We start from the raw sequence: 53,138 nt of genomic DNA on the forward strand, positions 1-53,138 counted from the left end.
GGCGAGCGTGAGGCTCGAGGTCCTGACACGCGACGAAGGGAAGACATGGACATCGCAATCGTCGGAGCGGGCGCCGCCGCGGTCGCTCTGCTGGATCGGCTGGCGGCCACCGCCGCGGAGGCTGGCGGCGTCACCGTGTTCGAGCCGTCGGCGAACCTGTGGCGGGGCCGTCCGTACGGGCCCGACCTGGACGCCGTGCTGGTCAACGCGCCACCCGCCATCATGTCGATCCGCCACCTGGATGCCGGGCACTACGCGGCCTGGCTGGGTGAGCGCGCCCCCGCCCACCTCGACGCCCTGCTGGGACAGCCGCTGGTTCCTTGGCGACCAGCGTGGCCTCGCCCATGGTGCCGGTCAACGCGTCCGTCCTGATGCGGTTGTTCGACAGCGGACAACTCACCGTCGCCGCGGGAGTTCGCGAGGTCGAAGTGGCGCGGGGGCGGTTCCGGGTGCGCTGCGACGTCGGTACATGGGACGCGGACGTCGTCGTCAACGCCGTGAACCCGCCGCCGCAGTCCGTGCCGCACGCGGCCGGTCAGCTGGTCGGCTCCCTGCTGGCCGGCGGGCTCGCGGCGCTGCACCCCGCCGGTGGGCTGGTCCCGGCCGACCCGCGCCTGAACGTGGTCGGGGACCTCGCCGGCGGCGGCTCGTTCATCACCTCCAGCATCCCGGGCGTCGCCGCCCACACCGCCCACGCCGCCCACGCCGCCCGGGCAGCCCAGGCCGCACTCGGGCATGAGAGAGCTGATCCCGCAGGGCCGTTGTCCGGGTTCGCGGGCGTTTGTGGTTGCCTAGGACTGGCCGGTGAGGATTCGCCGCAGGACCTGCCCGTCTGGGGCGCTTGCCCAGGTCCATGTGGCCGACCGCTGTCCCGTGGACTGGCCGGACGACCCCGGCGGCCGGCTGACGTCCGCCGAGCTGGCGTCGGCCTGGATCGCGGTGCGGGCGGACGGCGTGCTCGGGTACATGGGGCTGACCCGGGACGCGGAGAGATCACGACGATCGGTCGCTGCAGGCCTGCCGGCCGAACGTCCTGATGTCGCCGCCCGCATCGCTGGCCACGGTCTGACACGGGTGATCCAGGGTGTATGGGGCGAGTGGACGCCGCCTGCGCACATGACCGATCATGGGGCAATGTCGCTCCGCACGCACGAGGTCGATCTGTTCGAGAGCTCCAGGGGCCGCATGGAGGCGATCGCCTACCGGCTGCTGGGATCGGCCGGTGATGCGGAGGACGCGGTGCAGGATACGTACCTGCGCTGGCATGCGGCGGACCGGGAACGGATCGAGACGCCCGAAGCGTGGCTGACGAAGGTGCTCACCAATCTCTGTCTCAATCAGCTCACCTCGGCGCGGGCCAGGCGGGAGACCTACGTGGGGCAGTGGCTCCCTGAGCCGGTGCTGGACGGAGATCGGATACTTGGTCCCGCCGACACCCTCGAGCAGCGCGAGTCGGTCTCCATGGCGATGCTCACCCTCATGGAGCGGCTGTCCCCCAATGAGCGCGTGGTGTATGTGCTGCGCGAGGCGTTCGGGTACGCGCACCGCGAGATCGCGGAGATTCTGGACATCACCGAGTCGAACTGCCAGCAGATCTACCGGCGTGCCAAGCAGCATCTGGCCGTCGAACGATCCCGCACGGAGATCGATGCGGTCGCCGCGCGGAAGATCGTCGAGGAGTTTCTCGCCGCGGCCCTCAGCGGCGACACCGAGCCGCTGATCCGGCTGCTCGCCGACGACGCGGTCAGCATGGCCGACGGCGGCGGCAAGGTTCACGCCCGCAGGACCCCGGTCATCGGAGCGACGGGCATCGCGAAGTACCTGCGTGCTCTCTTCCAGCCGAGCGATGCCAAGCGAGCCTTCGTCGGTGGCAGTCCCGCCTTCTACGCCGTCGTCGTCAACGGCGGTCCTGCCGTGCTGGCCGAGGTCGACGAGCAGGTCATCGGCGTGTTCTGCCTCGATGCGACCCCCGGCGGTCTGGCGTCGATCCACATCCAGGTCAACCCGGACAAACTTCAGCGCATCGCGCGCCAGTGGGCGGCCGCTGGACCCCATCGCCCGCTGGTGGTGAATTGGTGACCCAGATCACACTCGTTCGCTGTCAGGGATCGCGCGCCTGTCCGGTTCAGGAGGTGAAAGCAACCAGATAGGAGCGAGCCATGAAGCATCGCATCGTCGTCCTGGGAGCCGGGTACGCCGGAGCCAACACCGCCGGTCGCCTCGCCAGGCGGCTGCACCGCGACGACATCGAGATCACCCTGGTCAACGGCGACCCGGAGTTCGTCGAACGGGTGCGCATGCACCAGCTCGCGAGCGGGCAAGATCTGCAGCCTCGCCCACTGCGCGACCTCTACGCGGGCACCGGCGTCCAGGTCCGGACCGCGCGGGTCACCGCTGTCGATGTGGAAGGCAAGACCGTCGATCTCGGCGGTGAGACCCTCGCCTATGACACCCTCGTGTACGCCCTGGGCAGCGCCATCGCCGATCACGGCGTCCCCGGTGTCGCAGAGCACGCCTACAACGTGGCCGGCAAGCAGGCCGCTCTCCGGCTGCGGGCGCGCCTGAGCGAGGTGAAGCCCGGTGGGACCGTGCTGATCGTGGGCGGCGGCCTGACCAGCGTCGAGGCAGCCACCGAGATCGCCGAAGCCCACCCGGACCTTGAAGTCGCGATCGCCGCCCGCGCCCGCGTCGGCGGCTGGCTCAGCGACAAGGCCCAGCGCCACTTGCGCGGCGCCTTGGACCGGCTCGGCATCACGGTCCACGACCATGCCGACATCACGCGCGTCGAAGCGAACGGCGTGGTCACCGGTGCAGGCAGAAGGATCCGGGCCCAGGTGACCGTGTGGACCGCGGGTTTCACAGTGCACCCGATCGCGGCCGCCACCACCCTTGAGGTGTCCGACAGTGGCGGGATCGTCGTCGACGCCAGTATGCGATCGGTCTCGCACCCCGATGTGTACGCCGTCGGCGACGCCGCGCTCGCCGAAGGAGCGGGTGGCAAGCCGCTGCGGATGTCCTGCGCCTCGGCGAACCCGATGGCGTGGCTGGCAGCCGACGTCATCGCCGCGCGCTTGACCGGTCGCAAGGTTCCCGAGACCACGATCGGCTACTCCTTGCAGTGCATCAGCCTGGGACGCCGCGATGGAATCATCCAGCGCGTGACCTCCGACGATCAGGTCACGTCCACCGTCATCACGGGCCGGACCGCCGCCCGCATCAAGGAGATGATCTGCGCCAGCGCGGCCTGGAGCATCTCCCATCCGACCATGATGATGCCGAGCCGCCGCCGCCACCTCGCGGTCACCGACGCAGTGGAGACCCAACTCCTCACCCGGTCATGACGAAGAGCGTTGCCGGCGTAGAGTTGCCGGGCGAGCGTGGTTGCCCGCTCGCCCGCCCGCTGAGTACGAGTCCGGATGGCGCTGCCATACGTGGCCGTTGTCGAGCGGATTCGGGTTCTTGCCGGACCTGGTGGCGAAGAGACGGTCGTCGAGGGCCTGGCCCGCGTGGTCGACGCCTTCCTGGCCATGCTCGGTGGCGGGAACGCCGGAAAGATGATCGTCAAGGTGTGACGCGGCCGTGGTGACGGACGCGAGACCGAAGATCGTCAGCCGGCACTGGAACCGGCCCGTTCCAGCACCACTACCGGAATCGCCCTGCTGGTCTTCGTTCGATATCGCTCGTAGTCCCCCCAGAGTCCCGCCATCATCTCCCACAGGCGTTGTCGTTCCTCTCCCTCCGCCTCCACGGCCGTCACAGCGAACTGTTCCGCCCCCACCTGCACGTGCGCAGACGGTTCGGCGAGCAGGTTGAGATACCAGGCGGGGTGCGTGTCCGCACCTCCGTTCGATCCCACGACGACCAGCCGCTCACCGTCCGTTCCGTAGATCAGTGCCGTCCTCCGTGGCAGGCCCGACCTTCGCCCCCGCGTGATGAGCAGCAGCGTCGTCACCCCCCACCGTCGGTGTCCCTTGCGCCCGTCCGTCTCGACGTACTCCTTGATGTGCTTGGAGACCCAATCGATCGGGCTGTCCGTGGGGTTCATCGAAGAGTCCTCCATAGGCGGTGCTTGCGGCCTTCGAAGTCGAAGATCCGTGAAGCGTGCTGCGACTCCAGGTCCGCCGCGTTGGCTTTCCCGTATATGCCGTACACGTCGTAGGCAGCATATAGGCAAGGGTGATCAAGATGGTGGCTCCGGGCGTGGTCGCCGGACCTGGAGGCCGCACTCGGGCCTGAATCGCGCGTTTGGGCCCGGCGTGCGAGACCGGAGACCGGCCTTGGGGATCGGCGCGAGAGAACGGCCACTGTGGCTGCCGCACCATAATGGACCCGAATTTCGTCACGGGTTTCATCACGCCGGAATCCCTCGGCGTCGGCGATGTGCCGGCCGGTGCGAGCGGCGCAGAGGACGGCGTTCATCGGGAGAGATCGGCCTCACGTTCGCCAGATGCTCAGGCACCGCGCCATGAACCGGAAGGGGATGGCCTGCCCCTTGGTCTGGTCGACGGTGCCCGCCAAGTGCAGGTCGAGCTCCGGACAGTGGAAGAGCCAGGTCCCGGTGACCCCCGAGTGGCCGACGAGCGTGACAGGGCGGCGCCCCGGTGACATGAGCCGGCCGACCTTGAAGAACATGGTGCCCAGTCCGTACCGGAGGATGGGGATGTTGCGCAGCCGGTTGCGCCGCTCGGTGAGCAACTCCAGTGAACGGGCGTCACCGAAGAGTTCACCGTCAAGCAGCGCTCGCTGAAAGGTGAGGAGGTCGCCGGTGGTGCTGAACAGGTCGTTGGAGGACTCGATCGTCGAGGTCAGCTCCACGCGGCGCTGTTTCGCGTAGAGCGGCGAGGGCGCCGGGGTCGCCGGATCTGGCGGGCGATGTCCTGGGAGCCAGGTGTGCGTCAGACCGAGCGGACCGAGGATCCGTTCGGTCAGCAGATCGGCGAACGACCGATCGGTCACCGTCTCCACGATGCGGATGAGCAACTGGAAGCCGGTGTCGGAGTAGCGGGCCTTCTGCCGGGTGGCGGTGAGGTCCTGCGGCTCGAAGTGCGGGCGCTGCTGCTCGCGCGTGATCCGCATCGCGTCCTCGAAGGTCCAGGCCAGATCCTGACCGGCGGCGAGGTGCTCACGCAGGCTGCGGCCTTCGCGACGCTTCTCGAAGTAGTCGGGCAGCCCGGACGTGTGACTCGCGAGGTGGCGTACCGTGATCGCGGACGTCCGGTCGATCCCCCCGAGGACATGGAGTCCAGTGATCGTCTCCGCCGGAAGATAGCTGTCGATCGGCGCGGCCAGCTCGAGCTCGCCACGCTCGTGCGCCTGCAGCACCAGCGTGATGATGAAACGCTTGGTGACGCTCGCGATGAAGAACGGCGTATCGGGACGCGGCGGATGATCGTCGGCTCCGGCAGGGCCGGAGGCGGCGGACCAGCGCTGTTTCCCGTCGCCGCTTGTGACGGCGAGGTTGGCGTGGTGTACGCCGCGTTGCGCGACGAGGCTCTCCAGCAGGCCCGTCAGCCGCGCGTCGACGGCCGCCGGAACGTGAATGTCATGAGCACGGGTCGTGGCGAGCGGCGATGTCACGTGAATGCTCCTTGTCTCCGTGCCCTCGATTCGGTGCCGTTGGCGCCGATTTCTATATATCTACTAGACATGTCTATGAGAGGCAACAGTCTAGACTCGCGCCATGGCCCATGTGATCCTCGGTCTGCTCCTGATCGCCCCGCAGACCTTCTACGACCTCATCAAAGGATTCGAGGCAGGCGTCGCGCTCTTCTACAGCGCCAGCTCCGGCAGCATCAAACGCGCGCTGGACACCCTGCTCGCGCGGGGGTTCATCGAGGTCGCCAGCGTCGAAGCCGGAGGTCGGGGGCGGAAGGTGTACCGCCTGACCGACGCCGGTCGTGAGGAGTTCCGCGCGTGGATGACAGGGGAGCTGGCTGGGCCCGATCTGGAGACCGCGGCGCTGTCCAGGCTCTACTTCCTCGGTCTGCTGGAGCCGGTCGAACGCGTGCCGGTGCTCCGCCGCATCACGGCGCGCATCGAGACCGACCTCGCCACGCTCTCGGCCCTCGACAAGCACCTCGACACCCTGGACATTCCTGAGGAGCACCGCGACCTCGCCACCCATCAGCGCGCGACGCTCGACTACGGCATCGCCTCACACCGCTTCACGCTGGACTGGTTCCGCGACCACATCGACCGGCACGAGCCGCCGAACCACTGACACCGCACAGACGCGGTCCCCGCCCGTCGACATGCCCGCCACCTCGGTCACCTGGCGTGCCACGGGCGCCGGCCGGATCCTGCGCTTCGGCCAAGAGGCATCTGACGGATCTGATGGACGTTGAGTGATCGCTCAGCTGGGAGGACTCGACTCATCGGTAGGAGTCGATGAGCACTGCGAGATGCCGGCCGGCGATCTCCAGCGGCGCCTCGCTCTGGGACACCTGCGCCGACAGCTCCGCGCCCTCCAGCATGTTGATCACGCTGTGGGCGAGGTCGTGCGCCACGTCGTCGGCGAAGCCGGCGCGGCTGAGCTTGTCGCGGACCAGCGTGCGCCAGTTCTCGTAGGCGTCCTCCGCGGCCTGCTGGATCTCGGGCACCCGGCCCGCGCTCTCCAGTGCGGTGGTGGTGACGGGACAGCCGTCCAGCCAGCCGGACTCGCGCAGCCCTCTCGCGAGGTCTCGGGTGCAGGCGACCATCGCCGCGGCCGGATCGTCCTCCTGGTCGAACGCCGCGCGCAGGAAGTCGGCGAATTCCCTGTCCCCGTGGCGGACCGCCTCGACCGCCAGCTCCCGCTTTCCGCCCGGGAAGAAGTGGTAGACCGAGCCCAGCGTGGCCTGGGCCTGCTGGGAGATCTGCTTGAGACCCGTCGCCTCGTACCCCTGCCGCTGCATCAGGCGGGAGGTCGTCCGGACGATCCGCTCCCGGGTGCCGACTTCGTGCTGGGTGCGCATGACTCCCACCTTACTGGATAGAGCGTTCGTTCTAATCGCGTGCTAGGGTCACCTTTCTAGATAGAGCGTTCGTTCTACTCGTGAGGAGATCGAGGAATGAAGTCTGTGACCGTGATCGGGCTGGGTCCCATGGGGCAGGCCATGGCCGGTGCCTACCTTGACAGCGGCTACGAGGTGACCGTGTGGAACCGCACGCCGGCCAGGGCGGACCAGCTGGTGGCGCGGGGCGCCAGGAGGGCGGAATCCGTCGAGGCGGCGCTCACCGCCAACGAGCTGGTGGTGCTCAGCCTGATCGACTACGACGCGATGGATGCCATCCTGGCGCAGGCGCCGGAGGCCGCCCTGGCCGGACGTACCCTGGCCAACCTCACCTCCGACACCCCGGAAAGGGCACGTCAGGCGGCCGCGCGGCTGGCCGAGCGCGGGGCCGTGCAGATCACCGGTGGCGTGCAGGTGCCGCCTCCGGGCATCGGCACGCCGGACGCCATGACGTACTACAGCGGCCCCGGGGACGCGATCGAGGCGCACCGGCCTGCCCTCGAGGTGCTGACCGGGATCGAATACCTCGGCGAGGACCACGGGCTGGCGGCGCTGTACTACCAGGTCGGGATCGACATGTTCTGGACGTCGCTGGTCGGCTACCTGCACGGGCAGGCGGTGGCGGAGGCCAACGGGATCTCGGCCGAGGACTTCCTGCCGCACGCCGTGAAAACCATGGACCTGCGCTATTTCCTGGAGTTCTACGCGCCACGCATCGCCGCGGGCAACCACGAGGGGGACGTCGACCGGATTTCCATGGGCGTGGCCAGCATGGAACACGTGCTGCGCACCACGCAGGCGTCCGGCGTCGATGACTCGCTCCCGGCCGCCGTCCTGAAGATCTTTCGTCAGGGTGTCACCGCCGGCCATGGCCAGAACAGCCTCACGAGCTTGATCGACGTGATGAAGCAGCGCCGATCCCGGGGGTGAGGAACCGGGGCCGGGCATGCCTGTCCGTTGAGCAGCGCGGGCGGTGATCGGCGCCGACGGTTACGCTTCCGACGATGCACGCGATCTTCCCGCCCAAGCTCAACAGAGGCGAAGTCGTACGAGTGGTGGCGCCGGCCTGCTCCCGCGCGATGGTGACGGAGCACGACCACACCGGCATCATCGAATCCCGCTTCGCCGAACTCGGCCTGACGCTGTCCTACGGTCGCCACGTCGACGAGCGGGATGCCTTCGACTCCTCCGGCATCGCCTCTCGGGTCGCCGATCTGCACGAGGCGTTCGCAGACCCCTCAGTGGCGGCGATCATGACGGTCATCGGCGGCTACAACTGCAACGAGCTCCTGCCGTTCCTGGACTGGGACCTGATCCGCGCCAACCCGAAGATCCTGTGCGGATACTCCGACATCACAGCCCTGCAGAACGCCATCCTCGCCCGGACCGGACTGGTCACCTACTCAGGGCCGCACTGGTCGACGTTCGGGATGCGCGATCACTTCGAGCAGACCCTGCAGTGGTTCACCGAAGTCATGTTCGGCGGCGATCCGATCGACCTGACTCCGGCGGCCGGGTGGAGCGACGATCTCTGGTTCCTCGACCAGGACAAGCGCGACCTGATCCCCAACGAGGGATGGTGGCCGATCCGGCCCGGCACCGCCGAGGGAAGGATCATCGGCGGCAATCTCTGTACGCTCAACCTCCTGCAGGGCACTCCGTACATGCCCTCGCTCGACAACGCGATCCTGATCGTCGAGGACGACTACGAATCACATCCAGCGACCTTCGCCCGGAACCTGACATCACTGCTTCAGCTTCCCGACGCCGTCGGCATCCGAGGGCTGGCGATAGGGCGCTTCCAGAAGGAAAGCCGCATGACCCGCTCGCTGCTGGAACAGATCATCGCCACCCAGCCATCTCTTACGGGCATCCCCGTGCTCGCCAACATCGACGTCGGCCACACCTATCCCTTGGCCACCTTTCCCGTCGGGGGTGCGGCCCATCTGACCGTCAACGGCGACGAGTCCGGCCTGACCTTGCGGCACCACTGATCGCAGCACCCGAACGCGCCGTACCAGCCGGCTCAACCGTCGGCCAGACACTCGCGCACAGCCGCGATCAGGCGGTTGGCGCGAGCGTCGCCGTGGCCGATCATGCGGTTGGCGACGTACGCGAAACCCACGCCGAACTCGTCGTCACCGAAGGCGAACTGTCCGCCCGCTCCGTCGTTGCCGAAGCTACGCCTCCCCAGCATCGGCCGGAAGGGCGAGTCGAGGAGGAAGCCCGAGCCCCAGCGCGCCCCGGCGTCGAAGCCCAGCCATCCCGTGCCGGAAGAGACCTCGCGGACCGCATCCGTCACGGTGTCCGGTGTGAGCAGCCGCTCCCGGCCCTCGACGCCGGTCACGGCCGCCGCGTACAGCCCGGCGAGGCTGCTCGCTGACGCCGTGGCGCCCGCTCCGGGCAACTCCATACCGAGCAACGCCGGGTCGTTCCAGCCGGGCACGGTTGTCCATCTCCTCGGCGGGCAGGCCGATCCAGGCCCGTAGCCCCAGCGGCTCGCCCACGGCACGGCGGAAGTACGCACCAGGGGTGAGCCCGGTGATGCGCCGGATGACCTCACCGATGAGGAACCCGAAGACGTGGCCGTGGTACTCGTATGCCGTGTCCGGCTCCCACAGCGGTTCCTGCTCCTCGACGGCGTGGATCACGGGTGTCCAGGCGGCGATCTCCTCGAAGCCGAGGACCCGGTCGAGGGCGGGCAGCCCGGCCCGGTGTCCGAGGACCATACGACACGTGATGGCCTCCTTGCCGTGCTGCGCGAACTCGGGCCAGTAGTGGCTCGCCGGGACGTCGAGCTCGAGGTGTCCCTCCTGGGCGAGGAGGTGGGCGCAGATGCTGACGATGCCCTTGGCGCAGGAGAAGACCGGCACGACCGTGTCCTCCGTCCACAGCCGGCCAGTCCGTCCGTCCGCGACCCCGCCCCACAGGTCCACGACCTTGCGCCCGTCGACGAACACGGTGACGGCCGCGCCGAGCTCGCCGTGTTCGTCGAAGTTTCGGGAGAAGGCGTCCGCGACCGCGCCGAACCGTTCGTCGGCCCATCCGCCGCGGCTCCGGTTCACGCCAGAACCTTGTCCAGGAATGCCGACAGCTTGGCCCTGGTGCGATCGATCTGCTCCTCCACCGTCAGGGACTCTTCGAGTCGCCCGCCCAGGTCGGGGATCTTCTTGCCGCGCACGTACAGGGAACAGGCAAGGTCGGTGCACACGTACGCGCCGACCGAGTTGTTGTCCCGGCCGGCCTGCCCCGCTCGCCGGGCGGTCATCAGCGAGACACCGCTGCCGGGATGCGTGGTCAGGCACAGGGAGCACATGCCGCGGTGGAGCCGCCCGCGCTGCTGGGCGACCACGCGGAGCGTCACCCCGACGACCTCGTCGCCTCGCTCGGTGACGACGTAGCCGCGATCGGGCGCGCCGGGGTCGCGCCAGCCCAGGAAGTCCAGGTCGTCCCAGGGCTGCTCGGCCAGGCTCCGCGGCAGCGTCAGCCGCTTGGCCTCACCCCGGGAGCAGTTGACGAAGGACGTACGGATGTCCTGTTCGGTCATTGCCTTCATGGCGCGGAACGCTACAATTCCTAGGAGTATTATGCAACTACCTATTAGCTCTAGGAAGCGTGGGGTGGCGAATGGCTCGTGCGGGACTGACAGCCGAGCGCGTGACGACGGCGGCCGCGGACCTGGCGGACGCGGTCGGGTTCGAGAACATCACCGTGTCCGCGCTGGCACGGAGCTTCGGGGTCAAGGACGCGAGCCTGTACGCGCACGTCAGGAACCTTCAGGATCTGAGGGAACGGGTCGCGATACAGGCCGGAGGGGAGCTGGCCGACCGCATCGCCGCGGCGGTCGCGGGCCGGGCCGGGAAGGACGCCATGGTGGCGTTCGCCAACGCCTACCGGGACTACGCGCTGGCCCACCCCGGCCGCTACGCGGCGACCCAGGCGGTCCAGCTGGACCCCGCCGTCCTCGCCGGCTCCACCGTCTACATCCGCACCATCGAGCTGACCCACGCGATGCTGCGCGCGTACAGGCTGGTCGAGCCGGACCTGACCGACGCGGGCCGCCTGCTGCGCAGCGCCTTCCACGGCTACATCACCCTCGAGGCCAACGGTGGATTCAGCCATTCCCGCGACGTGCAGAAGTCCTGGGAGCGGGCCCTTGACGGCCTCGATCTCCTGCTGGAGAACTGGCCTGCGGAATCGTCGCGTCACGCGGCGGAGGAGGAGGGGGTCCAGCCAAGGTGAGCCCATGAGCCACGACCGCGCGCAGGCTCCCGGAGTTCGGTGAGCTGGACGTGGCGGGCTTGCCGAAAGCGCGACAGGCAGGTGGCGCCGCACGCTGGGTGGTCCCCCTCGCCTCGATCAGCCCTTGGGCGGCACCGGGTCGTTACCAGGGGCGATCGTCCGCTGGTCGCGCACCTGGCCATCCGCGCCGTGGATACGCAACTCGCCGCCACCGTCGCGATGAAGGAGCTCGCTCGCACGCTTCACCGCTTCCGCCTGCGTGTCCGCGGTGAACAGCGCTCGTTCGCCGCCCGGCTTGGTGACGGCCCAGCTGCCGTCGGGGCGCTGAACGACGTCTCTGGAATTGGCCTGACCTGCCATGGGGGTACCTTTCTGGGGTTGTGAGAACGGGCAGCGGCGGTGTCACGCCTTGGCGCTCTTGATCGCCAGCGGATCGTCGGGGGCGTCCGCCTTGCCTTTGGCCATGCGTTCACCCAGTTCCTGCAATTCCTTGCGGCCCAGAGCCGCGCGGACCTGCGGGAACCAGTCCTTCTCCTCTTCTTCCACGTGGTGACGGACGTTCTCGATCAACACCGTCACCTTCGCGGTGAAGCGCTCGTCGGCGGGATCGAGGTCCTTCAGCTCCGACAGCATCCACACCACGACATGGTGCTCTTCGACGCTCTCGAGCACGTGGTCACTCGTTTCCGGGACCTTGGCGCGTGCTTCCGGGTAGAAGATCTCCTCTTCGATGTAGGCGTGCGTGACCAGTTCCTTGGTGATCGTGTCGACGAGTCGTCGTTTCTCGACGTGAGCGCGCTCGCCGGCCTGCTCGAAACGCTTGAACAACGCTTCGACGGTCTTGTGGTCCTCCTTGAGCAGCACGATGGCGTCCATGTCGTCCTTTCTGTGGGGTGCTCGCCGCCTTCCCCCGTCGGCCGGAACGAAACGGCAAGGTAACTCTCACCTTCGAGGTGGCTCGAAAACATGTTCGATGCATGGCAGGGTTCTCGTCGTGCTGGGCCCAACCTTGTGAGGAGACCTGCCATGCCCGTCCGAAGATTCTTACGCGCCGTCGTGACCTTGTTGGCCGCGACGGCGCTCCTGCTTCCCGCCCTGACCGCCCAGGCGCAGGAGGTGGAGCGCGGCAATACGGTGCTGCGCTGGAACGACGCGCTGCTGGCGGCGATCCGCACCGGCACGCTCGGCCCGCCCATGGTGGCCAGGGCGTTGGCCATCGTGCACACCTGCGCCTACGACGCGTGGGCCGCCTACGACGCGGTCGCCGTCGGCACCCGGCTGGGCGGGTCGCTGCGGCGGCCGCCGGCCGAGCGCACCGAGGCCAACAAGACAGAGGCCATCAGCTACGCCGCCCACCGCGCGGCCGTGGATCTCTATCCGGCACAGCGGGCCGGGTTCGACACGCTCATGGGCGAGCTGGGCTTCGACCCGGCCGACCCGTCCAGCGTGCCCGCCGGCGTCGGCCTGGCCGCGTGCGACGCGGTGCTGGCGCACCGGCACGCCGACGGCTCCAACCAGCTTGGCGGCTACGCCGACACCACCGGCTACGCGCCGGTCAACGCGCCGATGGTCGTCGCGGAGCCGTACGTCGAGGCCAACGACCCGGGCCGCTGGCAGCCGCTGACCTACCGCAACCGGGCGGGCGTGCTGGTCACCCCGCCGTTCCTGGCGCCGCACTGGGGCGGGGTCGCCTCCTTCAGCGGCCGGGCGCGCGATCTCGCCGACGGGGTGCCGGCGCCCGCCGAAGACGGCACGCCTGCCTTCCGGGCGCAGGCGGCCGAGATCCTGGCGCTGACGGCGACGCTGGACGACAGGCGCAAGGCCATCGCCGAATACTGGGCCGACGGCCCCAGCAGCGAGACCCCGCCCGGCCACTGGTGCCTGCTGGCGCAGGGGATCTCGGCGCGTGACGGGCACGGGCTCGACGATGACGTGAAGATGTTCTTCGCGCTGGCCAACGCGGGCATGGACGCCGGGATCGCGTCCTGGGAGGTCAAGCGTGACCACGACTCGGTCCGGCCGATCACCGCGGTTCGCCATCTCTACCAGGGCAGGCAGATCCCGACCTGGGGCGGCCGGACCATCGACGGTGCCACTTGGGTGCCGTTCCAGGTGCCGACGTTCCCGACGCCGCCGTTCGGCGAGTACGTCTCCGGCCACAGCACGTTCAGCGCGTCGGCGGCCGAGGTGCTAAAGCGCTTCACCGGCGGCGACGCGTTCGGCGCCGAGGCGCGCATCGCCCAGGGGTCATCGCTGGTGGAGCCCGGGGTGAGCCCGTCGCGTGACCTGACGTTGCGCTGGCGTACGTTCAGCGAGGCCGCCGACGAGGCGGGGCTGTCGCGCCGATACGGCGGCATCCACTTCCGCGCCGGCGACCTGAAGGGGCGATCGCTCGGCCGGGCGGTCGGTGCGGCGGCGTGGGACAGGGCGAGGTCTTACTGGTCCGGACTCGGCTGAGTCGCAGGGCCTCCCGCAGCCGTGACGCCCTCGGGGGCGTCACGGCTCCGGCGTCACGGTGCGGACAGATCGGCACAGGAGGATCCGGCCGAGACCGACCCCGGCTTCCCGTTCGCTGAACGCGCCTCAGCGACTGCCGACAAGCCAGAGGTGCAGTGCGCCAAGGACCCGTTGCGCCCTAACGGTGGGTCCTGGTGTCGAGGCCGCCCACGATCAAATCAGTCAGCGCGGTGACCGCGTCGCCGGTGGTTGTCCGCTCTCGGTGCAGTTCGGCGGCCATCGCTTCGGCCGCGCCCAGCACGCCGACGCAACGCAGCCGAAGGGCTTCGGGTGCGAGGCCGGAGTGCGGCAGCAGTGCCGCGGCCATCAGGTCCGTGTAGCTGTCGATCATCTCGTGCTGGACCGCCTCCATCTCCGGGTTTCCTTTCAGCGCGGCGGAAACGGCGCTGAGCTCCGGCATGTCGGTGGCGCAGACGAAGTACGCGGTGCTCATGACTCGGGCGACCTCGTCAGCGGTGGGCGCCGCATCCCGCAACGCCTGTGCGATCGCGGCCCGGTGCCGTTCGTCGAGTCGTCGGTAGAGCGTGAGCAGTAGGCCGGGACGAGTGCCGAAGTGGTCGTACACGATCGGCCGGCTCACCCCGGCTGCCTCCGCCAGGGTGACCAGAGTCAGACCGTCGGCGCCCTCGGTGCGCACGATCGCCACGGCGGTGTCGAGCAACTGCTCCCGCCTGGCCTGCTTGGACAGGCGGGTCGATGTGGTGGCCATTGTCCTCCTGTGCGTCGCACTCCAGCTTATGCTACAAAATGTAGGTTACAAAATGTAGCTTCGTGGACGTGAGAGGAACCCACAGTGGGACAGTCGAAATCGGTACTGATCTTGGGCGGTTCGGGGCAGGCCGGCGCGGGGGCCGCCGCCCTCCTGCGCCGATGGCACCCGGCGCTGCCGCTGACGATCGCGGGTCGTGACCTCGACCGCGCACGGCGGGTGGCCGACGAACTCGGCTCCGCAACGGCCGTGACGATCGATCTGCGGCGCGGCGATCTCGGTCTCCCGGCCGATCACGGCTACTCGGCGGTCGTCGCCGCGTTGTGGGACGACCACCTGCACGGGCTGCGTTACGCGCAGGACCGCGGTCTGCCGTACCTCAGCCTCTCCAGCGGCCTGGTGGACATCGCACCCGAGGTCGTCGCGGGCGCCCAGCGGGCAAGCGCCGCGCCGATCCTGGTGGCCAGCCACTTCTGCGCCGGTGTCGTCGTCCTCGCGACACTGCACTCGGCCCGGGAGTTCGACCGGATCGACACCATCCGGATCGGCGCTTTGCTGGACGAATCGGACATTGGTGGGCCCGCGGGAATTGCGGATCTGCAGCGGTGGTCCGCCGTCGTCTCGGCGGGACTGGTGCGCCGTGACGGCGTCTTCACCTGGGTCTCCGCCCCCGACGCGCAGGCGGATGTGCCCAGTGTCGACGGCGCCGTCCTTGCCGGCCAGAGCATCGCCACCCTCGACGTACCGAGCCTCGCCCTCGCGACGGGCGCGCCGAACGTCCGCTTCGACTTCGCCGTCGGTGAATCCGCGGGCCGGCGCCGCGGCGAACCCGCTTCCATCGAGATCCGGATCGACCTCGAAGGAGTGGATCGAGCGGGTGCGCCGTTCAGCACGAGTCGTTACCTCGTCCACCCGGCCGGGCAGCGCCCCTTGACCGCACTCGGCATCGCACTCGGTGTCGAACGACTGCTCGGTCTGCGCGGCGAAGCCGTCTCGCCGGGCATCCACACCCCTGAGGCGTTGCTCGACCCGGCCTACGCGGTCGAGCGGATGGGGGAGATCGGCGCCACCTTCGTCGGCGCACCCGGCGACAGCTGAACGCCCGGCGCAGGGCCGGACGTGGGCGGGCAGGGGCTGTCCGCCGACGATGGGGGCGGACGGGTCGGCGAAGACGCGGCCCTGCGGCCGGTCATCGCCCGCGTCCGCCCTGCTTGGCCTTCTTGCCGCCCCAACCGGCCAGGAGCGCTCCGGCGACGGCGGCCACCGCGTAACACGCCAGCCACGCCGCGAACCCGCCGGGCAGCCACCCGAGCAGCCCGGCGTCGTCGTGGTCGGCCAGCAGCCGGATGGCGCCCTGCACTCCCAGGACCAGCAGAAGCATGCCCATGATCAGCACGGTGACGTGCTTCATGTGTGTTCGTCTCCCATCGCCCCGAAGGACCGTAACGGCGGGCGTGGGCACGCCCTTCACGTTTTATGGTGCGATCGAACCATAACACCAGTCTTGGTACGATCGCACCACAAGCGAGGTTCGAAGGACGGATGGCATGCCCCGACAGGTGGACCACGACCGGCGCCGCCGACAGATCGCCGAAGCCGTGTGGCGCCTGGCCACCCGCGGCGGGCTGGAGGACGTCACTCTGAGACAGGTCGCCGCCGAGGCCGGGGTCTCCGCCCGGCTGCTGCAGTACTACTTCGGCACCCGCGACCAGCTGCTGCTCGGCGCGCTGGAGATTCTCAATGACGACGCCGAGCAACGAGCCCGCGAACGCCTCGCGATGCTCGGCGAAGCGCCCGGCCTGCACGCGATCGTGCGGGGCGTGCTGCTAGAGCTGCTTCCGCTGGACGAGGAGCGGAGCAACCGGCACCTGGTGTACGTCGCCTACTTCGTCCGCTTCCTGGCCGACCCGGCTCTGGCCAAGGTGGCCCGCGACGCGCCACGTGCACTGGAGGACCTGGTCGCCGGTCTGATCGCGCAAGGTCAGGAACTAGGCCAGGTGCCCCGGGGCATCGACGTCGCGGCGGAGGCGGCGTTCCTGGTGACAGGCGCCGACGGAATGCAGGCGACCGTCCTGCTCGGACAGCGGACGCCCGAAGAAGCCGTGGCCCTGATCGATCACCAGCTTGCCCGCATCTTCACGGCGACCCGCACAGCCCACCGGGAGCCGCCAGGACCGAACGATCGTCACCGGCCCCATGATCCGCCGGAATGAGTTCGGATCGACCGGGGAGGGTCCGCCGCTGCCCGGCGGTCAGCGTGGCAGGGGTATGTCTGCCTGTCGTTATGCGAGATCGAGGGGTTCGGCGCGGTCGGTGTCCTGGATCGCCCGCACGACGGCGATCGCCCGCTCGACGTCGTCGTGCACGCTCACTGCCCGATGGGCGCCGGTGATCTCCAGGAGCCGGGTCACTCGTGGATGGGGTGCGACCAGGTGCACGCCTGCGCCGTGCGCGTCGGCCAGGACGGCGGCGGCGAGCAGGACGGCCAGGCCGGAGCTGTCCAGGAAGGACAGCTCGTTCACATCGAGGATCAGGTGCTCGTCCAGCCGTCGGCGCACCAGGTCGAGATAGGCCTCCAGCTCGGCGGAGGTGACGGCGTCCACTTCCCCTGCCACGGTGATCAGCGTGGCGCCGGTAAGATGACGGCAGGTCAGCTTCATGACGTCTCCCGTATGCCGGTCATCTGCGACACGCGCGCGGAAAGGCCGCTGCTGTCGAGGAAGGTCAGCCCGCCCGGATCAAGCTCCACATAGGACTCGAACGGGTCGGCGTTGGTGGTGCCCGTCTCGCCGAGCGGCCGGCAGTCCAGGTTCAGGGGGGTCATGGCGGCTTGGCTGCGGAGCTCAGCGGCCCGGTGAGGGCTGGATCCGGGTGAAGGTCATGGTCTGCCCCCCGAAGCGGTCGGCCGGCTGGGACGGTGACGGTACCCGCGCCGTCGCCGTCAAGACTAATCATGAATCTGGTTACCGGAAAGCAGGTTCGCCTAAGATCTCTTCAGGAAGACACGTCGGCCGCCTGGCAGAGTCGTGCCCCTGAGGGCGGAGCAGGCGAAGAAAACCGTGAGGGCGTCGACGACCGCCCGTCCCGGGATCGGGACGACTCCACACCCACGTGACAGCCCGGCCGGCCGACGAGGCGACCTGAGCTGGAAAGACCACTCGCATCCCGGCTCAGCCCTGCAACCCGGGTCAGCGGTGGTCGTCCGGGGCGAACGCTGCGGCGTGGTCGCGGACGAAGTCGGCGATGTCGCGCGGGGGGTGGCCGAGAAGGTCGGCCACCGTGTCGGTGGTGAAGTGTCCCCAGCCGGAGACGTACGCCTGCGCGTACTCCTCGAGCATGTCGACGATCCATGTCGGAACGCCGTAGCCGAGCAGGGTCCTGCGCTTGGCGTCGTCGCTGACCGGCAGGTACGTGATGGACCTGCCGAGAGCGAGACCCAACTGGTCGGCGACCTCGTCGAACGTGAGCAAGCGCGGGCCGGTGAGGGTGTACGTCTCGCCGTGGTGACGATCCGGGTCGTCGAGGAGCACGCGGGCAGCGCACTCGGCGATGTCGCGTACGTCGATCATGCCGATCCGCGCCGAGGCCATGCTCAGCGAGAACGTGCCGGTGGCGGCGATGTCGCCCGCCTCGTTCAGCAGGTTCTGCATGAACCAGTGTGGACGCAGGATCGTCCAGCGCATGCCGCTTCGTTCGGTCTCCCGGTCGGACAGCGCGTGCAGCCTGCCGCTGCGGTTCGGCGCGTCGTGTGCCGCGCCGATGGCGGACAGGCGCACGATGCGCTCCACACCGGCCTGGCGTGCTGCCCACACGGCGTTCATGCTGTTCTCCGAAGCGCGCGGGCCGTTCGGGGTGAGCAGCCAGACGTCCTGTACGCCCTCGAAGGCGGGCGGCAGTGACCGGGCGTCATCGAGGTCGCCGACGAAGACCTCGGCGCTCCGCTCGCGCAGGCCGTCCGCCTTGGAGTCTTCGCGGACGAGAGCACGAAGGTCCACATCGGCCCCTTCCAGCGCGTTCATCAGTGCGGTGGACACGCTTCCGGTGGCTCCGGTGATCAGCACGGTGCGCGACACGCTCATTCTCCTTGGGTGGTGGCGGGGATACGGACCAGGTTGCGGACGACGGCAGGGGTCAGCTGCGCGGCGCCGATGGCGGTCAGGGCGAGCAGGAAGCCGACACCCTGCCATGGCGTCAGGGATTCACCGAGGAACAGCCAGCCCAGGATCGCGGCGACCACGGGTGAGAGCAGGGCGAGGAACGAGACGGCGACCACGGGCAGTTTGCCGATGCCGTGGAACCAGATCAGGAAGGAAAGCAGGGCGCCTACAACAGACAGCCACGCGTAGCCGCCGATCGCACGAAGATCCAGTCCGGCCGGAAGTCCCTCGAACGCGAGCGCGAGTGGGACGAGCACGAGACCGCCGGCGGTGAGCTGCCAGCCGGCGATGGTCGCCGCGCCGGCGCCCTCCGGACGTCCCCAACGTTTGGTCAGGACGATCCCACCGGCCATCACGCCCGCAGCTGCGATGCCGGCCAGGATGCCGAGCAGGTCGAAGGAGAGCCGGCCGCGCAGGACGATCAACCCGACCCCCACCACGCCGACCAGGCCCCAGCCGAGCCGCCAGCGTGTGGGCCTCTCACCGAGCAGCAGGAACGCCAGGCCGACGACGAGCAACGGCTGGACGGCGGTGAGGGTCGCCGCGATTCCACCCGGCAGTCGATAGGCGGCGACGAAGAGCAGTGCGAACAGCGCGCCGATGTTGAGGGTGCCGAGCAGCAACGAGCGCCACAACCACTTGCCGTGCGGCAGCTTGCGCGTGATGGCGAGCAGGATCAGCCCCGCCGGCAGCGCGCGGATCACACCGGACACCAACGGGTGGCCGAGCGGGAGGAACTCGGTGGTCACCAGGTACGTGGTGCCCCAACTGGCAGGCGCGACCGCGGTCAGCGCGGTGAGCCCCAGGGTGCTACCGGGCGGGGACGCGCTGCCCGCGTCCGACCGGCTCGGGGCCAGCGTCATCGAAATCTCCTTAACGTTGAACTATTCAACGTTGGCGAATGTAGCCGTCTGTTAGGCTGGCGTCAAACAGTTTCACGTTGAGATGTTCTGGAGGCGGCAGGCTCCATGGAGGACAACGTCGACTGGCGGATGGACCAGTGGCGGATCGAGCGGCCCGACATCGACCCCGCGCCGATGGGCGTGGTGGCCCGGATCCAGCGCGCCTGCCGACTGCTCGAACGCGAGCTTCGTGACCACTTCGCTACGCATGACCTGCAGCTGTGGGAATTCGACATCCTGGGGACGCTGCGCCGGTCCGGGCATCCGTATCGGCTCACCGCGGGGCAGCTGGTCGAGTCGTCGATGGTCACCTCCGGAGCGATCACCAACCGGATCGACCGCCTTGTCGCCAGGGAGCTGGTGACCCGCGAGGTCGATCCCCTCAACCGGCGCAGCGTGTTGATCACGTTGACCGATCGTGGCCGGGAGCTGATCGACCGGGTCGTCGTCGACCACGTCGACCTGGAGGTGAAGCTCCTCAGCAAACTGAGCGGCCCTGATCAGGAACAGCTCGCCGGACTGCTGCGCCGGCTGCTCACCAGCCTCGGCGACTACTCGCCCGGCAACCCCCTGAATCCGTGAGACCGACTTGCAGCTCTAGGGGTTGAGCGCCCTCCTGTCCGTGCCGCTGCCCGCCGCAGCCCTCCTCGGCCTGGCGCGGCGCGGCCCGACGCGGACGGTCGGCGGTGGCGGCCCGTCATGATCACACGCAGGTCCGATGATCAAGCACAGCCTTGACGGCGACGCTCTGACGAGGACTTCAGGCGGTCGTCCGGGAGGCCGCGCCGTGGCGGGCGAGATCCCGGGCGAGCTGAGACCGCCGGAATCCCACCGTGCGAAGTCTCCGGAGGTCGGCGGCGGTGTCGTGCATGAGCTGCGCGGAGAAGTAGTTGATCTGCTCCAGCACGGCGAAGAGGGCGAAGGCCAGTCCCGGCCAAGAGCCGCCCCCGGGGTCGGTGACCACCGCCGCGCCCGTCGCGAGCAGTCCGGCGCCGAGCAGGGCGGGATTCACCTTCCGGGCGAGCGCGAAGACGGCCAGGCCGCGGGGGAGACTTCGCCGGTTGCGCAGCTGGTCCAGTTTGGCCGCCCAGTAGGCCGCACCCTGGATCAGGAGGAGCGAGAACAGCGCGAAGCCGGCCAGGTTGGCCCAGGTGAGAGGGAATCCGATCATGCCGAACCAGATCCCCGCCTGTAGGGGGATGTTGACCAGCTCACCGACCATCAGCGACCTCAGGCGCCGTCGCACCGACGTCCCCGGGGCTTGGCGAGCGTCCGGTCCGGTCATGAGCGGCGGGTCGGTGTGGACATGCGGGGTGTTCTGGAGCGCACCCTTGGGAGGCTACTGCGAACACGGCGCGGACATACGCCGGAGTCGCGCCGGAATCACGACCATGGGCGACATGGATGCCGACGATGACGACCTGACGCCGCAGCAGTACGACGCCAAGCTCCGCGAGCTGCCGACGGACCCGAGGAAGCTGCTGGCCAAGATCACCAAAGATCCCCACTGGATCAGGGGCGCGCGCGAGGAGGGCGTCCCCGTTACCGTCACACCCGACGCCATCCGGGCGTACGGGGTCATCATGCTCTACCTGAGCAACTACGGCACGATGCCGCCGCGCCTGGAGGCGGCAATGTTCCGCGCCCTGGCGCTCATCCCCGGCGTCCGGATCGAGCAGGGCGTACGCGACGCCGCGGGCCGCAGCGGCCTGGGCGTCTGGCTGGAGGGCACCTCCGACGTGCCTTACCGTCGCTACGACATCCTCGACCCGGGCACCTACCGCTATCTGGGCACGCAGACGCTCTGGCTGCGGGATGAGCGCTCGCGCCACGACGACACGGTGATAGCCCCCAAGGGGACGGTGTGGACGAGGGCCTTGATGTCTTCGGCGATCGTCGAGCGTCCCGGTCAGCGCGGGTGATCGCTCATGGCGGAGGCGGACACCGCCACGAGAACGCACCGCTGAGCTCAGGAGGCGATGACACCGATTCACCCTCTGGATACTTGAACGGGAGTTGAGTACTCTTCGAAGAGTTGAGTAGATGAGTAGGAGGAAACGTAATGGAACATGATGACTTGTCAGCGGATGCCGCGCTTCGTGAAGTGGACCGCGCGCAGGATGTAGTCCGGAAGTCCAGCCGGCGGGGCGCGCGTTTCTTCCTGGGGATGTGGCTCGGGAGCATCGGCTACTGGCTGGTCGCGCTGCTCGGTCCCGCAACGGTCAAGAACTACGCCGGTCTGGCGCTCGGCGCCGTTGTCGTGGCCGGCGGCGTCTACGTCTTCCGCCAGCGGGTCTACGACCGGCTGCTGTCCCGGCTCGCGTTCCCCGTCACCTTGGCGTTCACGGGCACCACCGTGATCGCGGCGCTCTACAACATGCTCCTTCACCCGAAGGAGCCTGGCCCGCTGTGGGCAGTGGCCGGTGTGCTGGTCGCACTGATCGCGAGCGCCCCCCTGCTGTATGGCGCGCTGCGCATGTTCCGCTCCACGGGTGACCGGTGAGCCATCCCCGGCACGCGCTCGACGAGATCATCCACGCTCCGGTGCGGCTGTCCATCATGGCCATGCTCGCGGCGGCGGAAACGGTCGAGTTCCGCTTCCTGAGGGACTCGATCGAGGTCAGCGACTCGCTGCTGTCCAAGCACATCCAGACGCTGGAGAAGGCGGGCTACGTGCGGGTGGAGAAGGGCTTCGTCGGCAAACGCCCTCGGACCTGGCTGGCGCTGACGGACGAAGGACGCAGCGCCTTCCAGGACTACACCGCCATACTTCGGCGGATCACCGAGGGAACCCACCGCGCGTGAGACGCAGGGAACGCGGACGTTTCGCCCACTCCATCGCCGCCGACCATGTCCGCATCGCCGCACAGGCAGGAAAGTATTGATCATGCAGCCTCTGTCGACGATCACCTCCGCCACCGTGGACGTGATCGAGGCCCTGATGGCGGACCTGAACCCGCGCTGGGGGCTGGAGATCATCAAGGCGACAGGTCGGGCCCCGGGGACCGTCTACCCCATACTCGACCGGTTGGAGCGCAGCGGATGGGTGGTCTCCACCTGGGAGTCGGACTCTGCGCGGAAAGGGCCACGCCGGCGCCTCTACCGGCTGACGGGGGACGTCCTGCCGGCCGCGCGCCGCGTCCTCGCCAAGCGTGCGCCCGCGCACCAGCCGATCGGCCAGCCCCTGCCCCAGCCGGGAGTCTGAGGTGGACGCGCTGATCCGAGGCATCATCGGCACAGCCGCCGCGATCCTGCCCGAGAAGGCGCAGCGGGAGCGCTACCTCGAGCAGTGGCTCGCCGACGCCGAGGGGGCCGCGGAGCTGGAGACCAGCTCGCTGAGCGTGGCGTTCGGCGCCCTCAGGGCCGCGGTGGTGATGAATCTGACCCGCCGCTCGGCTGTGGCACTCGGGCTGGCGGCCGTCCTGGTCATCGGCGGGATCCGGCTGACGATGATCACGTCCGACTGGGTGCCCGGCGCCGCCATGGCCATGGCAGGCGTGGCGTTGCCGATCCTGCTGCTGATCATCCGCAGGTTCAGGGACCGCGACACGCTCGGGGACTGGGAGGACGCCCTGGCCGCCAGGCAGGCGCGCCTGTCGAAGCGGGCGTTCCCGGACGCCGACCTGGACAGGAAACGGCTGTTCGCGCTGGTCTTGGGCGCCGTCCTGGTGGCCCTGGCCGCGCTGCTGCTGCTTACGTCACGCTCAGATGACCATGGGGGCGCGCTGGATCACGTCAGCGTTTCCGAGAGCGCAAGCATTCAGGGCGGGCGCGACATTCTCCAGCCCGCCGCGGACACCCGCGCCTTCGCCGCCCGCCTGGCCGCCGCCGGTGTCCGGCACGAACCGGTGGAGATCCCGTATGCCGACCACCAGTTCGACCTGAGCTGGGGCGGGTTCGCCAGTCAGATCGCGCGGCACGTGATCGAGGAGTTCCTGCGCGAAATCCGCTGACACCGCCCTCACCTCGCTTCGTCGCGCTGAGCAGGCTTGGCTTCCCTGGACGGGTGGAGCCGGCCGGTGAGGAGAATCCAGGCGCAGAGGGCTGAGAGCGGGACCAGCTGCAGTAGCTCGATGGTCGGCATGTCGAGACCTCCCCCTTCCGCCAGGAAAAGGAAGGAGAACGTGCCGATGATGAGGTTGTTGCCCGCATGCGCGAGACAGGGCACCCAGACGCTTCCCGATCGCAGGAACAGCCAGGCCAGGATGATGGCCTGGGCAACGATCAAAAGTGTCCAGGTCGCCAGCCCGAGGAACGGATCCGAGTATTCGACGTAGTCCGTGAAGACCAACGGGTAGTGCCACACGGACCAGATGATCCCGGTGATGAGCGCGGCCTGGACCAGACTGCGGCTCGCACGCGGTTGCAGGTAGCTTCTCCAGCCGAATTCCTCACCCCAGAACGCCGGCAGGAGGAGAACCGGAGCGGCGAGCAGCAGCAGCAACACGGCCGGGACGGGAAGATCCATGCCGGGAACGAGCTGCCGCAGCGGTGAGAAGTCCAGGCGGTACAGCCCGAGGACAATGGCCAGCCCGACGGTTACGGCGAGCACCAGCACCGGGCCGATCCAGGCCAGAAGGTAATAGACCCCGGCCGCTCGCACGCGGGGACGGAGGCCGGCGTCGCGGAAGCCCTCTCCGGTGACCCATAGGCGCACGATCACCGCCGCGATGGCAGGGGAGAACGCCATCGGAAGCTGCACCAGCGGGTTGACAAGTGACATGTCGAGCACGAAATGCGCGACAAGAACGGCTCCCCACGCCAGTCCGAAGGATATGAGCAGGAAGGTGAGCACGCCTTTGGTCGTGAGTCCCATAGTGTCTCCCGTGGGAGGTAGCCGGCCTGCTGCCGGATACCAGGCAACCAGCCGGCCGTGCGGACATCACTACGGCCAGGCCCCGTCATGCGGGTAGAGCCGGCCATACTCCAAGCCCCGGCCGCCCATCGACGAGCGGGTTCACCTGAGGCCTTCGCCACCAGAGTGCCTCGTGCGTGATCGATTCACGGCGAACCGGCGTCGAGCGCGCGGAGGGTGGCAGGGACGCCGTCGGCGTTGATCCGTGCCAGGCAGTCCGTGACCAGGTCGCGGAAGACTTCGTTCTCCTGGAGGTCGGCGCCGAAGATCTCCTCGAGCGACAGCAGGCGGTTCACGGTGGCCGCGGCGGAGGCCGTTCCGTCGCCGCGCAGCCGGTCGGCCAGCGGGTCGTCCAGCTCGCGAGCCGTGGTGACGTGCCGCATCCACCCGGCCACTGCCAGCGCGATCCAGCGGGGCTCGTGCCCGCCGGCCAGCAGGTCGCGCGCCGGGTCGAGCAGGCGCTGCGGCAGCTTCTGCGAGCCGTCCACCGCGATCTGCGCGACGCGGTGCCGCAGGCCGGGGTTGGCGAACCTGGCCAACAGCGACTCCTTGTACCCCGCGAGGTCGAACCCGTCCAGCCCGTCCAAGGTGGGTGAGAGGTCGTCGTCCATCAGCCGGCGAAGGAACCCGGCGAACGCGGGATCGCCCACGGCCTCGGACACGAGCGCCGCGCCCGACAGGTAGGCGATGGCCGAGTGGCTGCCGTTGAGCAGGCGCAGCTTCATGCGCTCGTACGGCCGGACGTCACCCACCAGGAGCGCGCCCGCCTTGTCCCACGCCGGTCGGTCCCCGGCGAAGGAATCCTCGATCACCCACTGCGTGAACGGCTCGGTGACGACGGCGCCCAGGTCGGTCACGCCGAGCCTGGCGGCCATGTCGTCCAGGTCGGCCTGCGTGATCGCGGGGACGATCCGGTCCACCATGGTGGCGGGGAACCTGACGTTCTCCTCGACCCACTGGAGCAGCGGCGGCTCGCACAGTTCTGCCACGAGTCCGGCGAGGGTCGCGCCGTTGTCGGGCAGGTTGTCGCAGGAGACGACGGTGAGCGGGCCCGCGTCCGCGGCGGCCCGGGCGCGTAGCCCGGCGACGAGCCGCCCGATCGCGGTGGGCGGTCCGCCGGGCGGCAGGTCGCGGCGGTACGCCTTCTCCGTGATGGTCAGGGTGACGACCGCGGTCTGCGGCGCGGCCAGCCGTGCGGCGAGGTCGCCACCGGGAGCGAGCACCTCGCGCACGGATCCGACCACGCGGATCTCGTCGCCGGCGCGCACGCCGTACAGGCAGTCCTGCGGGCGGAGCCGGTCGGCCACGTCGGTGCTGCGCTGGCTGGCTCCGCAGATGCCCCAGCGGTCGTCGCCGGTCGCGGCCATGGCGCGCTCGGTGTAGACGGCCTGGTGGGCCCGGTGGAAGGCGCCGATTCCCAGGTGCACGACGCCGGTGAGGCGCGGCTCGGCGAGCGGGCGCGCGGCGGGCGCGACCCTGGACAGCGTGGCGCGGCTGAGCCTTACCAACTGTGCACGCTCCCGTCCATCAGCCGGTTGACCGGCAGGTAGGCGGCTTCGTAGGGGTAACGGGCGGCGAGTTTCTCGTCGATGTCGACGCCGAGGCCGGGCTCCTCGCTCGGATGGAGGTAACCGTCGGCGAAGCGGTATCCGTGCGGGAACACCTCGTCGGTGGCCTCGGTGTGCCGCATGTACTCCTGGATGCCGAAGTTGGGGACGGCGATGTCCAGGTGGAGGGCGGCCGACATGCAGACGGGGGAGAGATCGGTGGCGCCGTGCGAGCCGGTGCGCACGTGGTGGAGCGCGGCGAGGTCGAAGATCCGCCGCAGGTGGGTGATCCCGCCCGCGTGGACGACCGTGGCCCGGATGTAGTCGATGAGCTGCTCGCGGATCAGCCGCTCGCAGTCCCAGATCGAGTTGAACACCTCGCCGACCGCGATCGGCGCCGTGGTGTGCTGCCTGATCAGCCGGAACCCCTCCTGGAGCTCGGCGGGCACCGGATCCTCCAGCCAGAACGGCGCGTACTCCTCCAGCCGGGAACCGAGCCCGCCGGCCTCGATCGGGGTAAGCCGGTGGTGGATGTCGTGCAGGACGTGCAGGTCGAAGCCGAAGCGGTCGCGGACGGCGGCGAACAGCTCGGGCACGACGCGCAGGTAGCGCTCGGTCGACCAGGTGGCCTCGCTGGGCAGCTTCGCGTCAGCGGGCTCGTAGAACATCTTGTCCTGGCTGACGCCGTAGGTCGCGTCGAGCCCGGGGACGCCGCACTGCACGCGGACCGCGCGGTAGCCGAGGTCGACGTACTTCGCGACCTCGTCGAGCACCTCGGGAACCGTCTCGCCGTTGGCGTGGCCGTACACCGTGACGCCCTCGCGCGAGCGCCCGCCGAGCAGCTGGTAGACGGGCAGCCCGGCCACCTTGCCCTTGATGTCCCACAGCGCGGTGTCGACGGCCGCGATCGCGGTCATCGTGACCGGGCCGCGCCTCCAGTACGCGCCACGGTAGAGGTACTGCCACGTGTCCTCGATGCGCGCGGGGTCGCGGCCGATGAGCAGCGGGCAGACGTGGTCGCGCAGGTAGGAGGCGACCGCGAGCTCCCTGCCGTTGAGCGTCGCGTCGCCGATGCCGGTGACGCCGTCCGAGGTCGTGATCTTCAGGGTGACGAAGTTCCTGCCCGGGCTGGTGACGATGACCTTGGCGTCGGTGATTCTCACTGGTAGGCCTCCAGGTCGGCGAAGAGCGTGCAGTCCGGGTGGGTGCGCAGGACGGAGGCGGGGCAGCTCTCGGCGACCGGCTCGTCGAGCGCGGCGGCGAGCGCTGCCTTCTTGTTCGCGCCAGGCACGGTGGCGACGAGCGTGCGCCCGGCCATCAGCGTGGGAACGGTCAGCGTGATCGCCCGCTCGGGCACGTCCGCGAGCGTGGCGAAGCACCCGTCGCTGACCTGCTGCCGCCGGCAGGCGTCGTCGAGCTCGACGACCTTGACCGCGAGGGGATCGGCGAAGTCGGCCACCGGAGGATCGTTGAACGCCAGGTGGCCGTTGTCGCCGATGCCCAGGCAGACCAGGTCGATCGGGCCGCGGCCGAGCAGCTCGGCGTAGCGCGCGCTCTCCGCCTCCGGGTCGTCGCCCGGTTCGATGACGTGGACGGCGCCCGGCCGTACGGCGTTCCAGAGCTCGTGGTGGAGGAAGCGGCCGAACCGCTGGGGCGCGTCCCCGGGCAGGCCGATGTACTCGTCCATGTGGAAGACGACGACCCTGGACCAGTCGATCCCTTCGGCCGCGCGCAGGCCCGCCAGCGTCTCCCGCTGCGAGGGCGCGGCCGCGAAGACCACCCTGGCCTCGTCGCGGGTGGCGAGCGCCGTGCGCAACGCCGCTGCCGCGGCACGCGCCGCCGCGGCGCCCGACTCCGCCCTGTCGCTAAATATCCGGACATCGAGGTGTCCGGCGACCCGCTGGATCACGGGGTCCGTGTTCGTGGCTGTCACGGCTGTTCTCCCTGAGCGCCGAGTTCGCTGAGCTCCACGATCTGCATGAGGTTCCTGGAGATGTGGTACGGGTCCTTGACCGGCAGGGCGACCACCTCGTCGAGTGGAGCTCCGGCCCGGTCTCTGATCTGGACCCACTCCTCGCCGTCCGCTCCGCCGGGGAACGTGCCAAGCGTGTAGTCCCAGACGCGGTCGAACCAGCCGGCCGCCTCCCGGTCCCCGTAGCGCTCGGCCGCCAGCCGGGTGGCGTAGGCGGCTTCGGTGTGGACCCACCACAGCTTGGTCGACCAGGTCCGCCTGACCAGGTCTTCGTACGGCCCGCCGTACGGCCGGCCGGAGACGCCGACGTATCGGAACAGCCCGCCGTGCTCGTCGTCCCACCCGGCCTCGCACAGGGCGGAGACGCTGGCGACCAGGTCGCCGTCGTCGCCGGTCTCGCCGAGCAGTTGGCCAGCCTCCAGCGCCATCCAGATCCCCTCCAACGCGTGCCCGGGGGTGCGGTGCCTGGCCAGGACCGTGTCCCCCTTGCCGGGGTCGGCCACGAACGTCTCGGTGAACAGGCCGCTGTCCTCCCGGTGCGCGATCATGGCCCGGCGCGCGGCGCGCAGCTCGTCCGCGTAGGGGACCGCGGTTCCGGGCGCCTGCGTGCCGGCCGCCGCCTGGTGCGCGCGTGCCTGGTCGAGCCTGGCGTTGAGGACGATCATCCGGGCGCCGAACCCCGAGCAGCCGGGCGGCAGCGGGTACGGCGGGGTCGGGGGATCGCCTGCCTCCACGTCGTCCGCGATCCGCTGGACGATCAGATCGATCGTGGGAAGGTGATCGGGCGAGCCGGTGTATCTGGTGAGTTCGGCGAGCCCCATGGCGACGAAGGCGTCAGCGAAGATGCTGCGCTCCGCGGGCAGCGGCCCGCCCTTCTCGTCGAGCGCGGTTCCGCCCCGCTCGTCCAGGACGTAGGCGCACTGGCCGTCAGGCCGGACGGCGTGCTCGAGGAGGAAGGACGCGCCGCGTTCCGCGTGCCGTACGAGCGTGCCGGGGTCGAAGCCCAGCCTGTCCAGCGAGAGCAGGCCGCGGTCGGCGAGCCGGGCGGCGCGGGCGAGCAGCCAGACGAAACGCCCCTGCGACCAGGTGAACTTGTTCGTGGACAGCCGTCGCCGGCCGCGATTGTCGAAGCAGGTGAAGAACCCGCCGTGCTCGGTGTCGATGCCATTCTCGAGCCAGAACGGGAGGATGACGTCTTCGAGTTGCCTGCGGGCGATCCGCTCGGGCTGCTCGGAACCCATGCCGTCCTTTCCGTAGGAAACAATGAAAGCGATTGCATGGATTCTGGCTTCGCTAGAGTACTCCGGTCAAGCCGGGTCGAGCCAATGCTGAGGAGCGCGGCGTGAGCAAGCCGACGATCTACTCCATCGCCCAGCGGTGCGGCGTCTCCGCCGCGACCGTGTCGCGGGCCTTCAACCGCCCGGAGCTGGTGAGCGAGGCGGTCAGGGAACAGATCATGGCCGCCGCCCGCGAGCTCGGCTATCAGCCGAGCTCGGCCGCGCGCGGCCTGGTCACGGGCCGGGCCGAGATGGTCGGGCTGATCGTCTCCGACATCACCAACCCGTTCTTCCCGCTGCTCGTGCGGTCGATCCAGCGTACGGCGGAGCGGCTGGGGAGCTCGGTCATGCTGGTCGACGCGGAGGAGAGCGCGGCGGCGGAAGTGAGACACGTCGCCCAGTTCCGCAGCAGGGCGGACGGGGTGATCGTGGCCTCACCGCGTTCGTCGTCGGCGGCGCTGCGCGAGGCCGCCAGGGGGCTTCCCTGCGTCCTGCTCAACCGCCCGCTGCGTGACCTCTCCTCGGTGATCTGCGACAACACCAGCGCGCTCTTCGACGCGGGCGAGCATCTCTACAAGCATGGTCACCGCTCGTTCGCGCTGCTCGCGGGGCCGAGCGCCTCCTGGGCAGCGGCCCGGCGCTCGCAGGCGATCCGCCGATGGGCGCGGGGCCGCGGGGTCGAGCTCGCGGAGCTCGGCCCGTTCCGCGCGACGTTCAAGGGCGGCAGGCAGGCCGGTGCCGCGCTGCTCGGCACCGACGCCACCGCCGCCTTCGCCTTCGACGACCTCACCGCGTGCGGGGTGCTCGCCGAGCTGGCCGCGCGCGGCGTCGCCGTGCCGGGGGAGCGCAGCGTCGTCGGCTGCGACGACGTGCTTCTCGCAAGGACCGTGACGCCGAGCCTGACCACGGTGACCGCGCCGATGGACGACCTCGGCGCCACCGCGGTCCAGATCCTGACCAGGCAGATCGAGGCGCCGGGCGGCGCGCCGGAGCACATCAGGCTGCCCGGCGTCTTCGTCGCGCGCGACTCGACGGGACCACGCTCAGCCTCTTGACCGAGATTCGGACATGGTCTTAAATGCCTGCAATCGCTTTCATCGGTCATGAGGAGCCTGCAGGTGCAAAACGGACGGCACACGTCGCTCATGCGGACGTACGCCGAGCAGGTCGTCGGCCTGATCGGCAGGATCGAAACCGAGGAGGCCGACGCCGTCGGGGCGGCGGCGAAGCTCATCGCCGACCACATCACCCGGCACGGGGCGGACCGGCTGATCTACGTCTACGGCCCGGGAGGGCACTCGAACCTCGCCGCGCAGGAGGTGTTCTTCCGCGCGGGTGGCCTGGTCAACGTCAGCGCGATCCTCGACGAGGGCACGCTGCTGTCCGGCGGCGCGCTGCGCTCGATGGCGATCGAACGCACCCCCGGTTACGGCCGCGTCGTCATCGAGGACAACAGGCTCGACGCGGGCGACCTGCTCATCCTGGTCAACGCGTACGGCATCAACGCCGCACTCATCGACGCCGCGCTGACCGCCCGCGAGCGCGGCGTCACCGTCATCGGCGTCTCCTCCAGGGAACACGCCGACCGGACCGCGCCCGGCCACCCGGCCAGGCACCCCACCAAGCAGAACCTGCACGACCTCGTCGACCTGCACATCGACACGAAGGTGCCGATCGGCGACGCCGTACTCGAGATCGAGGGGGTCCCTGAGCGGACCGGCGCGATCTCGACGTTCGCCAACGCCTACACGCTCAACTGCGTCATGGCCGCGGCGATCGCCGAGCTGGCCGAGCGCGGCACGGTTCCCGCGATCTGGCGCAGCGGGAACGCGCCGGACGGCGACGAGCGCAACGCGCTCTTCCTCGACCGCTTCCGGGGGCGGATCCGATGGCTGTGATCAGCGAAGGGGGGCGGCTGCTCGCCGGGGCCGCGGTCGCAGACATCACGCCTCCGGTCGGCGGCTCGCTCGCCGGTTACGCCGCCCGGGCCTCCGCCTCCACCGCGGTACACGACCCGCTGCTGGCCACCGCTGTGGCGGTCTCCGACGGCGCGGCCTCGTCCGTCGTGATCTCCGCCGACCTCATCGCGCTCGACCCGGACACCGTCCGGCGGATCGCACGCGACCTCCACGAGCGCACCGGCCTTCCGGAGGAGTCGGTGGCCGTGGCGGTGACGCACACGCACGCGGGACCTGCGGTGACCCGGGGCGGCATCGGCGGCGTCGCGGACCCGCGACACGTCGAGCATGCCTGCTCGCGGATCGTCGCCGCCGGCGCCGCGGCGCTCGACGCGCTCGCGCCCGCCGTGCTCCGCCGTGGGTGCGGCACCCTCGACGGCGTCGCGCACAACCGGCGCGGCGGGACCCTCACCGACCCCGCGGTCCCCGTCGTACGACTGGAGCGCGAGGACGGCGAGCCCGTCGCCACCGTGTTCTCCCACGCCTGCCACCCGGTGACGCTCGGCCCCGACAACCTTCAGCTCACCGCCGACTGGCCCGGCTACGCGCGGCGACACCTGGAGTCCAGGATCGGCGGTGTGGCCGTGTTCCTCCAGGGCTGCTGCGGCCAGCTCAACACCGGGCACAGCGCGCACGACAGCCTCCGCGGCACCGAGCCGCGGCCGGGCAGGACCTTCGAGGACGCGGAACGGATCGGGACGCTGGTGGGCGAGGCCGCGCTCGGCGCCGCCACGGAAGCGGTCGCCGGACCGGTGTCGGTGGCCGCCACGCGCGTCGAGCTGCCGCTCGGCGACCCGCTCACGCCCGGTGAGCTGCGCACGCTCGCGGACGAACCCGACGGGATGTGGGCGGGATGGGCGCTCGCCCAGCTGGCCGACCACGGGCCGGCGGCGGTCGAGGTCCAGGTCGCCGTGCATCGGTGGGGCGGCGTGCCGCTGGTCTTCCTGCCCTGCGAGCCCTTCGTCGAATTCGCCGTGGAACTGCGTGCCGCGCTCGGCGATCCCGGGCTGCTCGTCGCCGGTTACACGGGCGGGGTGCCCGGCTACCTGCCCTATCCGGAGACGCACTACGACGCGGGCGGGTACGAGATCCGCGAGGCCCACCGGGCCTACGGGCTGCGTGCCGCGTTCACGCCCGACGCCGGCCGCCTGGTCATGGCCGCCGCCAGGGCACTCGCCGGGGAGGCAAGGTGACGATCGAAGGGAGGCTCGCGGACGGGCGTCCCGTGCGCGTCGAGCTGGACGGGCAGCGGATCGCCGCGGTCACCGAGGTCCGTGACGCACCCGACGCGCTCATCCTCCCGGGCCTGGTGGACATCCAGGTCAACGGGTACGGCGGGCGCGACTTCAACGCGGACGACCTATCGACGGGCGACGTGGTCGAGCTGGTACGCGAGCTGTGGCGGCGCGGCACCACGACGCTGTGCCCCACGATCATCACCGCGCCGGAAGACAAGATCACGAGAAACCTGCGTGTGATCGCGGCGGCACGGCAGACCGATCCGCTGGTCAGGCATGCCATCCCCGCCCTGCACGTAGAGGGGCCCTACCTGGCGCCCGCGGACGGTCCGCGGGGCGCGCACGATGCCGATCACCTGCGCGATCCCGACATCGCCGAGTTCGGGCGCTGGCAGGAGGCGGGCGGCGGGCTGGTGAGGATCGTCACGCTGGCCCCCGAGCGGGCAGGCGCCGTGGACTACATCGCCGAGCTCTCCCGGCGCAACGTCATCGCGTCCATCGGGCACACCGCGGCGGCGCCCGCCGACATCGAGGCGGCCGTGCGGGCGGGTGCGCGGCTCTCCACCCACCTGGGCAACGGCGCGCACGCGGTGATCCGCAGGCATCCCAACTACATCTGGACGCAGCTCGCCGAGGACAGGCTCGCCGCGACCTTCATCGCGGACGGGCACCACCTGCCCGCCGACACGTTCACCGCGATGCTGCGCGCCAAGGGGACCGGCCGCGCGCTGCTCGTCAGCGACTCCGTCGCGCTGGCCGGCTGCGCTCCAGGCGACTACACGACCCCGGTCGGCGGCCGGATCACGGTGCGCGAGGACGGCCGGGTGACGCTGCCCGGCGGTGAGCTGCTCGCCGGCTCGGGAAGCTCGCTGATCGAGTGCCTCGCCTGGGCAGTCACGCACACCGAGGTGGAGCTCGGCACCGCCGTGGGCATGGCCGCGGCGAACCCGGCCCGGCTGCTCGGCACCGGTCGCGGCCGCATCGAACCCGGCGCCCCCGCCGACCTGATCGTCACCACTCCCGACCTGTCCGTCCTGCACACCTTCGTGCACGGCGTGCTCGTCCACAGCGCCTGACCTGCATCGCTCCCCACCCCCGACCTGGGAGATCTCATGGGTTTTCTCGACTGGCTAGTGATCTGCGGCTACTTCGGCGTGATGATCGCGATCGGCGTCTGGGCGAAATCCCGCATCCGCGACGCCAAGGACTTCTTCACCGCCGGGGGCAAGATGCCCTGGTGGCTGTCAGGCATCTCCCACCACATGTCGGGCTACAGCTCGGCGGTCTTCGTCGGCTACGCGGCCATCGCCTACACCGCCGGGTTCACCCTCTACATCTGGTGGGCGATCGGCATCACGTTCGCGATGCTGATCGGGTCGTTCCTGTTCGCGCCGCGCTGGCCAAGGCTGCGGCAGCGGCTCGGGATCATCTCGCCGCTGGAATATCTCGCGACCCGCTACAACGTGCCGGCGCAGCAGGTGCTCGCGTGGAGCGGCACCGCGCTCAAGGTCTTCGACGTGGGCGCCAAGTGGGCGGCGACCGCGCTGCTGCTCCAGGTGTTCGCGGGCGTGCCGATCGCCTGGGGCGTGCTGCTCACCGGAGGGGTCACGCTGATCTACTCGACGATCGGCGGGCTGTGGGCTGACGCGCTCACCGACCTCGGCCAGTTCGTCATCCAGCTCGTCGCGGGGATCACGCTGTTCGTCGCGGTGCTCGCCAAACTCGGTGGCGTTTCCGGGATCTGGACGCTGTGGGACCGGCTTCCCGAAGGACACGGCCAGCCGTTCAACGACAAGTACACCGTGGGATTCGTCCTCGTCTACCTGCTGATCAACACGCTCTCCTACAACGGCGGGACCTGGAACCTCGCCCAGCGCTTCATCGCGGCGCCGACCGGGGACTCGGCCAGGCGCGCCGCTCTGTTCTCCGCGGGCCTCTACCTCTTCTGGCCGCTCGTGCTGTTCTTCCCGATGTGGGCCGCGCCCGTCCTGCTCCCCAACCTGGCCGAGCCCGACCAGTCCTACGCGCTGCTGACCCAGCAGCTGCTGCCCGGCGGGCTCATCGGCCTCGTGCTCGCCGGAATGTTCGCGCACACGATGGCGATGACGTCCTCCGACGCCAACGCGATCTCCTCGGTGGTGATCAGGGACATCATCCCCGCGGTGTGGAAGCGGGCACACCGGCTGTCGTCCAAGTCCGAGCTGCTGGCCGGTCGGGTGTCGACGTCCCTGTTCATCGCGCTGTCGATGGGCATCGCACTCAGCGTGGACAGCTTCGGCGGCGTGCTGGGCCTGCTGATCCTCTGGTTCGGCGCGCTGGTCGGTCCGATCGCCATCCCGATGCTGCTCGGCATGCTGCCGATGTTCCGCCGCTGCGGTCCCGCGGCCGCGATCGGATCCTGGGCGACCGGACTGGTGGTCTTCGCGCTGGTGAAGTACGTCTTCCCCGGTCAGGGCCAGACCGTGGAGGTGGCCGCCCCGGTCCTGTCCGCGCTGGTGGTGTTCGTGCTCGTCGGCCTTGTCGCTCCGGTACGCAACGCCGAGGCCGACGCGCTGATCGACTCGCTGAGTGCCGAGCAGCCCGAGGCCGCCCAGGCAACACCTGCCGGGGGAGCGAACTAGGCGCTTCCGTCCGGGCAGCCTGCCAGGAAGAGGCGCCCGGTCGGCCTGCGAGGAGTGCCGTGCTCCAGCACGCAGCGTGAGGGCATGCCAGTGGGAGAGCTGGCTCGCCGGACCAACGTGACGGTTCGGGCCTTGCGCTATTACGAGAAGGCCGGGTTGGTGACGCCGCGACGGCTGCCCAACGGCTACCGGCACTACGAACCGGTGGCCGTCCGTCAGGTGCAGGAGATCAGGGAGCTCCTAGGCCTGGGACTGTCGGTGGAGGAGACCCGGCCGTTCGTGGAGTGCCTGGCCAGCGGGCACACCTCCGGTGACGGCGAGCTCGTCCATCTCGGCCCCGCGGGCACCGGCGCCGCGGCCAAGTTGATCGCCAACTTCGCTCTGCTGGGCACCATCGGACTGCTCGGCGAGGCACTGGCGGTCGCCGACGGCCTCGGCCTGCCCCGCGAGGTCACCTGGCGCGTCCTCGACCGCACCCCGCTCGCCGCCCAGGCGGCCCGGCGGCGGCTCGCGATCGAGTCGGCCGTCTTCGCGCCGCGCTTCGCCCTTGCCCTGGCCGGCAAGGACGCCGCCCTCGTCGGTCGCGGCGGCGGACGCTGAGCGCCAGTCCCGTCAGCAGCACGGGCGACAGGTAGGTGCGCAGCAGGGTCTGCTTGGAGTCGGCCACGGCTGAGGCGGAGCCGAGCTCGCGGCCGGCGCGGAGCTGGGCGGCCGACAGGAACGGCATGACCAGCAGGGAGAGCGCGGCCAGGATCAGGCCGGGGGTGGAGTGTTCGGCCTCGCCGGCGCCGAGCAGGGCGCGCCCGGCGTCGAAGGTGACGTAGGCGGCCAGCGCGAAGGAGGAGATGGCGATGACGCGCAGCGCCGTCTTCTCCCGGGCCTCGTGGTCGGCGACGGAGAACTGCCAGGCGACTGCGGCGGCCGAGGCGACCTCGACGACGGAGTCGAGGCCGAAGCCGATCAGCGCGGCCGAGGAGGCGGCGGCGCCGGCGGTGATGGCCACGACGGCTTCGATCACGTTGTAGGTGATGGTGGCGGCCACGAGCAACCGGATGTGGCGCTGCAGGGAGGCGCGCCGGGCGGGGGAGGGGCCCAGGCCGGGGAGGTCGAGCGCGGTCATGTCACTGCTTCTCTCGCGAGGGGGTGGGCCACAGCGTGACGGCGTGGCCGGTCGCGGCGAGCAACTGCTCGGCGGAGGCGAGCAGGTCCATCAGTTCGGGCCGGGTCAGGGAGTAGAAGGACTGGCGGCCTTCGGCGCGGTAGTCGACCAGGTGGCAGTCGCGCAGGCAGGCCAGGTGCTTGGAGACGGTGGACTGGGCCAGGCCGAGTTCGGCGACGAGGTCGACCACACGGGCCTCGCCGCGGGCCAGCCGGGCCACGATCCACAGCCGGGCCTGGTCGGCCAGGGAGTGGAACAGCGCGGCCGCCGGAGGGATGCCGCGGCGATGTCGGCGCTGACACAGCGGCCACTATCAATCGCCATATGGCGATGGTAGCCGGATTCAGTCATGTATTGGCAAGTGCCTGCTCCAAGACGCCCACGTGTGCGTGGACTCCAACAGCGCCGTGCGCTGCGTCGACGACGGCGACACCGCGTGGTGCGCGCCGAACGCCAACGCAGACGGGCTGCACATCGAGCTCACCGGCTACGCCCGCCAGACCCGCGCCCAGTGGCTCGACGCGTTCAGCCTCGCCACTCTGAAGAACGCCGCCAAGGTCGCCGCGGCCTGGGTGAAGAAGTACAACATCCCGATCAAGCACCTCACCCCCGCCCAGGTCCGCGCCGGGCAGAAGGGGTTCTGCGCCCACGTCGACGTCACCAAGGCGTACCCGGGCACCGGCTCCCACACCGACCCCGGCGTCGGCTTCCCGTGGGACAAGTTCCTGGCCCTGGTCAAGGCCGAGGTGGACGGCAAGCCCGCCAAGCCCGTCGCCTGGTCCCGGACCCTCGTCTACACCAAGGGCAAGACCATGATGAAGGGCGCCGACGTCGAAGCGTGGCAGGCCCTCCTCGACAAGCTGGGCTACGACGTCGACGTGGACGGCGTGTACGGCGCCGGCTCCACCACGGCGACGCGGAAGTTCCAGACCAAGGCCAAGGTCCTCGTCACCGGCACCGTGGACAAGACCACGTGGCAGGCCGGCCAGAAGGCGGCCTCGGCGAAGTGACCGGCTGAAAGGCGTTACCAAAATTAGGCGGCGAGTCCCTACGGTTGTTCCATGACTGGAGTAGACAACCCGCCGTGGCGCCCTCTGAACGAGCGCGGGAACGGATCGGCCGGCCCCCGTGAACTCGTGAAGGGGGTGCCCGACTACCTCGCTCCCACACTGCGACAGTGGCTTTTCCAGGCCGTCGCCAAGGACAGGGGGAGCGACGGGCCCGTCACCAAGCGCGTGGGGAGCGACCTGCTGGAATCGCTCAGGCTTCGACTACGTAATGAGGTGATCTACGTCGATCCTGGCAGCTCTGGGCTCATCCGAGAGTGGCTCTACCAGGGGGACGATCTCCTTGTTCTGGTCGACGCCGTGCTGGCCATCAAGGAGCCCTTGGCCAACGCGACCGATGTCGCGGTTCAGAGGGAGCGCGTACTGTGGGTCATCCACGTTAAGGAGCTGGGATTCCGTCTCGCTGAGGCCGGGTCGGTGTGGCAGGTCAACCGTGATCTGAGCGGCCTGGAGGAGCGTGTCGACGGAGCCGTCCGTTCATCCGTCGATGCCGCTCTCGCTGCGGCGGACGACGACACTTCGACATGCTTGCGGAAGGCGTGGGATAAGGCTTACGGGCTGCAGCCCGACCCGAGCGAGGCGTACAGCCAGGCTGTGAAGGCGGTAGAGGCTGCGACTATCCCGGTGTACCTCCCCGGAACGCCGAAGCCGACGCTGGGCACGGTGTTGAGGAAGCTGGAGAACAGCAGCTCGCCCTACACCTTGGTAGTCGACGCTGGGGACGGGACACCTGCTCCGGCTGACCCAGTGGTGGCGCTGATGAGGCTTCTCTGGGAGGGCCATCGTGATCGCCATCCGGGAGGTACGACCACGAAGCCCATCACCCTGGAATCAGCCCGCGCCGCAGTACAGATCGCTGTCCTGATCGTTCAGCTCGTCGTGTCCGGTGCCGTCCTAATCCCTAGCCTTTAAAGGAGTAGGGCGAGCGTCGCGCCAGTCGCCATGGCTCCAGCCGCAGCACCCGCCAAAGCCTGGGCCGGCGTGTGGTCGCGGATCTCCGCGCGAGCCCACCCGATCAACGCCACCACCACGGCGCCGGCCGCGAGCACCACGGCGGGCGCGGGCAGCACCCACGCGAGCATCACCACCGACCCGGCCGCCACGGCGGTGTGGAACGAGATCTTCCACCGCAGGGTGATCGGGCCCACCACGGCGAGCGTCGCGAGCATGATGACCACGCACGCCACCATCACCGTGGGAGCGCCGAGCGCCACCAGCAGGGCCAGGGCGACGAGGACCAGGGCCACGATGACGGCCACCAGCTTGGGCCGTTGACTCCGCTCCCCGATGTGCCAGTCCCCGAACCAGCCCTTCCGCACCCCGCCGAAGATGATGACCGCAGGGACGCCGCCGCACAGCCCGGCGGCGAGCGCCCCCCAGCCCAGCCCGGCCCACCCCGACGTGACCGCGCCCACCACCAGGGGCAGGCTGATCACGATCCACATCGGAGCGAACACGTCCGTTACGAGACGGGCGACGCGACCGCCCGGCCGTCGACCTGCGTGAACTTCGTCGCGACCTGTCGCAACCACTGCGTCTCCTTCTCCATGTCACCGGCGAAATCGGGGCCCGGGATCCGCCCGGACGGCACCCCGGGCGGGCGCCCGGTGCGGGCAGCCCGCAGGGCGTCGGCGACCCATCGGGCCACCTTGGCGGGGTCTTCGCTCGACGGCGCCTCGCTGATCGACGTCAGGTTGAGCATGCCGTCGCGGATCTCCAGCACCCGCCGTACGACGCGGGCCCGCAGGTCGACGTCCATCGGCAGGGTCAGGTCCGGGTACTGGGCGGTGAGCGCGTTCCACAGCGGCGCGAGCTCGCGCAGCGCGGCCCGGTCGCGCAGCTTGGCCACGCCCGTCCGCCAGGCCGGGATCGAGGTGCCGAGGGTGATGCCGACGATGCAGAGCAGGAGCGTCATCTGGCCGAAGACCGGAATCTCCCGCAGGGTGGTGTCCGGGTCGAGCAGCGTGACGAGGTTGACCGTCATGACGTGCGCCCGGTTGATCACCCCGGCGACCATGCCGAGCGTGGACAGCACCAGGCCGAGCCGCAGCAGCGGCGGCGCGCCCCGCACGTACCGGCCGAACATCGAGCCGGCCGCCGCGAGGCAGGTCATCAACCAGAAGTCGAACACCAGCAGGTAGACGCGGCCGGTCGGCGCGGTGGGGAACGGGGCGTGCGCGCCTTCCACCCAGTAGATGCGGCCGCCCCTGGCCGCGAACATGGCGATGAGGACCGCCATCACCACGGCGGCGGTGGGCCAGATCCAGCGGGCCCACGACGACCGCCCGTGCCGGGTGATCGCCTCCACGTACGCGAGCAGGCAGGTGGCGCTCAACAGGCCGGTCAGGTGTCGCATCAGCGTGGCCACCTCGGTGCCGGTGGTGGCGTCCAGCCACGCCACGATCGGCGGCGCGGTGAACACCCTGGACATGGCCAGGCCGGTGAACGCCCCCCACAGCATCACCTGCTCCAGCGACTTGCCCTGTTTCAGCGCTCGCAGCGCCGGCCGGACGCGGGAGAGCGACGCCCCCCACAACAGGATCATGGCTAACCACGCGAAAAGGCTCACACGGGGCCCCTATGTCTCGTATCCGAAGGTTTTGGACAGGCGGCGCAGGCCCTCGTCGCCCTCTTCGGGCGGGGTGTGGGCGCGCGTCAGGATGAGGGTGGCGAGCTTTTCGGCGTCGCGTTCCCACTCGGTTTCGTATCGGCCGCGTCCGGCGATTCCCACGATGGGGCCGATCATGCGGCGCATGAACTCTTCGACGTCGCCGCCGACGCGGCCGTGCTTCAGCAGCATGTGGCTGATCTCGTGCAGGGCGATGTTGACTTGCAGCAGCCCGGATGCGCCGGGGGCTATGAAGATGTGGTCGGCGTTTCGGGTGCCGAACCACAGCCCGGTCACGGCGCCGCTGGCCTCGATGGGCAGGTCGTGCATGTGTAGCGGGCGCTGCCGTTCGGTGCGGACGCGGTCAATGAAGGCGTCCAGGGTGAACGGGTGGGGGATGGGCGCCGCCGATAAGGCAGCCAGCAGCGTGGGGGACGGCAATTCGGAACCTTTCGGCCGGGCCCGGAAAGACTACCCGGGTCCCTGACTGCCGCTGTCTACTTCCCGTCTACGTCGCTGTTGGTGCCCAGGTTGGGTCGCTGGTCCAGGCCCTCGGCGCGGCGCATCGCCTCGATCATCTTGAGCACCGCATCGAGCGACAGCTCGGACAGGCCGGACGCCCGTTCGGCGATGTACTCCACGCCGAGCTCCTCCGCGCCCTGGCGTATCTGCTCCTGTAGCCGCTGGTCTTCCTCCGGGACGGTGGGCGGACGGTTCAGAGCCAGATGGTGCCGAGCCAGGCGGTTGCCGCGGCGGCCGCCAGGAGGACGATGTTGAGGCCGATCTGCCGGACCTCGTCGCGGCTCAGGTGAACCGCGATGCCGCCGATCTGGATCAGAACGAGGCCGATCGCCGCGGCGATGGCGAGCCAGGGTGCGATCCCGGTCAGCGGCGGCAGGATCAGACCGGCGGAGCCGAGGACTTCCAGGACTCCGATCAGGCGGACGAGCGGCATGGGAACGGTGTCGACCCAGCCCATCATCGGCTGGAGCCGCTCCTGGCTCTGGATGACCTTCTTGCCTCCGGCGTAGAGGTAGAAGACGGCCAGGAGCGCCGCGACGATCCAGTAGGAGATCTCCATGAGTGACACCTCGGAGGCACGTGACGTGGCGCCGGCAACGATGGTTACCAGTCGTAAGCAGCCTCATGATGCGTCACTATTGAAAGCCCTACAAAAGGCACATGCATGTGCGTTACACACAGAGGACTGTCATGTCTGAGTACGAGCACACCTGCATGATCCGAGGAGATGGAGGGCGGACGATCCGCGCCATCCTCGACCGCATCTGCAACAAGTGGACGTTGCTGATCGTGGCGACCCTCGATCGGGGAAGCGTGCGCTTCACCGATCTGCACCAGCAGATCCCCGGGATCTCCCAGCGCATGTTGACCCTGACGCTCCGGAACCTCGAACGCGACGGCCTGGTCTCCCGGACGGTGTACGCCGAGGTACCGCCCCGGGTCGAATACGCGCTGACCCCCACCGGCAAGAGCCTCATTCCCCCCGCATTGGCTCTCGCCGGCTGGGCCATCGAGCACGTCTCGCACATCGAGGCCAGCCGGGAGGCCTACCAGACCCGAAACCCATGACCCGATGCCCGCCCCCAGTGGTCACCTGCGGTTCTGTGATCGGCTCGGCGCGTTGGACGCCGTGGGGCGTCAGCCTCGCAGTTTCACCGGGAGAGCGGTCAATCGGCTCCCCTGGATGCCGCCGAGGTCGGTCTGCTGGAGTTCGGCGAGCGGCACCGCGAGGCACGCGTCGGGGAAGTCGGTCCGCAGGACCTCCACGACCGCGCTCAGCTCGAGCTGGGCGAGTTGGGCGCCGGTGCAGTAGTGCGGACCGGCGCCGAAGGTGAGGTCCGGCCCGATCGACCGGCCGGGGTCGGTGTTGATGCCCTGGATGTCGACGAGCACCGGCGAGCGAGCGGGGAGTCGCACTCCGGCGAGCTCGAGGTCGGCGGAGGTGAACCGCCAGAGGCTGAAGGGGGCCGGCGAGTGCAGGCGCAGGGTCTCCCGGACGAACTCGTCGACCGTGATCTCCTCCACTGCGGCGCCTGCGACGGCGAAGACGCGCGCGAGCAGGAATCCCAGCGACGGGTCGGTGGTGAGCTGTCCTGCGTAGATCAGCGTGAAGATCAGGTAGTGCAGCTGCGTCTCGGTGATCTCGTCGGGAACCCGGGCGCGCAGCTCGGCGGCCAGGCCATGCCGGCCCTCGCTGAGCGCGGCGGCGGCCAGCTGCCCGAAGGCCGCCATCGCCGCCCCCACCTCCTGGGGGTCGGTGCTGTGCATGCCCCGGCAGGCCGCGATGGCCTGGTCGATCCGGTCGAGCGGGACGCCGAGCACGTCGCAGACCACGGTGAGGGGGAACCGCGTGGTGAAATCGGCCATCAGATCTACCGTCTCACCGGAGCCGGCGAGCCCGGTGAGCAGCTCGCGGGCGAGCGCCGTGATCCGTTCGGAGTAGCCGCTCATCCGCCGGGCCGTGAAGAGCGGGGCGTGCGCCCGGCGCAGTCGCTCGTGGGCGGTGCCGTCGAAGGTGGTGAGCGACGGCTGTGCGGCGGCGGTCGGTTCGAGACCCGCGATCCGCGGATCCCAGCCCGCCGGCGCGTAGGCCGGGTCCTTCACGATACGGGGGTGGACGAGGACCTCCCGGGCGAGCGCGTCGTCAGTGACGATCCACACCGGGCCGCCGGCGGGGGCTTCGGCCTGGACGATGGGACCCGCGGCGCGTAGGGCGGCACGAGCGGGATGGGGCTCGCCGACTCCGCGAATGGTGACGGCGAACGGGTCGACGGTGACATGGGGTGCGTCGGACATCAGGTCTCCATGGAAGCTGGGTAGCGGGCGCGATCTCGACCGTGTACGGACACGTACGAGAGGCTGTGTGACGGTCTGCGGGCGTGCTCGCGGTCACTCGTGAGAGGTGTTCGCGCGCTTGGGCAGCAGGAACATGAGCGCGGCCGCGGCGATGTAGCAGGTGACCTGCCAGGGGAGGATCGTGGTGAAGGCGTCGCTGTAGGCGATGAGGCTGGTGCCTCCATCGGTGAAGGAGCTTTCCAGCCGGGCGAAGAACACCACCCCGAGGACGGCGACACCGAGCGCGTTGCCGACCTGGCCGACGGTGGTCAGGACACCGCCCGCGGCGCCCGCGTCCTTGCCGGGCACGCCGGCGAGAACGACGTTGATCAGGGACGGGGCGGTGAGTCCCAGCCCCAGGCCTCCCATGAACAGCGGCGTGGCAAGTGCCCAGTAGGAGGGTTCGGCGCCGCCACCGACGACGAGGAGAAGGATCATTTGCGACGCGGCCAGGATCAACGAGCCCGATACGAGGAGGGCGCGGCGGGCGAACTGGACGCCGATCCCGGAGGTGATGATCGAGCCGATGGCGTAGGGCAGGATCACGAGACCGGTTTCGAGCGCGGTGCGCCCGGTGCCCAGTTGGAGGTAGAGCGACAGCAGGAGAAAGAAGGAGCCGAGCGCTCCGAAGAACAGCAGGGAAGCGGACAGGCCGCCGGCGAAGGCCCGCACCCGAAGGAGGGCGGGATCGAGGATCGGCTGCCCGCCGCGCGCGACCAGTCGCCGTTCCCTGATGAGGAACAGAGCCACCGCCGGGACCGAGAGCGCCAGGATGAGGAAGCCCCACCAGGGCCAGCCCCAGTCGCGGCCTTGCATGAGGGGCAGGAGCAGGAGGACCACGGCGGCGGAGGCGAGGACCGCGCCCGGCAGGTCCAGCCGGGCGTTGCCCGGCACGCGGGACTCGGGGAGGAAGCGGGCTCCCACGAGAAGCCCGATGATCGCGATCGGAACGTTCACCCAGAAGATCGCCCGCCAGCCCAGGCCGAAGAGGTCGGCTTCGACCAGGACTCCGCCGAGCAGGGGGCCGGCCACCGAGGCCAGGCCGAGCACGGCACCATAGGCGCCGAGCGCCTTCGCGCGTGCGCCGGGCTCGAACGAGGCGCGGATGATGCCGAACACCTGCGGGATCATCAGGCCGGCGGCCAGGCCTTGCGCGACCCGCATGCCGATCAGCACGCCAGGGTTCGGCGCCAGCCCGCAACCAGCCGAGGCGAGCATGAACGCGGCCAGTCCAAGGAGGAACACGCGGCGGCGTCCGAACTGGTCGCCGATGCGGCCCCCGGTGATCAGGCCGGCTCCGGCGGAGAGTGTGTACCCGGCCAGCATCCACTGCAGTGCGGCCTCACCCGCGCCCAGGTCCTCGGCGATCGCCGGGGCCGCCACGCTGACGATCGTGGCATCGAGAAGCTCCATGAAGTCCGCGACGAGGATCACGGCCAGCACGGCGAACGCCGTGCGCCCAGACAGGAGAGTGGGAGTCGCCGGGCCCGCGCCGCTATGAGGTTGGGTGGAGGTGGTCATACTGCGCTGTACTCCTCGGTCGATGGGGGATGCGATAAGATGGCTGCGTCACACAGTAGCTGTGTCACGCAGTCAATCTACACAGAAATGACTGCGCGACGCAGCAATGTCGGATGGAGTGGGTGTCACGATGACGGAGCCGAACCCGGACAGGGAAGCGCTGCTTGCCGAGATCGTCGGAGACACGGTGCCCGGCTGGGCGATCCTGGTCGTGCAACTCAACAACGTCGTCGCCGAACGGCTGGGTGTCACCGACACCGATGTGCAATGCCTGCACGTGCTGGGCCGTCACGGCCCGGCGACACCGAGCGCTCTGGCCAAGCACGTGAATCTCACTACCGGATCGGCTTCACGCATGATCGACCGGCTCGTCGCCGCGGGCTGCGTCCGGCGGGTGGCCGACACCGACGACCGCAGGCGGGTGCTCATCGAGCCCACCCAGGAGGGCCTGGATCGGGTCACCGCCGCCTACTCAGGACTGATCGCACGGACGCGGGACGACCTCGGCGCCTTCGACGACGAAGAGCTCAGCACCCTCATCCGATTCATGAGAGCGGCCGAGCGCAGCACCGCCTCTGAGATCCACCGGCTCAAATCCGCCCCTGATAAGTAGCCCGTCGATCACCGACGGACTACGTGCCGACCCGTGGGTGGCAGGTGTGGGCCTTACCATTTCGCAGGTGACCACCTACGACGATGCTGACATGTTCGAGTACCTGGACTCTTCGGCCCTGCCGCAGCGCCAGCAGCGGATCCTCGCCGCGATCCGGGACTGGGTGGTCAGGTACGGGTACCCTCCGAGCACGCGCGAGCTCGGCCACGCGGTCGGGTTGCGGTCGTCCTCATCGGTGTCGAAACACCTGAAGAGCCTGGAGGAGAAGGGGTTCCTCCGCCGGGGCACGACGATGACCCGGCCGATCGACGTGCGTCTGTTCCTGCGGGCCTCGGCGCCGGGGCCGGCCGACGACCTGGTGACAGTGCCCGTGGTCGGAGACATCGCCGCCGGCACTCCCATCCCGGCCGACGAGTACGTGGACGACACGCTCACCCTGCCCCGTGACCTCACCGGGCGTGGCGCCGTGTTCGGCCTCCGCGTGCGGGGCGACTCGATGATCGACGCCGCGATCTGCGACGGCGACATCGTCGTGGTACGGCAGCAGCCCGAGGCGCACTCGGGCCAGATCGTCGCCGCGATGATCGACGGTGAGGCCACCGTCAAGGTGTTCCGCCGACGCGACGGGCACGTCTATCTGGAACCGCGCAATCCCGTCTACGACATCATCGACGGCGACGGCGCCGTGGTGCTGGGCATCGTGGTCTCGGTCCTTCGCAGCGTCTGAGCATCCAACGGATCTGCGACAACTGCCGTCGAGCTCAGCCACGCGGATCACGGCGTGGTTTGTCCCGTTCTGTTGGGTGGGCTCCAGTTGGAGACGGGCGGTGACGGCCTGGATCAGACCTCGCGGCGGAGTGGGCTGAGCCAGATCGGTATCCAGCTGAGCGTTCATCCCTGTCCGGAAGCACAGGATGCTCCAGGCGGCCGCCGAGATCCAGACGCTCCAGCCGACCAACGGCACCAGGAGCGCGAACGGGGCGGTGGTCACGCCGACGATCCACACGGCACGCCCGCGGCCGAACCGGCGGCCGATCAGGTGGGCCGTCGAGGACCCCGCCAGCACGCCCAGTCCACCGATGGCGAGGTAGGCCCCAAGCAGCCAGGCGGGTTGTCCGAGCTCGGTGACGAGTAGCACGGGCAGCAGCGTCGAGCAGAGTGGGAGCCCGAGGTTCGTCATGCCGCCTTGTGCCGCGATGGCGACGAGGACCCGGTTGCCGAAGAGGAATCGCACCCCTCGGCGATCTGCCGTCCGAGTCGCTCGCCGGGTACGGGGGCGGGCGCGGGTTCGGGCTTGCTGATCCGGTGTAGCCACGCGGCCGACCACAGGTAGGTGAGCGCGTCGAGCAGGATCGCCGCAGGCGCGCCTGCGAAGGCCACCAACACCCCGGGGTGCTTCTGCCGCCCACATCCATCGCCGCGTTCGTGCCGACGAGCACCGAGTTCGCGGCGGTGAGCCGGTCGCGGCCGACCAGGTGCGGGACCGTGCTCTGAGAGGCGACGTCGAAGAAGAGCGTGCCGACTCCCGTCGCGACGGCGACGCCGTACAGCTGGGTCATCGTGAGCGCGCCCAGCCACCACGCGACCGTTACCGACACCAGGAGCGCGGCGCGAACCAGGTCCGTCGCGATCATCACCGGGCGGCGCCTGACCCTGTCCACCCATGCTCCGGCGGGCAGGCCGAGCACCAGCACGGTGATGGTGGTGAGGGCGCTGAGCAGTCCCACTTCGCCGGGCCCCGCGTCGAGGGCGGTCACCGCGAGCAGGGGCATCGCCACGCAGCCGACCTGGGCCTGGGAAGCGGCCATCGCGCCCTACTGGCCTCGCATCATGACCCTGCTCGAAGGCGAGGTGCTCTACCGCGCCAGGTTGCTGGCCGAGGGGGGCCTGCGGCGCATGCTCGGCGACCTTGACGCCGCCGTGACGTGGGAGGGAGAGACGCTGCGCCTGCCGAAGACGCTCTGCGAAGGAGTGCGCCCGCTGGGCGGGCTGGGGCTCTTGCTCGTGCCGTCGGTGTTCACCTGGCCGCGTGTCTTCTCCATCACGACTCCGCCCTGGCAGCCCACGATCCGCTACCCCCCGCGCGGCGTCGCTACGCTCTGGGAGCACCGCGAGAGCGACCCGCCACAGGCGCTGGCCGCCGTGCTCGGCCGGACCCGCGCCCGGCTGCTGGCCGAACTCGACCAGCCCGCCTCGACCAGGGAACTGGCCACCCGCCTCGACCTGTCAGAACCAGGTACGAACCAGCACCTCACCGCTCTCCGCAAGGCCGGACTGACCAGCGCCCACCGCACGGGAAGATATGTGCTCTATGCCCGTACGGCCATCGCCGAGGCACTGATCGCCGGCGACGCGAGTCCCCTACCGAGCAGTCACGGGAACCCGCGTACGGAAATCAGCGTCAGCGATGTGGGGGGCGACAGGCTCCGTGATACGGCTGACCCGGTTGTCGCGATGCAGGGATAGGAACCCGGACCGAGGGGGCGATCATGCTGCGGGTTCACTTCACCAGTGAGGATGTGGCTCGCACACGTCTGGTCGTGCTGGGTCCCCTCACTGAGGCGCAGTTCGGCTTGAGAATCCTGCAGCGACAGGACCGGCCTGCTCTGTTCGGGAAGTGGCGAGCTCACGCGTCGAGGGGGTTCGCGCCGGAGTGGGCGGCGCTCGCCCGGTTCCTGGCCGCTCCCGGCGTCGGCATGGTCGACCTCTTCACCGTCGTCGAGGCGAGCCAGGATCTGGAGGAAGGCCTCAATCACATCCGCGAGTCCGGGACGGCGCTGCGGCAGGAAATCGGGCTGGTCCGGACGATGCGTCCGCGATGGCCCGTCGTCCCCGCGATGATGCATCGTCTCCTCGACGGGGACCGCGAGGCGGTGGACGAACTCGTCGTCGCCTTGCGGGGGATCTACCGGTCGGGCATCGCCCCATACTGGCAAGCCATCAACACCCACCTGCATGTGCGACGGACAGCCGATGCCGCGCGGATGGCCGAGGCCGGACTCGAAGGCATGCTGCCCCAGCTGCATTCTTCTCTCCGCTGGTGTCCTCCGGTGTTGGAGGTCGCCGGCTACCGGCCTTTCATCGATCCCACGGACTTCCACCTTCAGGGCCGGGGGCTGCTGCTGGCACCCTCCCTGTACTGCACGACACCGCTCATATTCACCGCGATGGACTCCCCGCGGCCCACGCTGCTGATCTATCCGGCGTTGCCTGATCCCGTCGCCATCGCGCGCATCTGGACCCCGGGCGCCACCGCTCACCGGTCACTGAACGCCCTGCTGGGCAGCACCCGCAGTGCGGTCTTGGAAGCCATCGCCGATCGCCCCATGTCCACGACCGACCTCGCCGGCCGCCTGGGATTCTCCATCTCCGGGGCCAGCCATCACACCAAGGTGCTGCGCGACGCGGGACTGATCGCCACCCTGCGGGACGGCAACAGGGTCCTGCATGTCATCACTCCTCTTGGCACAGCGCTGGGAAACGGCGCGATCTGATCACTGCGCGGCCTCACCGGCGCCGCGAACCGCCTGTGCCGGGACCTTCCAGCCACTCCGCGGGAGTGAGCCCGCCTGCGTGGCCCCGGGACATCACGGCCAACGTCGTGCAGGCCGGACTGATGGAGAGCGGAATGGAACCGCCGGACCCCGAGACCCTCAAGGCCCTGGTCGGCTCGCTGTCCCTGCAGCGCATGGGCCATCCCGACGAGATCGCCGTGGCGATCGCCTTCCTGGCGAGCCCGGCCGCGTCGTACGTCACGGGCGCGGTGCTGGACGCCCACGGCGGCTACAACGCCTGAACGGGAACCTTCGCGGCGATCACCCGCCCTCCGGGCAGACAGAACAGGCAGACGCTCGCCGACTGGTCCGGGTATACGAAGAACTCCCAAGGATGGTCCAGGCAGAGACGACCTCATCGGCGTGCAGGCCGAAAGTCTGGGGCAACCGCGATCATCGGTCAGGTGACGGATCGCGCCACCAGGGCCATGGCCTGCCGCATGGCGTTCCGTACCTCATCGGGTCCGTCGCCGCGCTGCAGCGCGCTCACCGCGGACGCGCTGACCGCGCCCACCATCGCGCCGACCAGGGCCGGGGCGGTGGTCGTGTCGAGTCTGTCGGGGAACGCCCGCTGCAGCGCCTGGGCCAGTTCGGCCTGAGCGGTGAGATAGCGCTGCAGCAGCCGGGCCTGCAGCGCCGGCTCCGAGGCCGCCAGCCGCGCCCGAAGCGCTGCGAGACCGCTGGACAGGTCGCGATCCCAGGCGTTGAAGATCATCTGCTCCATCGCCCGCACCAGCACTCCAGGCAGCCGCTCCCCGGCGCGGCGCTCGGCGATCGCCTCCAGCGCCAGATCGACGCGCACGTCGGTGTTGGCCAGGAGCACGTCCTCCTTGGACTGAAAGTGGAGGAAGAAGGTGCGGGGGGACACCTCCGCGGCGTCGGCGATCTCGGCCACGGTCACCTGGTCGTAGCTCCTGTGCTCGAACAGGCGCACCGCCGCCTCGATCAATGCCTGCCGGGTGCGTTGCTTCTTGCGCTCCCGCAGTCCCGGTTTCTCCACCATGCGAGCTACTTTACTTCATGCACTGCAGTCATGCATACAATGAATCACTACATCGACTGTAGCCATTGAAGGGTGGTCATCATGGGAAGTCTGGACGGACGTGTCGTCCTCATCACCGGAGCAGGGCGCGGCATCGGGCGGCAGGAGGCGTTGTTCCTCGCCGCCGAGGGCGCCAAGGTCGTCGTCAACGACCCCGGCGTCGCCATCGACGGCACGGGCGGCGACGCCGGAGTGGCGGCAGACGTCGTCGAGGAGATCACGGCGTGCGGCGGGCAGGCCGTGGCCAACACCGACAGCGTCGCCGACTGGGACGGCGCCCGCCGCATGGTGGAGACGGCCCTGCAGTCGTTCGGCGACCTGCACGTAGTGATCAACAACGCGACCATCGAACGGAACATGGGGCTGGCCGATCTGTCGGAGGAGGACTTCGATGACGTCCTGGCCGTCAAGCTCAAGGGCACTTTCGCGGTGACGCACTGGGCGGCCCGCCACTGGCGCGACCGGTTCCAGGCAGGGGCCCGCGCCGACCGCGCCGTCGTCAACACCTCCTCCGGCTCCGGACTGCTCAACCCGCTGCCCGCGCAGGTCTCCTACGCGGCGGGCAACGCCGGGGTAGCGGCGCTGACCGTCGTGGCCGCCCTCGAGCTGGGCCGCTACGGCGTGCGGGTCAACTGCATCTCGCCGTCGATGGCTCGCACCAGACTCACCCTCGGCGTTCCCGGCATGAGTCAGGAACCGCCGGCGACCCGGTTCGACCCTCTGGACCCGGCCGCCTGCGCGCCTGTCGCCGCCTACCTGGCCAGTTCGGCCTGCCCGCTCACCGGCCAGGTGCTGTCGGTGCGAGGCGGTACGGTCGCGGTCAACCAAGGCTGGTCCCTCGGCGGCCACATCCACAAGGACGGAATATGGAGCGTGGAGGAACTGGCCGAGAAGGTGAAAGAGCTGCCGATGGACGACCCCTTCGACAAGCTCGCCCAGGCCCTGTCCGGCGCGCTCGGCACCACTGGACGCGCCGAACTCCAGGAGATGATCAACGCCCTGCTGGACCGGGGAGGCCAGGCCGGCCCGGCCTCCGCATGACGCGCTAGCGCACAGCCCGGACCTGCTCAGGTTCGCGGTCAGGGGGACGGACGAGGTCCGCCCCGTCATGCGGGCGATGCTGTCAGGCCGTACCGACAATCAGCCGAGCTCGGCCGTCGCCGCCGGGCGAGCTCGCGCCGCCGGTGGCAGTGTTAAGGCGACCCTCGAACGCGAGCTGGGCGGCGTTCATGGGCGCATTCCTGCGCTTTCGGGCTATAGAGCACCTTGACGATGAAATGACGGTTTGCCGTCGGGAGGTTGACCGGAGATTAACCCGACAGACACCACCACTTCATACCTTGGCGAGGATGGCAAAACTAACAGTGACCGTTGGGCCGGCTGTGCTCGCTGCCCTCACCCTCGCCGCGTGTGCCGCCGGGTTGAGCGGGGCCGCGATGTTGACCCGCGAGGACGTGCCCGAGAATCTCCCGATCACCGAGTCGATCTCTGGTTCGGGCTCAAGCGCGCAGCTGGGCGCGATGGACGCCTGGCGTGCCGAGTTCTACCGGATCCACCCCGACCGGCGGGTGCACTATCAGCCGAACGGGTCGGGAGCCGGCATCGGCGACTTCATCGCGGGCAGCACCGCGTTCGCCGGCACGGACGTCGCGATGACCCCCTGCGAGCAGGCTCGGGCGGACAGGCGCTGCGGCAGCCGCGCGATGCACCTGCCCATGGTCGTGGGCCCGATCGCGCTGGCCTACAACCTGCCGTCCATGCCGGATCTGAAGCTCTCGCCCACCACCCTGAGCGGCATCTTCAGCGGGCGGATCACCAGGTGGGACGCCCAGGAGATCGCCGCCGACAACCGCGGCAGGCGCCTGCCGCACACCGGCATCCGCCTCTTCCACCGCTCCGACGGCTCGGGCACGACCCACAACTTCACCACGTATCTCAAGACGGCGGGTCGCTGGCCGTACCAGCCGTCCAGGAAGTGGACCGGCTCCGGGCAGGGCGTCGCGGGCTCCACGGGGATCACCGAAGCGGTCCGTGGCACCGAGGGTTCCATCGGGTACGTGGAGCACGGCTTCGCCACCGACGCTCACCTCTCCACCGCCAAGGTGCGCAACGCCTCCGGCCAGTTCGTCGCGCTCTCGCCGCAGAGTGCCACCAAGGCGCTGGAGGGCGCTCGGATCGTCGGCGCCAACGATGGTCTGCTGGTGGAGCTCGACTATCTGACCAAGGGAAACGGCGCCTACCCCATCGTCCTGGTCACCTACGAGATCACCTGCTCGAAGAACTCCGAGCCCCTCGTGCGGACCTTCCTGGACTACACCGCGAGCGACGCCGGCCAGTCCTACCTTTCCCTCCACGGCTATGCCCCGCTTCCGCCGGACCTCCTGGTCAAGGTCCGCGCCCGGCTCGGCCTCACAAGCTGAACGAAGTCGGTGGCGCCGCGGCGGCGGGCTCGGTGGGCAGGGACCTGTTCTTGCGCATCGGCCCGGCGAGCAGGATGAAGCCGCTCAGCACCGCCATCGACGTGACGATCCACATGGTGGCGCGCAGGCCGGCGAGCTCGGCGACCGCCCCGCCCAGCACGGCGCCGATCGGGAGCGTGCTGAAGTTGACGAAGTGCTGACTGGCCGCGACCCTGCCCATGAGGTGGCCCGGCGTGTATGACTGGGTGAAGGTCCCGATGAGCACATTGCTGGCGACGATGGCGACGCTCACCGTGAGGCCGCCCACCACCAGGAAGACCAGGCCCCATCCGTCGGTGGTCAGCGGGATGAGCAGGGCCAGCGGCGTGACGCCGAGCTCGGCCACCAGGATGGTCCTGGCGGTGCCGACGCGCGCGGCCAGACTGGTCACGATGAGCGCGCCGATGACGCCGCCCACGCTCACCGCTCCGATGACCAGGCCCACCAGCCCCTGCGGCAGCCCGACCTCGCGGATCATGAAGACGATCAGGGTGGCCTGGAGAGCCGCGGCGGCGAGGTTGCCGGCGCCCGCGTGGATCGTGAAGACGCGCAGGTACGGGTCGCGCCAGACGAAGCGCAGACCGGCGCCGATCTCCTCACGGAGCGTCGTGGTGCGCTTCTCGCGCTCTTCCAGGTGGGATTCCGGCACCGGGATCCCACGCAGGCACAACGCGGAGGCGACGAAGCTGAACGCGTCGATGAACAGGCCGCTCACCGCGCCCGCGAGCTGGGCGATGGCACCGCCGACGGCCGGCCCCAGGATGAGCGCGCCGGCGTCGGTGCCCTGCAGCTTGGCGTTCGCGCCCGGCAGCCGCTCCTTCGGCAGCAGGGCAGGCAGGAAGGCCTGGGCGGCCGTGGAGAAGAAGACCGCCGCCGTGCCGAGGACCAGGGCGACGCCGATCAGGTGAGCCATCGTCAGCACGCCGAGCCAGGCGGCGACCGGCACGGTGGCGAGCGCGAGCGCCGAGACGGCGTCGCAGGTCATCATGGTCCGGCGCCGGCGCATGCGGTCGACCCACGCTCCGGCGGGTAACCCGATGATCAGCCAGGGCAGCCAGACCGAAGCCTCCAGCACAGTGATCATGAAGGTGCTCGAGTCCAGCACGCTGAGCGCGATCAGTGGCATGACGATGGTGGTCACGGCGCTGCCGAGCTTGCTGGTGGCCTGCCCGAACCACAGGCGCGTGAAGTATCCGCTGTAGTCGCGGGTGATGGCGGGCGTCGCGCGGTCGATTTCCATGAACCCCGTCCGATGGGTTGCCTGGGCTGCGT

61 protein-coding genes and 4 pseudogenes are annotated in these 53,138 nt (G+C 69.6%); 33 read left to right on the plus strand and 32 right to left on the minus strand.

Translation table 11 applies throughout. The annotated features are described in order from the left end of the window. Window positions 1-45: 45 nt before the first annotated feature. The 4 genes from V5E28_RS29885 to V5E28_RS29900 all read left to right on the plus strand — a co-directional run bounded on the left by V5E28_RS29885 (window position 46) and on the right by V5E28_RS29900 (window position 3,572). Window positions 46-372 carry an FAD/NAD(P)-binding protein gene (locus V5E28_RS29885; RefSeq protein WP_336211792.1) on the plus strand — a complete coding sequence of 109 codons (327 nt, stop codon included), beginning with the start codon at window positions 46-48 and terminating at the stop codon, window positions 370-372. A 567-nt stretch (window positions 373-939) separates the two neighbouring features. Further along, window positions 940-2,079 carry an RNA polymerase sigma-70 factor gene (locus tag V5E28_RS29890; protein WP_336211793.1) on the plus strand — a complete coding sequence of 380 codons (1,140 nt, stop codon included), beginning with the start codon at window positions 940-942 and terminating at the stop codon, window positions 2,077-2,079. A gap of 80 nt (window positions 2,080-2,159) precedes the next feature. Further along, window positions 2,160-3,341 carry an NAD(P)/FAD-dependent oxidoreductase gene (locus tag V5E28_RS29895; protein WP_336211794.1) on the plus strand — a complete coding sequence of 394 codons (1,182 nt, stop codon included), beginning with the start codon at window positions 2,160-2,162 and terminating at the stop codon, window positions 3,339-3,341. 75 nt (window positions 3,342-3,416) lie between these two features. Further along, a complete protein-coding gene (locus tag V5E28_RS29900) occupies window positions 3,417-3,572 on the plus strand; it encodes a hypothetical protein (RefSeq protein ID WP_336211796.1) in 156 nt (51 codons plus the stop codon). Between the two features lie 35 nt (window positions 3,573-3,607). Here the strand turns inward: V5E28_RS29900 and V5E28_RS29905 are convergent, their stop codons facing one another. Next, a complete protein-coding gene (locus V5E28_RS29905) occupies window positions 3,608-4,045 on the minus strand; it encodes a nitroreductase family deazaflavin-dependent oxidoreductase (RefSeq protein WP_336211798.1) in 438 nt (145 codons plus the stop codon). A gap of 389 nt (window positions 4,046-4,434) precedes the next feature. Then, entirely contained in the window at window positions 4,435-5,577 is a 1,143-nt protein-coding gene (locus V5E28_RS29910) for a serine hydrolase domain-containing protein (RefSeq protein ID WP_336211800.1), read from the minus strand. A 103-nt stretch (window positions 5,578-5,680) separates the two neighbouring features. Between V5E28_RS29910 and V5E28_RS29915 the strand changes: the two genes are divergently transcribed. Further along, window positions 5,681-6,220 (plus strand): PadR family transcriptional regulator, encoded by a 540-nt coding sequence (locus V5E28_RS29915; RefSeq protein ID WP_336211802.1) that lies wholly within the window; start codon window positions 5,681-5,683, stop codon window positions 6,218-6,220. Window positions 6,221-6,371: 151 nt separating this feature from the next. Here V5E28_RS29915 and V5E28_RS29920 read toward each other — a convergent pair whose 3' ends face one another. Continuing rightward, complete coding sequence (locus V5E28_RS29920; protein ID WP_336211804.1) at window positions 6,372-6,953, minus strand: TetR/AcrR family transcriptional regulator; 582 nt, start codon at window positions 6,951-6,953, stop codon at window positions 6,372-6,374. A 96-nt stretch (window positions 6,954-7,049) separates the two neighbouring features. Between V5E28_RS29920 and V5E28_RS29925 the strand changes: the two genes are divergently transcribed. After that, a complete protein-coding gene (locus V5E28_RS29925) occupies window positions 7,050-7,922 on the plus strand; it encodes an NAD(P)-dependent oxidoreductase (RefSeq protein ID WP_336211806.1) in 873 nt (290 codons plus the stop codon). 74 nt (window positions 7,923-7,996) lie between these two features. After that, a complete protein-coding gene (locus tag V5E28_RS29930; protein WP_336211807.1) occupies window positions 7,997-8,986 on the plus strand; it encodes a S66 peptidase family protein in 990 nt (329 codons plus the stop codon). Between the two features lie 32 nt (window positions 8,987-9,018). Here the strand turns inward: V5E28_RS29930 and V5E28_RS49665 are convergent. Together V5E28_RS49665 and V5E28_RS29945 are read right to left on the minus strand one after the other, a co-directional pair. Then, window positions 9,019-10,057, minus strand: a pseudogene (locus tag V5E28_RS49665) (serine hydrolase domain-containing protein). After that, on the minus strand, window positions 10,054-10,548 hold the full coding sequence (locus V5E28_RS29945) for an FBP domain-containing protein (RefSeq protein ID WP_336211809.1): 495 nt from the start codon (window positions 10,546-10,548) through the stop codon (window positions 10,054-10,056). The pseudogene V5E28_RS49665 and the gene V5E28_RS29945 overlap by 4 nt, the downstream one beginning before the upstream one ends. Window positions 10,549-10,619: 71 nt before the next feature. Here V5E28_RS29945 and V5E28_RS29950 point away from each other — a divergent pair, with 71 nt between their 5' ends. After that, a complete protein-coding gene (locus V5E28_RS29950) occupies window positions 10,620-11,234 on the plus strand; it encodes a TetR/AcrR family transcriptional regulator (RefSeq protein WP_336211811.1) in 615 nt (204 codons plus the stop codon). Window positions 11,235-11,351: 117 nt separating this feature from the next. Here the strand turns inward: V5E28_RS29950 and V5E28_RS29955 are convergent, their stop codons facing one another. Together V5E28_RS29955 and V5E28_RS29960 are read right to left on the minus strand one after the other, a co-directional pair. Beyond that, the gene (locus V5E28_RS29955; protein WP_336211812.1) at window positions 11,352-11,594 is read right to left on the minus strand and encodes a DUF2188 domain-containing protein; all 243 of its coding nucleotides are present in this window, start codon (window positions 11,592-11,594) and stop codon (window positions 11,352-11,354) included. Window positions 11,595-11,636: 42 nt separating this feature from the next. Next, complete coding sequence (locus V5E28_RS29960; RefSeq protein WP_336211814.1) at window positions 11,637-12,110, minus strand: hemerythrin domain-containing protein; 474 nt, start codon at window positions 12,108-12,110, stop codon at window positions 11,637-11,639. Window positions 12,111-12,260: 150 nt separating this feature from the next. Here V5E28_RS29960 and V5E28_RS29965 point away from each other — a divergent pair, with 150 nt between their 5' ends. Next, window positions 12,261-13,691, plus strand: coding sequence for a vanadium-dependent haloperoxidase (locus V5E28_RS29965; RefSeq protein WP_336211816.1), 1,431 nt, complete (start codon window positions 12,261-12,263; stop codon window positions 13,689-13,691). A 178-nt stretch (window positions 13,692-13,869) separates the two neighbouring features. Here V5E28_RS29965 and V5E28_RS29970 read toward each other — a convergent pair whose 3' ends face one another. Then, the gene (locus V5E28_RS29970; protein ID WP_336211817.1) at window positions 13,870-14,460 is read right to left on the minus strand and encodes a TetR/AcrR family transcriptional regulator; all 591 of its coding nucleotides are present in this window, start codon (window positions 14,458-14,460) and stop codon (window positions 13,870-13,872) included. A gap of 84 nt (window positions 14,461-14,544) precedes the next feature. Between V5E28_RS29970 and V5E28_RS29975 the strand changes: the two genes are divergently transcribed. Beyond that, the gene (locus V5E28_RS29975) at window positions 14,545-15,558 is read left to right on the plus strand and encodes a hypothetical protein (protein WP_336211818.1); all 1,014 of its coding nucleotides are present in this window, start codon (window positions 14,545-14,547) and stop codon (window positions 15,556-15,558) included. A 91-nt stretch (window positions 15,559-15,649) separates the two neighbouring features. On the opposite strand, the gene V5E28_RS29980 is transcribed toward V5E28_RS29975, so the two are convergent. Next, the gene (locus tag V5E28_RS29980) at window positions 15,650-15,871 is read right to left on the minus strand and encodes a hypothetical protein (protein WP_336211820.1); all 222 of its coding nucleotides are present in this window, start codon (window positions 15,869-15,871) and stop codon (window positions 15,650-15,652) included. A gap of 136 nt (window positions 15,872-16,007) precedes the next feature. Here V5E28_RS29980 and V5E28_RS29985 point away from each other — a divergent pair, with 136 nt between their 5' ends. Beyond that, window positions 16,008-16,673: a TetR/AcrR family transcriptional regulator gene (locus V5E28_RS29985; protein WP_336211822.1), complete on the plus strand. Its 666-nt coding sequence runs from the start codon at window positions 16,008-16,010 to the stop codon at window positions 16,671-16,673. 69 nt (window positions 16,674-16,742) lie between these two features. Here the strand turns inward: V5E28_RS29985 and V5E28_RS29990 are convergent, their stop codons facing one another. The 4 genes from V5E28_RS29990 to V5E28_RS30005 all read right to left on the minus strand — a co-directional run bounded on the left by V5E28_RS29990 (window position 16,743) and on the right by V5E28_RS30005 (window position 19,480). Further along, window positions 16,743-17,120, minus strand: coding sequence for an STAS domain-containing protein (locus tag V5E28_RS29990; protein ID WP_336211824.1), 378 nt, complete (start codon window positions 17,118-17,120; stop codon window positions 16,743-16,745). Beyond that, the gene (locus tag V5E28_RS29995) at window positions 17,117-17,284 is read right to left on the minus strand and encodes a hypothetical protein (RefSeq protein ID WP_336211825.1); all 168 of its coding nucleotides are present in this window, start codon (window positions 17,282-17,284) and stop codon (window positions 17,117-17,119) included. The genes V5E28_RS29990 and V5E28_RS29995 overlap by 4 nt, the downstream gene beginning before the upstream one ends. A 364-nt stretch (window positions 17,285-17,648) precedes the next feature. Further along, a complete protein-coding gene (locus V5E28_RS30000) occupies window positions 17,649-18,533 on the minus strand; it encodes an SDR family oxidoreductase (protein WP_336211827.1) in 885 nt (294 codons plus the stop codon). Between the two features lie 2 nt (window positions 18,534-18,535). Next, complete coding sequence (locus tag V5E28_RS30005) at window positions 18,536-19,480, minus strand: EamA family transporter (RefSeq protein ID WP_336211829.1); 945 nt, start codon at window positions 19,478-19,480, stop codon at window positions 18,536-18,538. Window positions 19,481-19,585: 105 nt separating this feature from the next. On the opposite strand from V5E28_RS30005, the gene V5E28_RS30010 reads away from it, so the two are divergent. After that, window positions 19,586-20,101: a MarR family winged helix-turn-helix transcriptional regulator gene (locus V5E28_RS30010; RefSeq protein WP_336211830.1), complete on the plus strand. Its 516-nt coding sequence runs from the start codon at window positions 19,586-19,588 to the stop codon at window positions 20,099-20,101. A 178-nt stretch (window positions 20,102-20,279) separates the two neighbouring features. Here the strand turns inward: V5E28_RS30010 and V5E28_RS30015 are convergent, their stop codons facing one another. After that, a complete protein-coding gene (locus tag V5E28_RS30015) occupies window positions 20,280-20,765 on the minus strand; it encodes a hypothetical protein (protein WP_336211832.1) in 486 nt (161 codons plus the stop codon). Between the two features lie 154 nt (window positions 20,766-20,919). On the opposite strand from V5E28_RS30015, the gene V5E28_RS30020 reads away from it, so the two are divergent. The 5 genes from V5E28_RS30020 (at window position 20,920) to V5E28_RS30040 (ending at window position 23,472) form a co-directional block, all read left to right on the plus strand. Continuing rightward, a complete protein-coding gene (locus V5E28_RS30020; protein ID WP_336211834.1) occupies window positions 20,920-21,441 on the plus strand; it encodes a hypothetical protein in 522 nt (173 codons plus the stop codon). 245 nt (window positions 21,442-21,686) lie between these two features. Continuing rightward, entirely contained in the window at window positions 21,687-22,022 is a 336-nt protein-coding gene (locus tag V5E28_RS30025) for a hypothetical protein (RefSeq protein WP_336211835.1), read from the plus strand. Further along, window positions 22,019-22,324 carry a winged helix-turn-helix domain-containing protein gene (locus V5E28_RS30030; RefSeq protein ID WP_336211837.1) on the plus strand — a complete coding sequence of 102 codons (306 nt, stop codon included), beginning with the start codon at window positions 22,019-22,021 and terminating at the stop codon, window positions 22,322-22,324. The genes V5E28_RS30025 and V5E28_RS30030 overlap by 4 nt, the downstream gene beginning before the upstream one ends. A gap of 82 nt (window positions 22,325-22,406) precedes the next feature. Then, window positions 22,407-22,724 (plus strand): PadR family transcriptional regulator, encoded by a 318-nt coding sequence (locus V5E28_RS30035; RefSeq protein ID WP_336211838.1) that lies wholly within the window; start codon window positions 22,407-22,409, stop codon window positions 22,722-22,724. Between the two features lies 1 nt (window position 22,725). Further along, window positions 22,726-23,472, plus strand: coding sequence for a hypothetical protein (locus V5E28_RS30040; RefSeq protein WP_336211840.1), 747 nt, complete (start codon window positions 22,726-22,728; stop codon window positions 23,470-23,472). An 8-nt stretch (window positions 23,473-23,480) separates the two neighbouring features. Here V5E28_RS30040 and V5E28_RS30045 read toward each other — a convergent pair whose 3' ends face one another. The 5 genes from V5E28_RS30045 to V5E28_RS30065 all read right to left on the minus strand — a co-directional run bounded on the left by V5E28_RS30045 (window position 23,481) and on the right by V5E28_RS30065 (window position 29,134). Continuing rightward, on the minus strand, window positions 23,481-24,335 hold the full coding sequence (locus V5E28_RS30045; RefSeq protein WP_336211842.1) for a CPBP family intramembrane glutamic endopeptidase: 855 nt from the start codon (window positions 24,333-24,335) through the stop codon (window positions 23,481-23,483). A 185-nt stretch (window positions 24,336-24,520) separates the two neighbouring features. Further along, a complete protein-coding gene (locus tag V5E28_RS30050; protein WP_336211844.1) occupies window positions 24,521-25,882 on the minus strand; it encodes a mannitol dehydrogenase family protein in 1,362 nt (453 codons plus the stop codon). Beyond that, window positions 25,876-27,084, minus strand: a complete 1,209-nt coding sequence (gene manD, locus V5E28_RS30055; RefSeq protein WP_336211845.1) for a D-mannonate dehydratase ManD — start codon at window positions 27,082-27,084, stop codon at window positions 25,876-25,878. The genes V5E28_RS30050 and manD overlap by 7 nt, the downstream gene beginning before the upstream one ends. Continuing rightward, window positions 27,081-27,854 (minus strand): 6-phosphogluconolactonase, encoded by a 774-nt coding sequence (locus V5E28_RS30060; RefSeq protein WP_336211847.1) that lies wholly within the window; start codon window positions 27,852-27,854, stop codon window positions 27,081-27,083. The genes manD and V5E28_RS30060 overlap by 4 nt, the downstream gene beginning before the upstream one ends. Continuing rightward, window positions 27,851-29,134, minus strand: coding sequence for an AGE family epimerase/isomerase (locus V5E28_RS30065; RefSeq protein WP_336211849.1), 1,284 nt, complete (start codon window positions 29,132-29,134; stop codon window positions 27,851-27,853). The genes V5E28_RS30060 and V5E28_RS30065 overlap by 4 nt, the downstream gene beginning before the upstream one ends. 101 nt (window positions 29,135-29,235) lie before the next feature. Here V5E28_RS30065 and V5E28_RS30070 point away from each other — a divergent pair, with 101 nt between their 5' ends. The 6 genes and pseudogenes from V5E28_RS30070 to V5E28_RS30095 form a co-directional block, all read left to right on the plus strand. Beyond that, on the plus strand, window positions 29,236-30,225 hold the full coding sequence (locus V5E28_RS30070) for a LacI family DNA-binding transcriptional regulator (RefSeq protein ID WP_336211850.1): 990 nt from the start codon (window positions 29,236-29,238) through the stop codon (window positions 30,223-30,225). Window positions 30,226-30,288: 63 nt separating this feature from the next. Then, window positions 30,289-31,068: a sugar isomerase domain-containing protein gene (locus V5E28_RS30075; RefSeq protein WP_336211852.1), complete on the plus strand. Its 780-nt coding sequence runs from the start codon at window positions 30,289-30,291 to the stop codon at window positions 31,066-31,068. Beyond that, complete coding sequence (locus tag V5E28_RS30080) at window positions 31,059-32,321, plus strand: neutral/alkaline non-lysosomal ceramidase N-terminal domain-containing protein (protein ID WP_336211853.1); 1,263 nt, start codon at window positions 31,059-31,061, stop codon at window positions 32,319-32,321. The genes V5E28_RS30075 and V5E28_RS30080 overlap by 10 nt, the downstream gene beginning before the upstream one ends. Next, window positions 32,318-33,442, plus strand: a complete 1,125-nt coding sequence (locus V5E28_RS30085; RefSeq protein ID WP_336211854.1) for an N-acetylglucosamine-6-phosphate deacetylase — start codon at window positions 32,318-32,320, stop codon at window positions 33,440-33,442. Before V5E28_RS30080 ends, V5E28_RS30085 begins: the two co-directional genes overlap by 4 nt. Window positions 33,443-33,478: 36 nt before the next feature. Continuing rightward, complete coding sequence (locus V5E28_RS30090; protein WP_336211856.1) at window positions 33,479-34,987, plus strand: sodium:solute symporter family protein; 1,509 nt, start codon at window positions 33,479-33,481, stop codon at window positions 34,985-34,987. An 84-nt stretch (window positions 34,988-35,071) separates the two neighbouring features. Beyond that, window positions 35,072-35,506 (plus strand): annotated as a pseudogene (locus V5E28_RS30095) (MerR family transcriptional regulator); the annotation flags it as partial. On the opposite strand, the gene V5E28_RS30100 reads toward V5E28_RS30095, so the two are convergent. Both V5E28_RS30100 and V5E28_RS30105 read right to left on the minus strand, forming a co-directional pair. Further along, a complete protein-coding gene (locus V5E28_RS30100) occupies window positions 35,439-36,107 on the minus strand; it encodes a cobalt transporter (protein WP_336211858.1) in 669 nt (222 codons plus the stop codon). The pseudogene V5E28_RS30095 and the gene V5E28_RS30100 sit on opposite strands and share 68 nt — an antisense overlap. Before the next feature lies 1 nt (window position 36,108). Next, window positions 36,109-36,423: an ArsR/SmtB family transcription factor gene (locus V5E28_RS30105; protein WP_336211909.1), complete on the minus strand. Its 315-nt coding sequence runs from the start codon at window positions 36,421-36,423 to the stop codon at window positions 36,109-36,111. Window positions 36,424-36,529: 106 nt separating this feature from the next. Between V5E28_RS30105 and V5E28_RS30110 the strand changes: the two genes are divergently transcribed. Both V5E28_RS30110 and V5E28_RS30115 read left to right on the plus strand, forming a co-directional pair. Beyond that, a complete protein-coding gene (locus tag V5E28_RS30110) occupies window positions 36,530-37,156 on the plus strand; it encodes a peptidoglycan recognition protein family protein (protein ID WP_336211859.1) in 627 nt (208 codons plus the stop codon). A gap of 51 nt (window positions 37,157-37,207) precedes the next feature. Beyond that, complete coding sequence (locus V5E28_RS30115; protein ID WP_336211860.1) at window positions 37,208-38,125, plus strand: hypothetical protein; 918 nt, start codon at window positions 37,208-37,210, stop codon at window positions 38,123-38,125. Here the strand turns inward: V5E28_RS30115 and V5E28_RS30120 are convergent. The 5 genes from V5E28_RS30120 to V5E28_RS30140 form a co-directional block, all read right to left on the minus strand. Continuing rightward, complete coding sequence (locus V5E28_RS30120) at window positions 38,122-38,670, minus strand: hypothetical protein (protein WP_336211861.1); 549 nt, start codon at window positions 38,668-38,670, stop codon at window positions 38,122-38,124. The two genes, V5E28_RS30115 and V5E28_RS30120, sit on opposite strands and share 4 nt — an antisense overlap. A 5-nt stretch (window positions 38,671-38,675) precedes the next feature. Continuing rightward, a complete protein-coding gene (locus V5E28_RS30125) occupies window positions 38,676-39,758 on the minus strand; it encodes an MAB_1171c family putative transporter (protein ID WP_336211862.1) in 1,083 nt (360 codons plus the stop codon). Between the two features lie 33 nt (window positions 39,759-39,791). Further along, on the minus strand, window positions 39,792-40,262 hold the full coding sequence (locus V5E28_RS30130) for a hypothetical protein (protein ID WP_336211863.1): 471 nt from the start codon (window positions 40,260-40,262) through the stop codon (window positions 39,792-39,794). 56 nt (window positions 40,263-40,318) lie between these two features. Further along, complete coding sequence (locus V5E28_RS30135) at window positions 40,319-40,462, minus strand: hypothetical protein (protein WP_336211864.1); 144 nt, start codon at window positions 40,460-40,462, stop codon at window positions 40,319-40,321. Between the two features lie 74 nt (window positions 40,463-40,536). Continuing rightward, window positions 40,537-40,902, minus strand: coding sequence for a DoxX family protein (locus V5E28_RS30140; protein WP_336211866.1), 366 nt, complete (start codon window positions 40,900-40,902; stop codon window positions 40,537-40,539). Between the two features lie 131 nt (window positions 40,903-41,033). Between V5E28_RS30140 and V5E28_RS30145 the strand changes: the two genes are divergently transcribed. After that, window positions 41,034-41,411: a winged helix-turn-helix transcriptional regulator gene (locus tag V5E28_RS30145; protein ID WP_336211868.1), complete on the plus strand. Its 378-nt coding sequence runs from the start codon at window positions 41,034-41,036 to the stop codon at window positions 41,409-41,411. A gap of 69 nt (window positions 41,412-41,480) precedes the next feature. On the opposite strand, the gene V5E28_RS30150 is transcribed toward V5E28_RS30145, so the two are convergent. Together V5E28_RS30150 and V5E28_RS30155 are read right to left on the minus strand one after the other, a co-directional pair. Further along, window positions 41,481-42,638, minus strand: coding sequence for a cytochrome P450 (locus tag V5E28_RS30150; protein WP_336211870.1), 1,158 nt, complete (start codon window positions 42,636-42,638; stop codon window positions 41,481-41,483). A 93-nt stretch (window positions 42,639-42,731) separates the two neighbouring features. Beyond that, entirely contained in the window at window positions 42,732-44,198 is a 1,467-nt protein-coding gene (locus tag V5E28_RS30155; RefSeq protein WP_336211871.1) for an MFS transporter, read from the minus strand. Between the two features lie 130 nt (window positions 44,199-44,328). On the opposite strand from V5E28_RS30155, the gene V5E28_RS30160 reads away from it, so the two are divergent. Beyond that, window positions 44,329-44,811, plus strand: a complete 483-nt coding sequence (locus V5E28_RS30160; protein WP_336211873.1) for a MarR family winged helix-turn-helix transcriptional regulator — start codon at window positions 44,329-44,331, stop codon at window positions 44,809-44,811. A gap of 58 nt (window positions 44,812-44,869) precedes the next feature. Continuing rightward, the gene (gene lexA / locus V5E28_RS30165) at window positions 44,870-45,538 is read left to right on the plus strand and encodes a transcriptional repressor LexA (RefSeq protein WP_442945887.1); all 669 of its coding nucleotides are present in this window, start codon (window positions 44,870-44,872) and stop codon (window positions 45,536-45,538) included. 225 nt (window positions 45,539-45,763) lie between these two features. Here lexA and V5E28_RS49670 read toward each other — a convergent pair. Beyond that, a pseudogene (locus V5E28_RS49670) lies at window positions 45,764-46,222 on the minus strand (hypothetical protein); the annotation flags it as partial. A 61-nt stretch (window positions 46,223-46,283) separates the two neighbouring features. Further along, a pseudogene (locus V5E28_RS49675) lies at window positions 46,284-46,619 on the minus strand (MFS transporter); the annotation flags it as partial. A gap of 22 nt (window positions 46,620-46,641) precedes the next feature. Between V5E28_RS49675 and V5E28_RS30175 the strand changes: the two are divergent. From V5E28_RS30175 to V5E28_RS30185, 3 genes are all read left to right on the plus strand, one after another. Further along, window positions 46,642-47,277, plus strand: a complete 636-nt coding sequence (locus tag V5E28_RS30175; RefSeq protein ID WP_442945885.1) for an ArsR/SmtB family transcription factor — start codon at window positions 46,642-46,644, stop codon at window positions 47,275-47,277. Between the two features lie 23 nt (window positions 47,278-47,300). Then, the gene (locus tag V5E28_RS30180; RefSeq protein WP_336211880.1) at window positions 47,301-48,305 is read left to right on the plus strand and encodes an ArsR/SmtB family transcription factor; all 1,005 of its coding nucleotides are present in this window, start codon (window positions 47,301-47,303) and stop codon (window positions 48,303-48,305) included. Between the two features lie 65 nt (window positions 48,306-48,370). After that, on the plus strand, window positions 48,371-48,607 hold the full coding sequence (locus tag V5E28_RS30185) for an SDR family oxidoreductase (protein ID WP_336211881.1): 237 nt from the start codon (window positions 48,371-48,373) through the stop codon (window positions 48,605-48,607). Between the two features lie 158 nt (window positions 48,608-48,765). On the opposite strand, the gene V5E28_RS30190 is transcribed toward V5E28_RS30185, so the two are convergent. Continuing rightward, entirely contained in the window at window positions 48,766-49,368 is a 603-nt protein-coding gene (locus V5E28_RS30190; RefSeq protein ID WP_336211882.1) for a TetR/AcrR family transcriptional regulator, read from the minus strand. Window positions 49,369-49,449: 81 nt separating this feature from the next. Between V5E28_RS30190 and V5E28_RS30195 the strand changes: the two genes are divergently transcribed. Together V5E28_RS30195 and pstS are read left to right on the plus strand one after the other, a co-directional pair. Next, window positions 49,450-50,448, plus strand: a complete 999-nt coding sequence (locus V5E28_RS30195; protein WP_336211884.1) for an SDR family NAD(P)-dependent oxidoreductase — start codon at window positions 49,450-49,452, stop codon at window positions 50,446-50,448. 308 nt (window positions 50,449-50,756) lie between these two features. Continuing rightward, entirely contained in the window at window positions 50,757-51,827 is a 1,071-nt protein-coding gene (gene pstS, locus V5E28_RS30200) for a phosphate ABC transporter substrate-binding protein PstS (RefSeq protein ID WP_336211886.1), read from the plus strand. On the opposite strand, the gene V5E28_RS30205 is transcribed toward pstS, so the two are convergent. Beyond that, window positions 51,817-53,106 carry an MFS transporter gene (locus V5E28_RS30205; RefSeq protein ID WP_336211887.1) on the minus strand — a complete coding sequence of 430 codons (1,290 nt, stop codon included), beginning with the start codon at window positions 53,104-53,106 and terminating at the stop codon, window positions 51,817-51,819. The genes pstS and V5E28_RS30205 overlap by 11 nt on opposite strands. Window positions 53,107-53,138: the final 32 nt, after the last annotated feature.

The organism is Nonomuraea sp. LPB2021202275-12-8, assembly GCF_037044575.1.
In the GTDB taxonomy this organism is placed as follows: Bacteria; Actinomycetota; Actinomycetes; order Streptosporangiales; family Streptosporangiaceae; genus Nonomuraea.

What these genes read in the sequence shown, in the direction of transcription:
- V5E28_RS29885 (WP_336211792.1), top strand. Translation starts at nt 46, where the DNA reads ATGGACATCGCAATCGTCGGAGCGGGCGCCGCCGCGGTCGCTCTGCTG.
- V5E28_RS29895 (WP_336211794.1), top strand. Translation starts at nt 2,160, where the DNA reads ATGAAGCATCGCATCGTCGTCCTGGGAGCCGGGTACGCCGGAGCCAAC.
- V5E28_RS29900 (WP_336211796.1), top strand. Translation starts at nt 3,417, where the DNA reads ATGGCGCTGCCATACGTGGCCGTTGTCGAGCGGATTCGGGTTCTTGCC.
- V5E28_RS29905 (WP_336211798.1), bottom strand. Translation starts at nt 4,045, where the DNA reads ATGAACCCCACGGACAGCCCGATCGATTGGGTCTCCAAGCACATCAAG.
- V5E28_RS29915 (WP_336211802.1), top strand. Translation starts at nt 5,681, where the DNA reads ATGGCCCATGTGATCCTCGGTCTGCTCCTGATCGCCCCGCAGACCTTC.
- V5E28_RS29920 (WP_336211804.1), bottom strand. Translation starts at nt 6,953, where the DNA reads ATGCGCACCCAGCACGAAGTCGGCACCCGGGAGCGGATCGTCCGGACG.
- V5E28_RS29925 (WP_336211806.1), top strand. Translation starts at nt 7,050, where the DNA reads ATGAAGTCTGTGACCGTGATCGGGCTGGGTCCCATGGGGCAGGCCATG.
- V5E28_RS29930 (WP_336211807.1), top strand. Translation starts at nt 7,997, where the DNA reads ATGCACGCGATCTTCCCGCCCAAGCTCAACAGAGGCGAAGTCGTACGA.
- V5E28_RS29945 (WP_336211809.1), bottom strand. Translation starts at nt 10,548, where the DNA reads ATGAAGGCAATGACCGAACAGGACATCCGTACGTCCTTCGTCAACTGC.
- V5E28_RS29950 (WP_336211811.1), top strand. Translation starts at nt 10,620, where the DNA reads ATGGCTCGTGCGGGACTGACAGCCGAGCGCGTGACGACGGCGGCCGCG.
- V5E28_RS29955 (WP_336211812.1), bottom strand. Translation starts at nt 11,594, where the DNA reads ATGGCAGGTCAGGCCAATTCCAGAGACGTCGTTCAGCGCCCCGACGGC.
- V5E28_RS29960 (WP_336211814.1), bottom strand. Translation starts at nt 12,110, where the DNA reads ATGGACGCCATCGTGCTGCTCAAGGAGGACCACAAGACCGTCGAAGCG.
- V5E28_RS29965 (WP_336211816.1), top strand. Translation starts at nt 12,261, where the DNA reads ATGCCCGTCCGAAGATTCTTACGCGCCGTCGTGACCTTGTTGGCCGCG.
- V5E28_RS29970 (WP_336211817.1), bottom strand. Translation starts at nt 14,460, where the DNA reads ATGGCCACCACATCGACCCGCCTGTCCAAGCAGGCCAGGCGGGAGCAG.
- V5E28_RS29980 (WP_336211820.1), bottom strand. Translation starts at nt 15,871, where the DNA reads ATGAAGCACGTCACCGTGCTGATCATGGGCATGCTTCTGCTGGTCCTG.
- V5E28_RS29985 (WP_336211822.1), top strand. Translation starts at nt 16,008, where the DNA reads ATGCCCCGACAGGTGGACCACGACCGGCGCCGCCGACAGATCGCCGAA.
- V5E28_RS29990 (WP_336211824.1), bottom strand. Translation starts at nt 17,120, where the DNA reads ATGAAGCTGACCTGCCGTCATCTTACCGGCGCCACGCTGATCACCGTG.
- V5E28_RS29995 (WP_336211825.1), bottom strand. Translation starts at nt 17,284, where the DNA reads ATGACCCCCCTGAACCTGGACTGCCGGCCGCTCGGCGAGACGGGCACC.
- V5E28_RS30005 (WP_336211829.1), bottom strand. Translation starts at nt 19,480, where the DNA reads ATGACGCTGGCCCCGAGCCGGTCGGACGCGGGCAGCGCGTCCCCGCCC.
- V5E28_RS30010 (WP_336211830.1), top strand. Translation starts at nt 19,586, where the DNA reads ATGGAGGACAACGTCGACTGGCGGATGGACCAGTGGCGGATCGAGCGG.
- V5E28_RS30020 (WP_336211834.1), top strand. Translation starts at nt 20,920, where the DNA reads ATGGATGCCGACGATGACGACCTGACGCCGCAGCAGTACGACGCCAAG.
- V5E28_RS30025 (WP_336211835.1), top strand. Translation starts at nt 21,687, where the DNA reads ATGTGGCTCGGGAGCATCGGCTACTGGCTGGTCGCGCTGCTCGGTCCC.
- V5E28_RS30035 (WP_336211838.1), top strand. Translation starts at nt 22,407, where the DNA reads ATGCAGCCTCTGTCGACGATCACCTCCGCCACCGTGGACGTGATCGAG.
- V5E28_RS30045 (WP_336211842.1), bottom strand. Translation starts at nt 24,335, where the DNA reads ATGGGACTCACGACCAAAGGCGTGCTCACCTTCCTGCTCATATCCTTC.
- V5E28_RS30065 (WP_336211849.1), bottom strand. Translation starts at nt 29,134, where the DNA reads ATGGGTTCCGAGCAGCCCGAGCGGATCGCCCGCAGGCAACTCGAAGAC.
- V5E28_RS30080 (WP_336211853.1), top strand. Translation starts at nt 31,059, where the DNA reads ATGGCTGTGATCAGCGAAGGGGGGCGGCTGCTCGCCGGGGCCGCGGTC.
- V5E28_RS30090 (WP_336211856.1), top strand. Translation starts at nt 33,479, where the DNA reads ATGGGTTTTCTCGACTGGCTAGTGATCTGCGGCTACTTCGGCGTGATG.
- V5E28_RS30100 (WP_336211858.1), bottom strand. Translation starts at nt 36,107, where the DNA reads ATGACCGCGCTCGACCTCCCCGGCCTGGGCCCCTCCCCCGCCCGGCGC.
- V5E28_RS30115 (WP_336211860.1), top strand. Translation starts at nt 37,208, where the DNA reads ATGACTGGAGTAGACAACCCGCCGTGGCGCCCTCTGAACGAGCGCGGG.
- V5E28_RS30125 (WP_336211862.1), bottom strand. Translation starts at nt 39,758, where the DNA reads ATGATCCTGTTGTGGGGGGCGTCGCTCTCCCGCGTCCGGCCGGCGCTG.
- V5E28_RS30140 (WP_336211866.1), bottom strand. Translation starts at nt 40,902, where the DNA reads ATGGAGATCTCCTACTGGATCGTCGCGGCGCTCCTGGCCGTCTTCTAC.
- V5E28_RS30145 (WP_336211868.1), top strand. Translation starts at nt 41,034, where the DNA reads ATGTCTGAGTACGAGCACACCTGCATGATCCGAGGAGATGGAGGGCGG.
- V5E28_RS30150 (WP_336211870.1), bottom strand. Translation starts at nt 42,638, where the DNA reads ATGTCCGACGCACCCCATGTCACCGTCGACCCGTTCGCCGTCACCATT.
- V5E28_RS30155 (WP_336211871.1), bottom strand. Translation starts at nt 44,198, where the DNA reads ATGACCACCTCCACCCAACCTCATAGCGGCGCGGGCCCGGCGACTCCC.
- V5E28_RS30160 (WP_336211873.1), top strand. Translation starts at nt 44,329, where the DNA reads ATGACGGAGCCGAACCCGGACAGGGAAGCGCTGCTTGCCGAGATCGTC.
- V5E28_RS30175 (WP_442945885.1), top strand. Translation starts at nt 46,642, where the DNA reads ATGACCCTGCTCGAAGGCGAGGTGCTCTACCGCGCCAGGTTGCTGGCC.
- V5E28_RS30180 (WP_336211880.1), top strand. Translation starts at nt 47,301, where the DNA reads ATGCTGCGGGTTCACTTCACCAGTGAGGATGTGGCTCGCACACGTCTG.
- V5E28_RS30190 (WP_336211882.1), bottom strand. Translation starts at nt 49,368, where the DNA reads ATGGTGGAGAAACCGGGACTGCGGGAGCGCAAGAAGCAACGCACCCGG.
- V5E28_RS30195 (WP_336211884.1), top strand. Translation starts at nt 49,450, where the DNA reads ATGGGAAGTCTGGACGGACGTGTCGTCCTCATCACCGGAGCAGGGCGC.
- pstS (WP_336211886.1), top strand. Translation starts at nt 50,757, where the DNA reads ATGGCAAAACTAACAGTGACCGTTGGGCCGGCTGTGCTCGCTGCCCTC.
- V5E28_RS30205 (WP_336211887.1), bottom strand. Translation starts at nt 53,106, where the DNA reads ATGGAAATCGACCGCGCGACGCCCGCCATCACCCGCGACTACAGCGGA.